The 55,922-nt window shown below is 63.9% G+C and carries 56 protein-coding genes and 2 pseudogenes (1 of these 58 only partly in view); 38 read left to right on the top strand and 20 right to left on the bottom strand.

What is annotated here, in order from left to right; translation table 11 throughout:
• Positions 1-72 precede the first annotated feature (72 nt).
• Positions 73-1,485 carry an aminotransferase-like domain-containing protein gene (locus AC6CH3_RS02425; RefSeq protein WP_498130942.1) on the bottom strand — a complete coding sequence of 471 codons (1,413 nt, stop codon included), beginning with the start codon at positions 1,483-1,485 and terminating at the stop codon, positions 73-75.
• Between AC6CH3_RS02425 and AC6CH3_RS02420 the strand changes: the two genes are divergently transcribed.
• The 4 genes from AC6CH3_RS02420 to AC6CH3_RS02405 all read left to right on the top strand — a co-directional run bounded on the left by AC6CH3_RS02420 (position 1,484) and on the right by AC6CH3_RS02405 (position 4,293).
• Positions 1,484-2,461, top strand: a complete 978-nt coding sequence (locus tag AC6CH3_RS02420) for a DMT family transporter (protein WP_498130941.1) — start codon at positions 1,484-1,486, stop codon at positions 2,459-2,461. The genes AC6CH3_RS02425 and AC6CH3_RS02420 overlap by 2 nt on opposite strands.
• 19 nt (positions 2,462-2,480) lie before the next feature.
• Positions 2,481-3,110: an FMN-binding negative transcriptional regulator gene (locus AC6CH3_RS02415; RefSeq protein WP_498130940.1), complete on the top strand. Its 630-nt coding sequence runs from the start codon at positions 2,481-2,483 to the stop codon at positions 3,108-3,110.
• A 79-nt stretch (positions 3,111-3,189) separates the two neighbouring features.
• On the top strand, positions 3,190-3,804 hold the full coding sequence (locus AC6CH3_RS02410; protein ID WP_498130939.1) for a GNAT family N-acetyltransferase: 615 nt from the start codon (positions 3,190-3,192) through the stop codon (positions 3,802-3,804).
• Positions 3,805-3,975: 171 nt separating this feature from the next.
• The gene (locus tag AC6CH3_RS02405; protein WP_498130938.1) at positions 3,976-4,293 is read left to right on the top strand and encodes a hypothetical protein; all 318 of its coding nucleotides are present in this window, start codon (positions 3,976-3,978) and stop codon (positions 4,291-4,293) included.
• A gap of 76 nt (positions 4,294-4,369) precedes the next feature.
• Here AC6CH3_RS02405 and AC6CH3_RS02400 read toward each other — a convergent pair whose 3' ends face one another.
• From AC6CH3_RS02400 to AC6CH3_RS02380, 5 genes are all read right to left on the bottom strand, one after another.
• Positions 4,370-4,870: a flavin reductase family protein gene (locus AC6CH3_RS02400; protein WP_498130937.1), complete on the bottom strand. Its 501-nt coding sequence runs from the start codon at positions 4,868-4,870 to the stop codon at positions 4,370-4,372.
• Positions 4,854-6,269 (bottom strand): LLM class flavin-dependent oxidoreductase, encoded by a 1,416-nt coding sequence (locus AC6CH3_RS02395; protein WP_498130936.1) that lies wholly within the window; start codon positions 6,267-6,269, stop codon positions 4,854-4,856. The genes AC6CH3_RS02400 and AC6CH3_RS02395 overlap by 17 nt, the downstream gene beginning before the upstream one ends.
• A 33-nt stretch (positions 6,270-6,302) precedes the next feature.
• Entirely contained in the window at positions 6,303-7,223 is a 921-nt protein-coding gene (locus AC6CH3_RS02390; RefSeq protein ID WP_498130935.1) for an ABC transporter permease, read from the bottom strand.
• A complete protein-coding gene (locus AC6CH3_RS02385; protein ID WP_498130934.1) occupies positions 7,223-8,131 on the bottom strand; it encodes an ABC transporter ATP-binding protein in 909 nt (302 codons plus the stop codon). Before AC6CH3_RS02385 ends, AC6CH3_RS02390 begins: the two co-directional genes overlap by 1 nt.
• Positions 8,132-8,526: 395 nt before the next feature.
• The gene (locus AC6CH3_RS02380) at positions 8,527-9,132 is read right to left on the bottom strand and encodes an NAD(P)-dependent oxidoreductase (protein WP_498130933.1); all 606 of its coding nucleotides are present in this window, start codon (positions 9,130-9,132) and stop codon (positions 8,527-8,529) included.
• A gap of 86 nt (positions 9,133-9,218) precedes the next feature.
• On the opposite strand from AC6CH3_RS02380, the gene AC6CH3_RS02375 reads away from it, so the two are divergent.
• Together AC6CH3_RS02375 and AC6CH3_RS02370 are read left to right on the top strand one after the other, a co-directional pair.
• A complete protein-coding gene (locus AC6CH3_RS02375) occupies positions 9,219-9,614 on the top strand; it encodes a winged helix-turn-helix transcriptional regulator (protein ID WP_498130932.1) in 396 nt (131 codons plus the stop codon).
• A gap of 486 nt (positions 9,615-10,100) precedes the next feature.
• Positions 10,101-10,370: pseudogene (locus AC6CH3_RS02370) on the top strand (IS256 family transposase); the annotation flags it as partial.
• A 203-nt stretch (positions 10,371-10,573) separates the two neighbouring features.
• Here the strand turns inward: AC6CH3_RS02370 and AC6CH3_RS02365 are convergent.
• From AC6CH3_RS02365 to AC6CH3_RS02350, 4 genes are read right to left on the bottom strand one after another with little or no spacing between them, the layout of a single operon-like run.
• Complete coding sequence (locus AC6CH3_RS02365; protein ID WP_498130931.1) at positions 10,574-10,969, bottom strand: universal stress protein; 396 nt, start codon at positions 10,967-10,969, stop codon at positions 10,574-10,576.
• Positions 10,966-12,621, bottom strand: coding sequence for a tripartite tricarboxylate transporter permease (locus AC6CH3_RS02360; RefSeq protein ID WP_498130930.1), 1,656 nt, complete (start codon positions 12,619-12,621; stop codon positions 10,966-10,968). Before AC6CH3_RS02360 ends, AC6CH3_RS02365 begins: the two co-directional genes overlap by 4 nt.
• The gene (locus AC6CH3_RS02355) at positions 12,614-13,156 is read right to left on the bottom strand and encodes a tripartite tricarboxylate transporter TctB family protein (RefSeq protein WP_498130929.1); all 543 of its coding nucleotides are present in this window, start codon (positions 13,154-13,156) and stop codon (positions 12,614-12,616) included. The genes AC6CH3_RS02360 and AC6CH3_RS02355 overlap by 8 nt, the downstream gene beginning before the upstream one ends.
• A gap of 5 nt (positions 13,157-13,161) precedes the next feature.
• Positions 13,162-14,163 (bottom strand): Bug family tripartite tricarboxylate transporter substrate binding protein, encoded by a 1,002-nt coding sequence (locus AC6CH3_RS02350; protein WP_498130928.1) that lies wholly within the window; start codon positions 14,161-14,163, stop codon positions 13,162-13,164.
• 202 nt (positions 14,164-14,365) lie between these two features.
• On the opposite strand from AC6CH3_RS02350, the gene AC6CH3_RS02345 reads away from it, so the two are divergent.
• The 4 genes from AC6CH3_RS02345 to AC6CH3_RS02330 all read left to right on the top strand — a co-directional run bounded on the left by AC6CH3_RS02345 (position 14,366) and on the right by AC6CH3_RS02330 (position 19,237).
• Positions 14,366-15,958, top strand: coding sequence for an ATP-binding protein (locus AC6CH3_RS02345; RefSeq protein ID WP_498130927.1), 1,593 nt, complete (start codon positions 14,366-14,368; stop codon positions 15,956-15,958).
• Entirely contained in the window at positions 15,955-16,686 is a 732-nt protein-coding gene (locus AC6CH3_RS02340) for a response regulator (protein WP_498130926.1), read from the top strand. The genes AC6CH3_RS02345 and AC6CH3_RS02340 overlap by 4 nt, the downstream gene beginning before the upstream one ends.
• Positions 16,687-16,842: 156 nt before the next feature.
• Positions 16,843-18,204 carry a hemolysin family protein gene (locus AC6CH3_RS02335; RefSeq protein ID WP_498130925.1) on the top strand — a complete coding sequence of 454 codons (1,362 nt, stop codon included), beginning with the start codon at positions 16,843-16,845 and terminating at the stop codon, positions 18,202-18,204.
• Positions 18,197-19,237, top strand: a complete 1,041-nt coding sequence (locus AC6CH3_RS02330; protein WP_498130924.1) for a hemolysin family protein — start codon at positions 18,197-18,199, stop codon at positions 19,235-19,237. Before AC6CH3_RS02335 ends, AC6CH3_RS02330 begins: the two co-directional genes overlap by 8 nt.
• Before the next feature lie 347 nt (positions 19,238-19,584).
• Here the strand turns inward: AC6CH3_RS02330 and AC6CH3_RS02325 are convergent, their stop codons facing one another.
• The 3 genes from AC6CH3_RS02325 to AC6CH3_RS02315 all read right to left on the bottom strand — a co-directional run bounded on the left by AC6CH3_RS02325 (position 19,585) and on the right by AC6CH3_RS02315 (position 22,023).
• Positions 19,585-20,451, bottom strand: coding sequence for a universal stress protein (locus AC6CH3_RS02325; protein ID WP_498130923.1), 867 nt, complete (start codon positions 20,449-20,451; stop codon positions 19,585-19,587).
• A gap of 89 nt (positions 20,452-20,540) precedes the next feature.
• On the bottom strand, positions 20,541-20,915 hold the full coding sequence (locus AC6CH3_RS02320) for a DoxX family protein (RefSeq protein ID WP_498130922.1): 375 nt from the start codon (positions 20,913-20,915) through the stop codon (positions 20,541-20,543).
• 58 nt (positions 20,916-20,973) lie between these two features.
• Positions 20,974-22,023 carry an LLM class flavin-dependent oxidoreductase gene (locus tag AC6CH3_RS02315; RefSeq protein ID WP_498130921.1) on the bottom strand — a complete coding sequence of 350 codons (1,050 nt, stop codon included), beginning with the start codon at positions 22,021-22,023 and terminating at the stop codon, positions 20,974-20,976.
• A gap of 94 nt (positions 22,024-22,117) precedes the next feature.
• Between AC6CH3_RS02315 and AC6CH3_RS02310 the strand changes: the two genes are divergently transcribed.
• The 3 genes from AC6CH3_RS02310 to AC6CH3_RS02300 all read left to right on the top strand — a co-directional run bounded on the left by AC6CH3_RS02310 (position 22,118) and on the right by AC6CH3_RS02300 (position 24,289).
• Positions 22,118-22,624, top strand: a complete 507-nt coding sequence (locus AC6CH3_RS02310; RefSeq protein ID WP_498130920.1) for a MarR family winged helix-turn-helix transcriptional regulator — start codon at positions 22,118-22,120, stop codon at positions 22,622-22,624.
• Positions 22,625-22,787: 163 nt separating this feature from the next.
• Complete coding sequence (gene cuyB, locus AC6CH3_RS02305) at positions 22,788-23,636, top strand: cysteate racemase (protein ID WP_498130919.1); 849 nt, start codon at positions 22,788-22,790, stop codon at positions 23,634-23,636.
• A gap of 11 nt (positions 23,637-23,647) precedes the next feature.
• Positions 23,648-24,289, top strand: a complete 642-nt coding sequence (locus AC6CH3_RS02300) for a GntR family transcriptional regulator (protein ID WP_498130918.1) — start codon at positions 23,648-23,650, stop codon at positions 24,287-24,289.
• A gap of 46 nt (positions 24,290-24,335) precedes the next feature.
• Here the strand turns inward: AC6CH3_RS02300 and AC6CH3_RS02295 are convergent, their stop codons facing one another.
• Positions 24,336-25,067: a LacI family DNA-binding transcriptional regulator gene (locus tag AC6CH3_RS02295; RefSeq protein ID WP_498130917.1), complete on the bottom strand. Its 732-nt coding sequence runs from the start codon at positions 25,065-25,067 to the stop codon at positions 24,336-24,338.
• A gap of 448 nt (positions 25,068-25,515) precedes the next feature.
• Positions 25,516-26,571 carry a hypothetical protein gene (locus tag AC6CH3_RS02290; protein WP_498130916.1) on the bottom strand — a complete coding sequence of 352 codons (1,056 nt, stop codon included), beginning with the start codon at positions 26,569-26,571 and terminating at the stop codon, positions 25,516-25,518.
• Between the two features lie 674 nt (positions 26,572-27,245).
• On the opposite strand from AC6CH3_RS02290, the gene AC6CH3_RS02285 reads away from it, so the two are divergent.
• The 10 genes from AC6CH3_RS02285 to AC6CH3_RS02240 all read left to right on the top strand — a co-directional run bounded on the left by AC6CH3_RS02285 (position 27,246) and on the right by AC6CH3_RS02240 (position 37,458).
• The gene (locus AC6CH3_RS02285) at positions 27,246-27,770 is read left to right on the top strand and encodes a GtrA family protein (RefSeq protein ID WP_498130915.1); all 525 of its coding nucleotides are present in this window, start codon (positions 27,246-27,248) and stop codon (positions 27,768-27,770) included.
• A 2-nt stretch (positions 27,771-27,772) separates the two neighbouring features.
• Positions 27,773-29,065 (top strand): glycosyltransferase, encoded by a 1,293-nt coding sequence (locus AC6CH3_RS02280; protein ID WP_498130914.1) that lies wholly within the window; start codon positions 27,773-27,775, stop codon positions 29,063-29,065.
• Entirely contained in the window at positions 29,062-30,744 is a 1,683-nt protein-coding gene (locus AC6CH3_RS02275; RefSeq protein ID WP_498130913.1) for an ArnT family glycosyltransferase, read from the top strand. Before AC6CH3_RS02280 ends, AC6CH3_RS02275 begins: the two co-directional genes overlap by 4 nt.
• A gap of 213 nt (positions 30,745-30,957) precedes the next feature.
• Positions 30,958-31,572, top strand: coding sequence for a hypothetical protein (locus AC6CH3_RS02270; RefSeq protein ID WP_498130912.1), 615 nt, complete (start codon positions 30,958-30,960; stop codon positions 31,570-31,572).
• 155 nt (positions 31,573-31,727) lie between these two features.
• Entirely contained in the window at positions 31,728-32,750 is a 1,023-nt protein-coding gene (gene bioB, locus AC6CH3_RS02265) for a biotin synthase BioB (RefSeq protein WP_498130911.1), read from the top strand.
• A gap of 2 nt (positions 32,751-32,752) precedes the next feature.
• A complete protein-coding gene (bsaP, locus tag AC6CH3_RS02260; protein ID WP_498130910.1) occupies positions 32,753-32,980 on the top strand; it encodes a biotin synthase auxiliary protein BsaP in 228 nt (75 codons plus the stop codon).
• A complete protein-coding gene (locus tag AC6CH3_RS02255) occupies positions 32,977-34,386 on the top strand; it encodes an adenosylmethionine--8-amino-7-oxononanoate transaminase (protein ID WP_498130909.1) in 1,410 nt (469 codons plus the stop codon). Before bsaP ends, AC6CH3_RS02255 begins: the two co-directional genes overlap by 4 nt.
• An 8-nt stretch (positions 34,387-34,394) precedes the next feature.
• On the top strand, positions 34,395-35,552 hold the full coding sequence (locus tag AC6CH3_RS02250) for an 8-amino-7-oxononanoate synthase (protein ID WP_498131135.1): 1,158 nt from the start codon (positions 34,395-34,397) through the stop codon (positions 35,550-35,552).
• On the top strand, positions 35,549-36,226 hold the full coding sequence (gene bioD, locus AC6CH3_RS02245) for a dethiobiotin synthase (RefSeq protein ID WP_498130908.1): 678 nt from the start codon (positions 35,549-35,551) through the stop codon (positions 36,224-36,226). The genes AC6CH3_RS02250 and bioD overlap by 4 nt, the downstream gene beginning before the upstream one ends.
• Positions 36,202-37,458 carry a cytochrome P450 gene (locus AC6CH3_RS02240; RefSeq protein WP_498130907.1) on the top strand — a complete coding sequence of 419 codons (1,257 nt, stop codon included), beginning with the start codon at positions 36,202-36,204 and terminating at the stop codon, positions 37,456-37,458. The genes bioD and AC6CH3_RS02240 overlap by 25 nt, the downstream gene beginning before the upstream one ends.
• Before the next feature lie 12 nt (positions 37,459-37,470).
• Here AC6CH3_RS02240 and AC6CH3_RS02235 read toward each other — a convergent pair whose 3' ends face one another.
• Positions 37,471-37,896 (bottom strand): ChaB family protein, encoded by a 426-nt coding sequence (locus AC6CH3_RS02235; RefSeq protein ID WP_498130906.1) that lies wholly within the window; start codon positions 37,894-37,896, stop codon positions 37,471-37,473.
• A 715-nt stretch (positions 37,897-38,611) separates the two neighbouring features.
• Here AC6CH3_RS02235 and AC6CH3_RS02230 point away from each other — a divergent pair.
• The 5 genes from AC6CH3_RS02230 (at position 38,612) to surE (ending at position 42,792) form a co-directional block, all read left to right on the top strand.
• The gene (locus tag AC6CH3_RS02230; protein WP_498130905.1) at positions 38,612-39,397 is read left to right on the top strand and encodes a 5'-nucleotidase, lipoprotein e(P4) family; all 786 of its coding nucleotides are present in this window, start codon (positions 38,612-38,614) and stop codon (positions 39,395-39,397) included.
• Positions 39,398-39,579: 182 nt separating this feature from the next.
• Positions 39,580-40,179: a TetR/AcrR family transcriptional regulator gene (locus AC6CH3_RS02225; protein ID WP_498130904.1), complete on the top strand. Its 600-nt coding sequence runs from the start codon at positions 39,580-39,582 to the stop codon at positions 40,177-40,179.
• Between the two features lie 200 nt (positions 40,180-40,379).
• On the top strand, positions 40,380-40,907 hold the full coding sequence (locus AC6CH3_RS02220) for a hypothetical protein (protein ID WP_498130903.1): 528 nt from the start codon (positions 40,380-40,382) through the stop codon (positions 40,905-40,907).
• A gap of 119 nt (positions 40,908-41,026) precedes the next feature.
• Positions 41,027-42,010: a PfkB family carbohydrate kinase gene (locus AC6CH3_RS02215; protein ID WP_498130902.1), complete on the top strand. Its 984-nt coding sequence runs from the start codon at positions 41,027-41,029 to the stop codon at positions 42,008-42,010.
• Complete coding sequence (surE, locus tag AC6CH3_RS02210) at positions 42,007-42,792, top strand: 5'/3'-nucleotidase SurE (protein ID WP_498130901.1); 786 nt, start codon at positions 42,007-42,009, stop codon at positions 42,790-42,792. The genes AC6CH3_RS02215 and surE overlap by 4 nt, the downstream gene beginning before the upstream one ends.
• A gap of 120 nt (positions 42,793-42,912) precedes the next feature.
• On the opposite strand, the pseudogene AC6CH3_RS02205 reads toward surE, so the two are convergent.
• Positions 42,913-43,076: pseudogene (locus AC6CH3_RS02205) on the bottom strand (IS982 family transposase); the annotation flags it as partial.
• A gap of 182 nt (positions 43,077-43,258) precedes the next feature.
• The gene (locus tag AC6CH3_RS02200; RefSeq protein ID WP_498130900.1) at positions 43,259-44,779 is read right to left on the bottom strand and encodes an IclR family transcriptional regulator; all 1,521 of its coding nucleotides are present in this window, start codon (positions 44,777-44,779) and stop codon (positions 43,259-43,261) included.
• Positions 44,780-44,971: 192 nt separating this feature from the next.
• On the opposite strand from AC6CH3_RS02200, the gene AC6CH3_RS02195 reads away from it, so the two are divergent.
• From AC6CH3_RS02195 to AC6CH3_RS02150, 10 genes are all read left to right on the top strand, one after another.
• Complete coding sequence (locus AC6CH3_RS02195) at positions 44,972-46,297, top strand: MFS transporter (protein ID WP_498130899.1); 1,326 nt, start codon at positions 44,972-44,974, stop codon at positions 46,295-46,297.
• A gap of 7 nt (positions 46,298-46,304) precedes the next feature.
• Positions 46,305-47,291: a hydroxyacid dehydrogenase gene (locus AC6CH3_RS02190; RefSeq protein WP_498130898.1), complete on the top strand. Its 987-nt coding sequence runs from the start codon at positions 46,305-46,307 to the stop codon at positions 47,289-47,291.
• A 121-nt stretch (positions 47,292-47,412) separates the two neighbouring features.
• Positions 47,413-48,093 (top strand): RraA family protein, encoded by a 681-nt coding sequence (locus tag AC6CH3_RS02185; protein ID WP_498130897.1) that lies wholly within the window; start codon positions 47,413-47,415, stop codon positions 48,091-48,093.
• A gap of 236 nt (positions 48,094-48,329) precedes the next feature.
• Positions 48,330-48,620: a hypothetical protein gene (locus tag AC6CH3_RS02180; protein ID WP_498130896.1), complete on the top strand. Its 291-nt coding sequence runs from the start codon at positions 48,330-48,332 to the stop codon at positions 48,618-48,620.
• Between the two features lie 25 nt (positions 48,621-48,645).
• Positions 48,646-49,182, top strand: coding sequence for a universal stress protein (locus tag AC6CH3_RS02175; protein WP_498130895.1), 537 nt, complete (start codon positions 48,646-48,648; stop codon positions 49,180-49,182).
• A 196-nt stretch (positions 49,183-49,378) separates the two neighbouring features.
• Entirely contained in the window at positions 49,379-49,945 is a 567-nt protein-coding gene (locus AC6CH3_RS02170; RefSeq protein WP_498130894.1) for a recombinase family protein, read from the top strand.
• 1,067 nt (positions 49,946-51,012) lie between these two features.
• Positions 51,013-51,213: a hypothetical protein gene (locus tag AC6CH3_RS02165; protein WP_498130893.1), complete on the top strand. Its 201-nt coding sequence runs from the start codon at positions 51,013-51,015 to the stop codon at positions 51,211-51,213.
• A gap of 14 nt (positions 51,214-51,227) precedes the next feature.
• Complete coding sequence (locus tag AC6CH3_RS02160; protein ID WP_498130892.1) at positions 51,228-51,812, top strand: hypothetical protein; 585 nt, start codon at positions 51,228-51,230, stop codon at positions 51,810-51,812.
• A gap of 33 nt (positions 51,813-51,845) precedes the next feature.
• Positions 51,846-53,468, top strand: coding sequence for a hypothetical protein (locus tag AC6CH3_RS02155; RefSeq protein ID WP_498130891.1), 1,623 nt, complete (start codon positions 51,846-51,848; stop codon positions 53,466-53,468).
• Positions 53,469-53,497: 29 nt separating this feature from the next.
• Positions 53,498-54,529, top strand: a complete 1,032-nt coding sequence (locus AC6CH3_RS02150; protein ID WP_498130890.1) for a CHAT domain-containing protein — start codon at positions 53,498-53,500, stop codon at positions 54,527-54,529.
• 268 nt (positions 54,530-54,797) lie between these two features.
• On the opposite strand, the gene AC6CH3_RS02145 is transcribed toward AC6CH3_RS02150, so the two are convergent.
• Positions 54,798-55,547: an SDR family NAD(P)-dependent oxidoreductase gene (locus tag AC6CH3_RS02145; protein WP_498130889.1), complete on the bottom strand. Its 750-nt coding sequence runs from the start codon at positions 55,545-55,547 to the stop codon at positions 54,798-54,800.
• 221 nt (positions 55,548-55,768) lie between these two features.
• Positions 55,769-55,922, bottom strand: partial view of a Gfo/Idh/MocA family protein gene (locus AC6CH3_RS02140; protein ID WP_498130888.1) — the 3' end only. Its footprint extends 842 nt past the window's final position; only the last 154 of its 996 coding nucleotides appear in the window; the start codon falls outside the window, past its right edge; it ends in the stop codon at positions 55,769-55,771.

The raw sequence follows: 55,922 nt of genomic DNA, 5'->3' as shown, positions 1-55,922 counted from the left end.
CCATTGAGCTCATCGAGGCGGACCTTGCCTCGCCTTGCCCGGAAGCCGCTGAGCGGCTCCTAAAGTCGGCTCCTAGAGACCGTTGCGTTCGATGCACTGGCCGATGATGCGCACGCCTTCCGGGAAGGCACCCGGGTTCGGTCCCGAATAGTTGAGCCGGATGAACGGGCCCGCCGGCTCGGCCGGGAACCATTCCCGCCCGGCGGCGATGATGACCCCGGCGCTCTCGCAGTCGCGGGTCAGCCGTTCCAGGTCCGTGCCGTCGGGAAGCCGCGCCCAGAGGTTCAGGCCGCCTTTGGGTACCTGCTCGATATGCGCCTGCGGGGCATGCTCGCGCATGCTGGTGACCAGGAGGTCGCGGCGCGACTGGAGCTGGTGGCGGAGGCTGCGCAGGTGCGTCTGCCAGCCGGGCTGCGTTACGACGTCGAGCGCCGCGGCCTGGAGCAGGCCACTGACATACATCGACTCGGCCGCCCGGTCCGCGAGGATGCGCTCACGTGCCGGGCCGCGCGCGATGACGGCGGCGATGCGGATGGCCGGGGACACGCTCTTGGTCAGGGAGCGAAGATACACAACGTGGCCGGAGTCGTCGCGGGAGGCAACGGGCACGGGATTGGTGGTGATGCCGAAGTCGTGCGCCCAGTCGTCCTCCACGAGGAATGCGCCCTTCGCGCGCACGACCTCCAGGATCTCTTCGCCCCGCCCCGCGGCCCACTGCGCTCCTGTGGGGTTCGCGTAGTTCGGCTGGGCGTAGAACAGCCGCGCGCCGGTTTCGTCAAAGGCCCGGGCCAGTTCTGCCTGGTCCGGGCCTTCGGGTCCGCTGGGCACCGGGACAACGCGGACCCCGGCCTGCGCCGCCGCCAGGATGGCGCCCCAGTACGTCGGCGATTCCATGAGCAGGGGCTGACCGCGGCCCGCCAGGGCACTGAAGATGGAACTGAGCCCGCTCTGGCTTCCCGGCAGTACGACGACGTCGCTCGGGTTCGGCGGCGTGGTTCCGGCCGGCGTCGAGGCACCGAGTTCATGGGCGAACCACGATTGCAGTTCCGGCAGGCCGGCGGCGGGCGGGCGGGACACCGCGGCGTCGCCGCGTGCTGCGCGGGTAAGGGCGGCACGCACCAGGCGCTCGGGCAGGAGTTCCCGGTCCGGGTAGCCGGCATGGAAGGCGATGGCGTCATTCGCCACATCGCGCATGGTGGTGGAGGCCGACGGAAGCGGCGTCAGCGGTGAGCGCAGGGCCGCCGTCTGCCAGCCGTAGTCCGACGGCCGGGCAATGCGGACTGCCCGCACGAACGTCCCCACGCCGGGCCGGCTCTCGATCAGGCCCTGCGCGGTGAGGGTCTGCAGGGCCTTCTGCACCGTGACCGGGCTCGCCTGGTACTCAGCAACCAAGGACCGCGTGGACGGCAACTTCGCTCCGGGCGCGGCCTTGGAAATCCATTCCCGCAGTCGCGTTGCAATCCGGGAACTGCTATCGTTATTCATGAGACACAATAGTAGCGCTACTACACTGATTCGCCCAGTGGTATCGTCAACTGCGCGCAGTGGACTATGGTGGGGCCTCCTCGGAGTAGCGGCATTCTCGTTCACTGTCCCGTTCACGCGCGTGGCCGTGGCGGGGCTTTCCCCGCTGTTCATCGGCTCCGGCCGTGCGGTGGTGGCGGCGGTCCTCGCCGTCTTCGCCCTCTCCCTCACCCGGCAGCGCCTTCCTCGCAGGGCACAGTGGCCACGGCTGGCCGTGGTCGCCGCCGGAGTCGTCGTCGGCTTTCCGCTGCTCACGTCATTCGCCCTCACCACCGCGCCGGCCAGTCACGGCGCCGTCGTCATCGCCCTGCTGCCGGCCGCGACGGCAACGGCGGCCGTCCTTCGGGGACACGAACGGCCGCCTGCAGTCTTCTGGGCCGTGACGGCCGTGGGCGCACTGGCGGCCATCGTCTTCGCCTTCGCCCAATCCGGCGGCTTCGGGCAGCTGCACTGGGCGGACCTCCTGTTCCTCGGCGCCGTCGCGGCCGCTGCCATCGGATACGCCGAAGGCGGCCTGCTCGCCCGCGAACTCGGCGCCTGGCAGACCGTCTCCTGGGCCCTCGTGCTCGCATCACCGCTCATGGTGATTCTGACGGCGCTCTCCATGGCCCAGCAGCCCCCATCCGCGACCCCGGCCCAGTGGACGGCCTTTGCCTACCTTGGCGTCGTGAGCATGTTTTTGGGATTCTTCGCGTGGTACCGCGGCCTTGCCATCGGCCCCCTGGCCCAAGTCAGCCAGGTTCAGCTCATCCAGCCCGTGCTGACCATCTGCTGGGCCGGATTCCTGCTCGGCGAGACTCTGACCTGGGCCACCATCACCGGAGGTGCCGCCGTCATTCTGTGCGCAGGCGCCGCAGTCCGCGTCCGGCTCCACCCGCGGCCGGCACCACCCCGCCCCGATGACCTGCACCACGATGACCTGCAGCCCGCCCCCTAACCAACCACAGGAAGAGACCATGTACATCCCAGCCCACTTCACCGCCGGCCCCGACGCAATCCGCGACCTCCTCACCCGGCCGGGCGCGGCCAATCTGGTCACCATGACCCCACGGGGCCTGCTCGCCACCATGGTGCCCTTCGTCTACGATCCCTCGATCGGTGAACACGGCGCCCTGCAGGGACACCTCGCCCGCAACAACCCTCAGGGCTACGAACTGGCAACCAGGGAATCACTCGTCATCCTCCAGGGCGCGGACGCCTATATCTCGCCGTCCTGGTACGCATCGAAGGCCGAACACGGACGGGTTGTGCCGACGTGGAACTACTCCACGGCGCATGTGTACGGCAGGCTAGCCATCCATGACGACCCTGCCTGGCTGGGCAACCATGTCAGGCAGTTGACCGATCTCCATGAAGCGGGAACAGAGCGGCCGTGGAGCGTGGACGATGCACCTGAGCGCTACGTTTCAGGACAGCTGCGCGCCATCGTCGGCATCGAGCTGCTCATCACCAGGATCGAGGCGAAGACCAAACTCAGCCAGAACCGGCCCGACGCCGACATTGACGGCGTTGTGGCGGGGCTCCGCGCCCTTGGGCAGGCGGAGGCCGCCGCCGACGTTGAACGGGCACGCCGAAACCGCCCTTGACGTCCACGGAGCGCACTGGCAACCTCGTGTCCACCGGCCGCGAAGCGGCGGCCGGAATCCGGAGAGGCGGTGCCGAGAAATGGGGCAGAAACCGGCGAATGACATCCGCATTGTGCCCGCAAATGAAGCGTCCTGGGATGACCTGAAGGCCGTCATGGGCACGCGCGGCGAGGCTTCCCGGTGCATGTGCCAGTGGTTTAAGATCCGGGACAAGGACTGGAGATCCGTTCCGGTTGAGGAGCTCGCCGCGCGCCTGCACGCACAGGCAGGGTGCGGGAATCCCGACGCCCGGACGACGAGCGGTCTCGTCGCCTACCTCGGAGGCGAGCCCGCCGGCTGGTGCGCCGTGGAGCCCCGTACTGCCTACATCCGCATGCTGCGCATGCGCGTCCCGTGGGCCGACCGGAACGAAGACAGAACCGACGACGCCGTCTGGGCCGTGACCTGCTTCGTCACCCGCACGGGCTTCCGGCGCCGCGGCGTCAGCCGCGCGCTGGCGGGCGCCGCCGTCGAGTTCGCCCGCGAGCGCGGCGCCCGGGCCATCGAGGGCTACCCGATCGTCACGAGGCCAGGGCAGGAGTACTCCTGGGGCGAGCTCTACGTCGGCAGCAGCGGAGTCTTCACCGATGCCGGCTTCTCGGAAGTCAGCCGGCCCACGTCCCGGCGCGCCGTGATGCGGATCGACTTCCCCTAGCCGGCTATTCGCGGCACGCCGCGCCTGTTCGCCGGCCCGCCGAGCGGTGCTGCGTTTTGCGCCAAGAATAGTAAGCATGCTTTGCTTACCGGGTAAGCATTACTCCCGCAAGCAGTTCGCGGCGGGGCCCGCCCAAGCCGGCAGCCCCGTGAAAAGCCCAAAGGAATGAACATGATTACCCTGAACGAACGCCCGGACGCCACAAAGAAGACAGCGCGGGCGGGATGGGCCGGCGCAGCCGCCGGCCTCGGCGATGAAACGCTGTCAGCCCTGGACACCGGGCTGATGACCACCTTCAGCTCCCGCGTGCACTGCCGCAGGCCCATGGAGCTGGTCGATCCGAATGAGGTTTCCCCGCGCCAGCCGCTGCACGTGGACGGGCTTTCCTTGGCCCAGCCGGCCCCGACCGAGCAGCCGGTCACCTACCGCTGCCAGTGCGGCTTCACGATGGACGAAGCCGCCGCCCGCGACTACGCCGCCGCCAGCTGACACCTGCGCAGGTGGCCGCGGCGGCTTCGAAACCCAGCAGCGCTCAAACGTAGCTCGGAACCTCCAGGCTCCGGAACTACGAACCCTGGAAGATGAGCGGGTCGCGGCTGTTGTCCCGGACGGCGGTCCCGTGGACACGGAGCAGGACAACCGTGTGGTCCCCGGCCGGGACTTCGCTCTCCACCGAGCAGTCCAGCCAGAGGCCTGCGTCGTCCAGGAAAACGGCTCCCGGCTGCGTGGCGGTGAGCCCCACACCGGCAAAACGGTCCGCGGACTTCGACGCAATCTGCCGGCACACGGCGCTTTGCGAAGCGGCGAGGACCGAGACGCCGATCCGCCCGCCGGCCCGCACCAGCGGCCAGGTCCTCGAGATGTTCTGCACGGCAAACATCGCCAGCGGCGGATCCAGCGAGACGCCCACGGTGAAGGTGGATGCCACAATCCCCTGCGGCACCCCGTTCACGAGAGTGCACAGCGCTGCCACCCCGGACGGGACGTGCCCGAAGGCTTCCCGCAGGGAGGCCTGGTCCAGGTCACGGTTCAGGACGCTATTCGACGGCTCACGGTTCGGATACAAGGAGCTCTCTTTTCGTCAAGTCTGATGGGGCGGCGTTCTCCGCGTACGCGTTCTCTACGTACGCGTTCTCCGGCCGGGCCAGACCGTAGTGGTCGCGGAGCGTCGTGCCGGAGTAGCGGCGGCGGAAGAGGCCCCGGGTGCGCAGGATCGGGACGACGTGGTCCACGAACGCGTCCAGTCCGGACGGAAGCACGGGCGGCATGATGTTGAAGCCGTCCGCCGCCCCCTTTTCGAACCAGCCCTGGATGGCGTCGGCAACCTGTTCGGGCGTGCCGGAGAAGGTCCGGTGGCCGCGGCCACCGCCGAGCCGCCCGATGAGCTGCCGGACGGTAAGGCGCTCCCGCCGGGCGAGGTCCACGATCAGGGTGTACCTGCTCTTGGCCCCCTCGATGGCATCCTCGGAGGGGAGGTCCTCCGGCAGCTGCGCGTCCAGCGGAAGGGATTCGGGGGAAACCCTCAGGACACCGGCCAACTGCTTCCGCGCGTGCTCGGGGTGGATGAGGTCGTCGAGCTGCCGTTCCAGACGGCGCGCTTCGTGCTCGGTGGATCCGATGATGGGAACAATGCCCGGCAGGACCTTGATGCTTTCAGGATCCCTGCCGACGGCGGCGGCCTTCTTTTTCAAGTCAGCGTAGAACCGCTGGGCTTCCGGCAGGGTCTGCTGCGCGGTGAACACCGCTTCGGCGTACCGGGCCGCGAAGTCCTTGCCATCCTCTGAAGAGCCGGCCTGAACGATGAGCGGATGGCCCTGCGGCGGACGCGGCACGTCCAGCGGCCCCTGGATCCGGAAGTACCGCCCGGCGTGGTTCACCGCGCGGACACGGGAGCTGTCCGCCCAGAGCCCGGCGGCCTTGTCCCCGATGGTGGCGCCGTCCTCCCAGCTGTCCCAGAGCTTCCGCGCCACGTCCAGGAATTCGGCGGCCCGCTCGTAGCGCCGCCAGTGTGCCGGCTGGTCCTCCAGTGAGAAGTTCCGCGCCGCCGCTTCGCCGGCGGTGGTCACCACGTTCCAGCCGGCGCGCCCGCCGCTGATGTGGTCCAGCGAGGCGAAGCGCCGGGCAAGGTTGTAGGGATCGTTGTACGTGGTGGAGGCCGTCGCGATCAGCCCGATCCGTTCCGTGGCGGCCGCGATGGCGCTCAGCAGCAGCGTAGGCTCGAGCGTGCCGTACGGGCGCTGGCGGACGTCGCCGTGCAGCACCGGCGAATCGGCGAAGAAGATCGAATCAAAGGTCCCCCGTTCCGCCGTCAGTGCCAGCCGCTGGAAGTGTGCCAGCTGCGTGCCCGCAAAGCTGTCGGTTTCAGGCAGCCGCCAGGACGCCTCATGGTGTCCGGTGCTCATGAGGAAGGCGTTCAGATGCAGCTGGCGCCCGCCGTCGGCCGCTTCACGTTTGGATGCAGTCATGGTTGGTTCCTTACGGTGTGCGGGTGGGCGCCGCTAGGCGGCTTGCGATCCGACGGCGGTGCGCCAGCGGGAGAAGTGGCGTTCGACGGCGACGAGCAGGTAGTTGACCAGCAGGCCGAGCAGCGAAACAGTCAGGATCCCCGCATACATCTCCGGAATGAGGAAACTCATCTGTGAGTTCACGATCAGGTATCCCAGGCCCGCCTTGGCTCCGACCATCTCGGCCGCGATGAGTACGAGGATGGAGGACGTTCCGGCCATCCGGATTCCGGTGAAGACGGTGGGTACCGCTGAGGGCAGGATGACTTTCTGGAAGAGCCGGAAGCTGGACAGTCCGAGCGAGCGGGCCGCCCGGATGAGCAGCGGATCCACCGTGCGGACGCCGGCGATGGTGTTCAGCAGCACCGGGAAGAACGCCGCGTAGGCCACGATGCTGATCTTGGAGGTTTCCCCGATGCCCAGGAGCAGCGTGAAGACCGGAAGCAGCGCCAGCGCGGCCGTGTTCCGGAAGACCTCCAGGAGCGGATTCAGGAACCTGTCCAGGGAGCGGTACCAGGCAGCCAGCAGTCCCAGGGCCACGGCGGCCACCACGGCGATGCCGAAGCCGCTGGCCGAGCGGCTCAGGCTTGCCGCCAGGTGGTTCTGCAGCTGGCCCTTCTCGACGAGGGATGCCAGGGCTTCGAGCACCACATGCAGCGGCGGGAGGAACACCCGCGTGGAGGCGGGTGCCAGATACGTGGGGCCGAGCTCCCACAGCAGCAGGAACAGGAGGATGGCACCCGAGGCCCAGAGGATGCGCCCCGCGTACCGGGCGCCGGAGCGGAACCTGGCGGCGGCCGCCCCGGGTATCCCGGCAACCGGCCGGTTCCCTTGTGTGGCGTCCGCTGTGGCGGCTGCCGGGCCCGTGATATCGGCCGGGGTTTGCTGGTTTTTGGTCAGGGTGGAAGTGCTCATCATGCTGCCTTTCCGGTGGAAGGGACCGGTGCCTCATCAGGGGCTGAACCGTCAGGCTGGATCTTTGCGTGGCCGGCCTGCTGGGCCCGCCGGACCTCGTCGTGCAGGAGCGACCAGACCTGGTGCCGGTGCTCGACGAAGGCCGCGTTGGAGCGGACGTCCTCGTCCCCGGAGCGGTCACCCAGATCGATGTCAACAATCTGTTTGAGCCGGCCCGGACGGGAACTGAGGACCGCGACGCGCTGGCCCAGGTAGACGGCCTCGTCAATGCCGTGGGTGATGAAGATGACGGTCTTGCCCGTGGTGGCCCAGATGCGCAGCAGTTCGTCCTGAAGCTGCTCGCGTGTTTGGGCGTCGAGCGCCGCGAAGGGCTCATCCATGAGAAGGACGTCCGGCTCATAGGCCAGGCTCCGGGCGATCGCCACGCGCTGCTTCATTCCGCCGGACAGCTCGTGCGGGTACCGGTCCTCAAAGCCGCCCAGGCCCACGAGTTCCAGGTATTCGCTGGCCTTGCGGGCGCGGTCCCTCCGGCTGAGGCGATTCCCGTCGCTGCCCGGTCCTTCGAGGCCGAAGGAGACATTCGCGGCGGCGGTCCGCCAGGGGAAGAGCGCGTACTGCTGGAAAACGACGGCGCGGTCCCGGCCAGGTCCCGTGACTTCCCGGCCGTCCACGAGTACCCTGCCGGTGTCCGGCTTACTCAGGCCGGCAAGCAGGTCAAGAAGCGTGGTTTTGCCTGAGCCGCTCGGACCAACGAGGGTAATGAATTCCCCCGCCGAAACGTCGAGGGAAATTCCGTCGAGGGCCGTCAGGACAGAGCCTTCCGGATTCTCTTTCGTTGGCCGGACGGTGAATTTTTTGGTGATGTTCTGCAGGCTTATTTTCGGTATGGGGCCGGTACCGGGGGTCATGGATGGGTTCCCTTCAGCAGGTCGTCTGGAGTCGTCGTAGCGGCGGTGGTTGGCTCGTGTCCACCATCAGAGCAGAGATGAATCCAGGGGCTGAAGAGCCTGGTCATGAGGGGAAACCGGACGTAATGCGCCGCGTCAGGAAGCCGTTCCCGGCCTACGGGCGCCCGTCGGTCACACCGCGCAACAGACCGTAAGAAGGGGTACATATGGCGACCTGTTCGGTTCCGCAGAGGGGATGTATGCCCGCCTGCCGGCCAATGTGTCGCGGACGTTAAGGAGGGCTACGGGGCGTGACTGGAGACGTCACAAGGCATCCCGCGGGAGCGCCGGGCAGAAAATCTGCCCGGCGCTCCCGATTGTTACATCAAGGGCAGCAGCGCGTGCCGCCGCAGGGCTTAGTTGGCGGCCGTGAAGCGGGTCCGCCGATGAGCAGGGTTTTCGATCTCATCGAGCATGGCGACGGCGTAGTCCTGCGTGGAGATACTGGCACCGGCCGGGGAGTCCTTCGCGATGGAGTACTTGCCGGTTCGTTCACCGGGCTGGATCAGCGGAGCCGGCGCCAGCATGGTCCACTCCAGGTTCGAGGGGGAAACATTGACTGCCTCATAGGCGGCTGCCAGTGTAAGGGCCTCAGCCTTGTAGGCTTCCGGAAAACCAGGGGTGTCAACGAGCCGGACGCCGTCGACTTCCAGGGCACCCGCACCTCCCACGATCAGCAGCCGGGTGTCTCCGGCACTGGCGTAGGCAGCCTTCATGGCCGAAAGCCACTCGTTATGGTCGCCGCCGGTTCGGCTTGGGCCGGTCGCCAGCACGACGGCGTCATGGGTTCCGGAAATCTCTACGAACGTCCGGGCATCGGCGAGGTCAGCTGACCTCGCCTGCGTCCCGGCAACATCTGCACCCTTGCGGGAGATGGCTGTCACATGATGCCCACGCGTGAGGGATTCGTTGACGATCTGGCTGCCGACCATGCCGGTGGCTCCGTAGACTGCGATTTTCACTTGATCTCCTAGGGGTTGGTATCCTTGCGGTACAGCCCCACGGTATCTATTCGATACTGATAGCTTCAAAGGAACATAGTTACCATATGGATACCAGCAGCGCCCCTGCCAGCATTTTCGATCCGAACTGCCCCTCACGCGTGATTTTCCAGCGCATCGGCGATAAATGGGCGTCGCTGGTCATCCAATTGCTCGCCGACGGGCCCGTGCGCTTCACCGAGCTGAGGAAGATGGTCAGCACCGTAACGCCAAAGGTCCTCACGCAGACGCTTCGTTCCCTGGAACGCGACGGCCTTGTCAGCCGTACAGTCCATGCGCGGGTCCCTCCCCGCGTGGACTACGAACTGACGGAGATGGGCCGTTCTCTGCTTGGTCCGCTGATCCAACTGCGGGACTGGGCAGAGAACCACGTCCCCAATATCCTCCAAGCCCGCGACATGTACGACGACGCCCGGGACGAAGAACTCCTGGCAGGAAGCTGACGGAACCCAAGCTGACCTTGCTGCGCATAAACGGCAACGGTTTTAGCCGCCGTCCGTTTTAACCCCGGCTGAGGCGAAAACACCGGACTGTGCGTGCACGAGGAACACCGCCCCGAGCATGTCCACGGCAAGGAGGGCTGCAATCACCCGGGTGAGCACGCCCCAGGATCAGTTAATTGCACCGCATTGGCCGAATTCAAACGCGAACCGATCTCCGAACTACAAAATGACTCCAGCGAAACTTCGGCTCGCCATGGCATCAATGGGCTAACCCAACACGAAAGTCAGCGATCTCTGAACTGGGCATCACCCGGCAGACCCTGTACCGGCATGTATCGCCTGCCGGGGAACTCCGCCCAGACGGTGAAAGGCTCGTTGGTCGATAGACAGTCGGTGAAGGGACTGTCTGAATAACGGTGTGTGGGGTCCGTCCTGATCCGAGAGGAGACGGCCGTGTCAGAGTCCACGACCGCAATAGCAGGGGTGATGATCGATCCTGTAACGGGAGAGACCATCGATCAGAAGGAGCTGCGGAGCAGTTGCTCGCGCAGGCCAAGGAACATGGCGTGAGCCTGGTAGGCCTGGGCGGGCTACTCAACCAGCTCACGAGGAATGTGCTGGAGACCGCGCTGGAAACCGAGCTGACCGAGATCGGCCCTTCGAGATTGAGGTGCCCGGGATCGGGAGGCGCGTTCGAGCCGGTAAATCGTGCCCACGCGAAAACGGCGTCTGGACGGGATCGATCAAATCGTGGTCCTTTACTGTATGGGCGGCTCGGACCGGACGGGCCGGCGCAGATCAGCTCCTGACCTCGGCAGCCCGTCCGGCGATTCCCGCACATCCTGCACACAGACATCGTCACCCCTAGCGGACAGGGCTTCACGGAATGAAATCCGGTCAGGACGCCGACCCTTCCTTCAGGGAAAACCCCGGCGCCGTCACCTGATGTCCTAACGCACTTATGCCAGCTTCACCGCGAGTACGTTGCAGCGGGCACCGAGCAGGATACTCTGGGCCGTGGAGCCCATGATCAGCTTCCCCACAGGCGTGCGATGGCGCAGACCAATGACAATCAGATCCGCCTTGCTCTTTGCCGCCATGTCCAGGACCTCCTCGGCAGCAGTTTCATTCGAGCTGCCGTGATGCACCATGTACTCCACACCTGAGGACTTCAGAGTTTCCTCCAACCCGGCAATATCAGCATCGTCCGCGTAACCGGGGTCCACCAACCTGTCGGAGCGGGTGGTGTTGACCACCAGCAGCGAGGCGCCGCGCCGCTGCGCCTCGTCCACGGCCGCAGCCACTGCAGCATCGCCAAGGGAGTTGGGAACATAGCCCACTACGATGGTGCTCATTGTCTGGTTTCCTTTGCTTTGCTGGATTCCGGCCGCTCGCCTGAGTCCTTCTCCGACGCATTGTTGTCAGCCTGCGCCTCCGGCTGCGGTTGACCTGCCTCCCCGGAGGTCCCGGCAGCGGGGACCTCAACGGCAGGGCCGACAACCTCAGACTCTAGTACCTGTTGCCGACGCCTCAACCAGAAGGACAGGACAAAGATGACGATGAGTACCACATAGATGCTGGCTGCGATCGGGGTGCTCACCAGCGCCACCGGATTGCCCTGCGAAATCGCCAGCGACCGACGCAACTGGTCCTCGAAGATGGGTCCGAGGATGATGCCCACCACCATGGGTGCAACGGGATAGCCGTACCGCCGCATGAAGAAACCGAGTATACCCAGGACCAGCAGGATGAACACATCCACGGGAGTGAAGTTCACCGAGAAGGCGCCCATCGCGGCGAAAACCAGGATCCCGGCATACAAGTACGGCCTCGGGATCTGCAGGATCTTCACCCAGATGCCCACGAGCGGCAGGTTCAGCACCAGCAACATCAGGTTGCCCACGTAGAGGCTGGCAATCAGTGCCCAAACCAGTGCACCCTCAACCTCGAACAGCAGCGGACCCGGCTGAATGTTGTAGCGCTGGAAAGCCACCAGCATCATGGCAGCCGTCGCGGTGGTGGGGATACCCAGAGTCAGGAGAGGAACCAGTACACCGGCGGCGGCCGCATTGTTCGCCGATTCCGGCCCTGCAACCCCTTCGATTGCGCCCTTACCAAACTGCTTTTTGTGCTCCCCTCTGGCAAGCTTCCGCTCGGAAGAGTAGGAGAGGAACGTGGCAACGTCGGCACCGCCCGCCGGAATAGTGCCGACCGGGAAACCGATGAACGTTCCACGCAGCCAAGGCTTCCAGGACCGCTTCCAATCTTCACGGTTCATCCATGTGGTCCACCGGCCGGCTACCGGGATGACCTTGATGGGACCATGGCGCAGACGGGAAGCCACATAGAGTGCCTCACCCACCGCAAACAACGCAACGGCCACCAGCACCACGTCAACCCCGTCCGCCAGGAACGGGCTGCCGAAAGTGTAACGTTGCTGGGCGGTGATGGCGTCAACACCCATGAGGGCGATGAAGAGCCCCAGTGCCAGGGATGCCAGGCCCCGCAGCACTGATGGGCCCAGCAGTGCACCAACGGTCAGGAAGGCAACGATCATCAGTGCCACGTACTCCGTAGGACCAATCTGCACGGCAAACGCGGCAACGTACGGTGCCAGGAAACTCAGCAGAACGGTGGCAATGGTGCCGGCTATGAAGGAGCCGATGGCCGCCGTGGCCAGTGCAGCCGCTCCCCTGCCTGCCTTCGCCATCCTGTTGCCTTCGAGGGCCGTCACAATGGACGCTGACTCGCCGGGCGTGTTCAACAGGATGGATGTGGTCGATCCGCCGTACATGCCCCCGTAGTAGATGCCCGCGAATACGATAATCGCCGCTGTGGGATCGAGGCTGTAAGTGATGGGCATCAGCAGTGCCACCGTCATGGCCGGGCCAATGCCTGGAAGCACGCCCACCGCTGTGCCGACGAGCACGCCGCCCAAGGCATACAGCAGGTATATCGGCTGCATCGCAACGCTGAAGCCCTCCAGCAGGGAGATGAAGTTATCCATTGAAGATCGCAATCCTTTCGAGCAGGAACCCCGCCGGAAGTGAGACCCCCAGCAGTCCAGCGAAGACAAACTGCAGGACCAGGGCCAGCAATACGGCGATGATGGCATTTCGCCACCAAGGCTTCGCTCCGAGGGACCATGCCGAGCCGAAGAAAAGCAGGGCAGCCGCAACAGGCCAGCCAAGAGGCTCGATCAGCAACAAGTGCAGGGCAAGGAAACCCGCCAGCTTGGCCACTGTCAGCCAGTCGGTTTTGACGTTGGGGTCGATGTCCTCCCCCTCCTCGGCCGCGCCGGTGTGGCCGCGGAGCAGCTGGAAGATCAATCCTGCGCCGAGCAGTACCAGGCCTCCAGACACGATGAAGGGGAATACCTGGGGGCCCACCACCCCTGCGGAGGGAGGGGTGCGTATGGCCGCACCCGCCACGAATCCGACAATGCCGATGCAGATGAAAAGGGCCGCGAAGATCAGCTCTCCAAGCGGCCTGGCCGGAGCGGCAACGCCGCCCTCGGCCGGCCGGTTTGTTTGAGTGCTCATGATGGCTAGAGCAGACCGATGTCGGTGAGTGTGGTCTTCACTGTGGTGATGTCTTCCTTCAGGAAGACGTCGAATTCCTGGCCGGCAATGAAGGCGTCCGCCCAGTTATTGGTTTTCAAGGCTTCCTTCCATCCCTCGGTCCCGGCCATGTCGGTCACGAGCTTGGTCAGTGCCTCTGCCTGGGCCTCATCGATGCTTCCCGGCGCGACAACTCCGCGCCAGTTGGTCAGGACGACATCAATGCCCTGATCCTTGAGGGTCTTGACTTCGGGCAGCTGCGCCGCTGGTTCTTCGCCGGAGACAGCCAGCGCGCGCACAGTGCCGGCCTTGACCTGCTCGGCGTACTCGCCAACACCTGAGATGCCGGCCGAAACCTTGTTGCCCAGGAGCGCCGCGAGTGATTCACCACCACCGGAGTACGGAATGTAGTTGAGGTTCTCGGGAGCTACACCGGCCTCTTTCAGGATCATTCCAGCCAGAATGTGGTCCGCACCACCGGCTGAGCCGCCGGTGATGGACACACGCTGGCCCTTCGCCTTGATGTCCGCCACCAGATCATCGATGGTTGTGTACGGTGAGTTCGCTGGAACGACCACGATGAGTGGTTCTTCCGTCAGCCTTGCGATCGGGGTGGTGTCTTCAATGCGGTTCTCGGCTGCGTTCGTCTCCACGGCGCCAACCATGACATAGCCCATCACCATCAGGGTGTCGGGATCCCTTTCGGTGGCCAGCTTCGCCAGGCCGTTGGTGCCGCCGGCACCGCCGACATTCTCCACCGAGGCGTTGCCCACCAGATCGTTGTCCTGCAGAACCTTCTGCATGGCCCGGCCGGTCTGGTCCCACCCCCCGCCAGGATCGGCCGGAACAATGATGTTGAGCCTGTCGATCCCGGTATCAGTACCTGCGCCGGCACCACCGCCGTCGGTGCAGGCTGTCAGAGCAAGCGCCGACGCCAGGGCAGCCGCACCCAGAGCCGAAAAGCGCGTCATCGAGCTGTTAAGCTTCATAGTTCCTACTCCTCCTGGAGATGTGATGCACCTCACCACAACTTCATTGTCAGTGTAGAGGCGATCAACAGGCTGGAAACAATACGGACACAACGTATTTATTGGTCATTGTGGTCATGCTTCCGAACGCCTGGCTGCCAGGCCTTTCTGCGGCGCTTCTGCACGCCCCGTCGACCGCGAGTGAACGTGTCACAATTACAAGATGATCCGGTCAATGTCGCTTCGATCGCAGCTGTTCCTGCTTCAGCTGCTGATTGTGCTGATCATTGTCCTGGTGACAGGCTCCGTGGCCGTGCGGATGCAGGAGCAGCAGATCCGCGACGAGTACCAGTCCCGCATGGTTGGGGTGGCTCTTTCCGTCGCGCGCCTGCCGTCAATCGTTGATGCCTTTGAGGATGCGAATCCCAGTGAGACCATCCAACCGATTGCTGAGCTGATAGCCCAGTCCACTCAGGTGACGTATGTGGTAGTTACTGACGACACCGGTATCCGCTACTCGCATCCCAACCCCGAACTGATTGGGCACGTAGTGTCCACCGACCCCTCCATACCCCTGTCCGGTGAGGTTTTTGTGGGCACCCAGACCGGAACCCTGGGTGAATCGTGGCGTGTCAAGGTGCCCATCCGGGACGCCGAGGGCGACATAATTGGAGCCGTCTCGGTAGGCACCCTCGAGTCGGCGTTGGCCGCGGATTTGCAAGAGGACCTGCCGCAGTTGCTGATATGGCTCATCGCCGCCGCCCTTGCCGGAACGGCCGGGGCCATATGGATCTCGCGCCTGATCTGGCGACGCATCTATCGGCTGGAGCCGGAGGAGATCGCTGCGCTTTTGGAAACCCGTGACGCCATGATCCATGGCATCAGCGAGGGCGTCGTGGCGGCGGATGAGCGGGGTAATATCGCGGTTCTCAACGATGAGGCGAAGAGGCTGCTGGAGCTTGATGACGAGGCAGTCGGCCGTCCGGTTGGAGAAGTGCTGGAACCTGCACTGGCCCAAAAGTTCGACAGCACCGACGACAGCGATGGGGTGGTGCTGGTTGGCGAACGTATTCTCCTGGCCCGCGCCAGCGGCGCCAGCGTGGACGGCAGGAAAGTAGGCAGCGTCCTGATTCTGCGTGACCGCACCGAGCTGCACCAACTGCTGACGGATCTTGACGGTGCACGCGACGTCACCCAAGCGCTTCGGGCGCAAGCACATGAGTTCTCCAACAAAATGCACGTTATCTCCGGGCTTCTGGAACTTGGACGGACCAGCCAGGCAGTGGACTTTATCTCCCGGTCCGGGCACGGCGGCTCTGTCATCTCCGGCGAGATGTCTCCGGGCATCACCGATCCGGACACAGCCAGTCTCCTGATGGCCAAGAGCACCATCTGCGAGGAAAAGGGAATTACCCTGGCTATTGATCCGGCATCGACGTTCACACCTGACGGCACCACCGATCCTGTGACGGTGCTGGGAAACCTGATCGACAACTCCTTGGAAGCCATCGGATCAAACGGGACCATCCATGTCAGGCTCACTTCCGATGATGATGGCTCCTCCATAGTGGTTTCCGATGACGGACCGGGCATCCCCGATGAAATCCGCGACCTCATCTTCTCCTCAGGGTTCTCCACCAAGGACGCAGCGAATGCTGGGTCCCGAGGAATTGGGCTGGCCTTGGTTCAGCGAGTGGCATTGCGCCGCGGCGGGGCGGTCTCGGTTGAGCGGTCCATGTTCGGCGGCGCTCAGATCAGCGTGACACTGAGCCGGGTCGAACGTCACGCCGCCCTCAAGGGGATGCCCGCATCGTGACACTCATACGCACGCTGGTTGTCGATGACGATCAGGAAGTTGCCGGTGTGCACACCGGCTTTCTGCTGGCGCACGGCGGATTCGACGTTGTCGGTGTTGCCTACTCGGGCGACCAGGCCCTGAAGATGATCAGGGAACTGAAGCCGGAACTGGTGCTGCTGGACGTCCACCTGCCGGACATGTCAGGCATAGAAGTCCTGCAGACGTTGCGGACCTTTCCCGGCGATCCTGTGGACATCATCGCGATCACTGCGGCGCGCGAGCTCGAAACCGTGCGCGCCGCCATGGCTGGCGGTGTGCTGCACTATCTGATCAAACCGTTCAACTCCAAGGTCTTGCTCCAGCGGTTGGACGACTACGTGGAGCATCGTGCAAGCATCCTGGCGCATACGTCCGGTGAATCGGCACCCCTGGATCAGGACCGGATTGACCGGCTGCTGGCCTCGACTCCATCCAAGGCGGCTTTCCCTGCCCCGACCCACATGCTGACGGCCCAGGAACCCCTCCCCAAGGGGTTGTCGGGACCAACGTTGCAGGCAGTGGAGGCGGACCTTCGCGCCGCCTCCGTAGGTGCTTCGGCGTCCGAGGTTGCCGGGCGGCTGGGCCTTGCACGCGTGAGCGCGCGAAGGTACCTTGAATTCCTGGTGGAGCGGGGCAACGTGCGGGTAACCCACAGGTACGGTGCTGCTGGACGCCCTGAGAAGTTCTACCTGTGGACGGGAAACTAACCGCTCGGGGGTCATCCGCCCAGACACTGACCGGCCGCCGGTCGCTCTGCGGGTGTCACGTAGAATGGAACATTATGGATGACCCTCCTTCACATATGCCCAAGCCCCTCCACCTTCTGACCGGTTCACCGGCCACCGCAGGAGAGGGGCGCCCGAATGTATGAATGGATCATGCTCGGCATCGGCCTTGTTCTCACGGTCGGTACCGGTTTCTTTGTTGCTTCCGAGTTCGCGCTGGTCAATCTTGACCGTAACGACCTTGAAGCCCGCCAGTCGCGCGGCGAAAAGCGCCTTGGGCCCACCATCAAGGCCCTCAAGATCACCTCGACGCATCTTTCCGGTGCGCAGCTCGGCATCACCATCACAACCCTGCTGACCGGCTACACGTTCGAGCCGGCCATCAGCCGGATGCTCAGCGGCCCCTTGCTGGCTGCCGGACTCCCTGAAGGCGCCGTGCCGGCGGTGGGCTCCGTCGTCGGTATTTTCCTTGCCACCATCTTCTCGATGGTGATCGGCGAGCTGGTGCCCAAGAACTTCGCCCTGGCCCTGCCGCTCGCTACGGCGAAGGTGGTGGTACCGTTCCAGGCCCTTTTCACCGCCGTGTTCAAGCCTGTGATCCTGCTGTTCAATAACACCGCAAACGCGATCATTCGCTCTTTCGGCATTGAGCCGAAGGAAGAACTCTCGGGCGCCCGCAGCGCGGAGGAACTCAGCTCGCTGGTGCGGCGCTCCGCGCTCGAAGGCCTCCTGGATGCGGATCATGCAGTGCTGCTGCACCGCACCCTGCGCTTCTCCGAACACTCCGCCGCCGATGTCCTCACACCGCGCGTGCGGATGACCGCGGTCAACGTCGATGACACGGCCGAAGAAATCGTCGCCCTTGCCCAAACCACCGGCTACTCCCGGTTCCCCGTCATCGGGGAGGACCGCGACGACGTGCTGGGCGTGCTGCACGTCAAGCAAGCCTTCGCCGTGGCCCTGGAAGACCGGGCCCGCGTCACCGCGTCAGAGCTGATGATCGACCCGCTTCGCGTGCCCGAATCCATGGGCGTCGACACGCTCCTGGTCCTGCTGCGCAAGCAGGGCCTGCAGGTAGCTATCGTCTCGGACGAGCACGGCGGCACCGCCGGCATCGTCACCCTCGAGGACCTGGTGGAAGAGATCGTGGGCGAACTCGAGGATGAACACGACCGGGCGCGTGTCGGCGTGGTCCGGGTAGGCCGGTCCATCACGTTCGACGCGTCCCTGCGCCCGGACGAACTGCTTGACCGGGCCGGCATCACTGTCCCGGATGACGAGGACTACGACACCATCGCAGGCTTCGTCACGGACCAGCTGGACCGCATCCCCGAACTCGGCGATGAAGTGCAGATCGCCGGCGGGACGCTCCGGGTCGAGCGCGTCCTGGGCACGCATGTGGAGCGGATCCGCTTCACCCCGGACGGTTCACAGGAAGCGTCCAAGAGCCCCCATGACCGCATCATCGATAGCCTCACCTCGGAGCTGACCCATGAGTGAATATCTTCCCGGCATTATCTGGCTGTTGGTGCTCCTGGTGGTCAACGCCTTCTTCGTGGGTGCCGAGTTCGCCGTCATTTCGGCCCGTCGGTCCCAGATCGAGCCGAAGGCCGAGGCCGGCAGCAAAGCTGCGAAGACCACGCTGTGGGCCATGGAACATGCCACGCTGATGCTGGCCACCAGCCAGCTGGGCATCACGGTCTGTTCGCTGGTGATCCTGAACGTCTCCGAACCGGCCATCCACCACCTGCTGGAGATCCCGCTGGGCCTGACGTCCCTTTCCTACGAGGCCATCAGCATCATCGCCTTCGTTGTTGCACTGCTGCTGGTGACCTTCCTTCATGTGGTCCTGGGCGAGATGGTTCCCAAGAACATCTCGTTCTCCGTCCCCACCCGCGCGGCGCTGATCCTGGCCCCGCCCCTGGTGATGGTGGCGCGGATCTTCAAACCGGTGATCTGGACGTTGAACGGCATCGCGAACTCCATCCTTCGCCTGTTCAAGGTGGAACCGAAAGACGAGGCCACCAGCGCCTACACGCTGGACGAGGTGGCGAACATCGTGGAGCAGTCCACCCGCGATGGCATGCTCACCGACACCACGGGCACCCTGAGCGCGGCATTCGAGTTCACCGCCAAAACCGTGGCGGATGTGGAGGTGCCCATCAGTGAGATGGTGCTCCTGCCCGCGTCCGCGACGCCGGCGGATATCCAGCGCGCGGTGGCCGAGCATGGCTACTCCCGGTACATCCTCACCGATGACGACGGCGTCCCCTCCGGATACCTGCACCTCAAGGACGTGATGGACCTGGTCACAGCGGAGAGCTTCACCCGGCCCGTTCCGGCCAAGCGGATCCGCCGCCTCGCCTCCGCATTCAGCGGAGGTGAACTCGAGGACGCGCTGGCCACGATGCGGCGCACCGGAGCCCACGTGGCCCGGGTGTTTGACGCCCACGGCAACACGACCGGTGTCCTGTTCCTGGAGGACATCATCGAAGAGCTCGTGGGCGAAGTGCAGGACGCCACCAGCGCTTGAGAATCAACATCGTTTTGGTGCCCGGCAGCGGTAACAGCACCGTTGCCGGGCACCGCTCGCCAGGAGCACCATGTCACCTTCCGCTGACTTCATGGGTCCCATCCTGGAACTCATGACCTGGGTCGGTTTCGTCCCCGACATCCCCTGATCATCACAGGCTGGGTCATCACCAAATACCGCTGTCCGTGGACCAGCACCACAGAGCAACTGCCGTCGGCATCCTGTGCACCCTGGCCCGCTTTGTTCTGATGATGTCCTGACACCACGACCAGACGGACACGGCACTTAGCCCACCGGCTGCTGGCCTCCCACGGCTCATCAGCGACCCCCGGGGAGCGGTCATCGGCTCAACTGTGTTTACGTGAGGGCGGCCGGGAAGGTACCACCAAGACCGGCGAGGACGTACTTTCCAGAATGGCCTGGCTGACAGACCCGCGAACGATTCCAGGAATGCCACTGAGACCGCGCGATCCAATAACCAACAGCCGGGCGCCGCGTGCGGCCTCGGTGATTTGATCGGACGCAGTGCCCGTCAGGGTGAAGCTGGCGCACTGTAGCTTGGGGTGCTTCTCCCTGACCTGAAGGAGGAGATCCTGGAGCCAGGGAGCGCTGCCCCGCGCTGCGCCGTCCGGGGCGACGGTGACAGCGCTCAATGGCAGCCCGTGCCGATGCGCCATCTCCGCTGCCACGGCAAGCAGACCTGGCGCCTCCGGGCCTTCATCTACGCCCACGATGACATGACCGAAAAAATTTCCCCTGCCGGAAGCCGGAATACTGGCTGAGGCCGATCGGTCCTGACCCCAGGTTTCCGGGACCACAGCTGTCCAACACGAAGAATGTGCCGTCAAAGCCGCGGAGACACTGCCGAAGCGCGACGTGTAACCGGTGCGATGACGGCGTCCGACCACCACGAGCCCTGCCCGGGATGACAGACGGATCAGTACGTCCTTAGCACGGCCTGCCAGGACCTGGCCTTCTGCGGGAATGCCTCTTGCCTCAGCGTCCGCCAGGAACGGCCTGAAGGTCCGTTCCGCTTCACCTACAGCTCCCCGGAAGTATCCCGCCTCAACATGCGGGTCTGCAACATCGACCGGAGGCACAGCATGAGCGAACACGATGTTCCATTTAAGGACTTCCGCTTCCGCCAACGCCCAGGCCGCCGCCACGGCGCTTTCACGGGAACCATCAATTCCGACGAGAATCGTATTCGCCATACCTTACGATAGCGGAGCAGATGGCCTATGCCAGCACCGCCTCTTCTCTTGGGTGGCGCCGGGGACAAGTACCTGCTGGACTTCCGATTTCAGAGGCTGTAGGGGCCGAAGCGCGCAATGGCGACAACGGCAGCCAGGATGCCCAGGACGCTGTTGACGATGACGTTTGGTACTTCTCCCCGCCGGGCGTGGGTGATGGCCGCGCCAGTCATCAGCAGGAAGAGGCCGGCCGCGGCCGTTGGCACCAGGACGGTGGCTATGTTCAGCACAGCCGGCAGGATCAGGCCCAGGGCGCCCAGGAGCTCAACTGCGCCGATGCGCTTGACGGCACCCTCGGAGAAGTGTTCAACCCACCCCTGCCCGGAGGCGGCGAGCTTCGCTTTGGGTTGTGCGATTTTCATCGCTCCAGCGGCGAGGAAGAGAAGTGTGAGCAGGGAGGTGATGCCCCAAAGGATGATGTTCATGATGATCTTCTTTCGTTCGAGATGATGTTGCTTGCGCTCAGGGTGCCGGCGCAGCCCGTTATGCGGCTGCTGTCCCCGGCCGTTCGTGGAGCATTTCGCGGACCATGGGCACGACCTTGCTGCCGTACAGTTCGACGGCTTTGAGGCGTGCGCTGATTGGCTGTGCTCCGGACGTGTAGATGAGGTCGAAGCGGCCGACGCCGAGGGAGGAGACAGCGCGTGCGATTCTTTTCGCTACCGTCTCCGGGGACCCGACGTACATCGAGCCGTGCCGCGTCTCGGCCTCGAATTCGTCGCGGCTGACGGGTGGCCATCCGCGGAGGGCGCCGATGCGGTCCCTCACCACTTTGTAGTGTGGCCAGAAAATCTCCTTGGCCTCATCGTCTGTGTCGGCAATGAACCCCGGAGAGTGCATCCCCACGGGCCACGCCGTCGTGTCGAATTGCGCGGCTGCCCGCTTGTAGAGATCGATGAAGGGGGCGAACCGCTCCGGCTGGCCCCCGATGATGGCAAGCATGAGGGGGAACCCGTATTTCGCGGTGCGGACCACGGATTGGGGCGATCCGCCCACACCCACCCAGGTCTTCAAGCCGGCTTCGGTCTTGGGGTACACATCGGCCTCGGTCAGGGATGCCCGGACGGTGCCGCTCCACGTCACGGGCTTCTCTTCGAGGAGTTGCGCGAAGAGTTCGATCTTCTCCTCAAAGAGCACGTCATAGTCGCTGAGGTCGTAGCCGAAGAGGGGGAATGACTCGGTGAACGATCCCCTGCCGAGAATGACTTCGGCGCGGCCGTTGGAGAGCGCATCCACTGTGGCGAACCGCTGGAACACCCGCACGGGGTCGTCTGAGCTGAGCACCGTCACCCCGGATGCGAGACGGATGCGGGAAGTGCGGGTTGCCATTCCTGCCAGCACCGTCTCCGGGCTGGATACGGAGTACTCCGGACGGTGGTGCTCACCGACAGTGAAGACGTTCACGCCCAGCTGGTCCGCTATCACGGCTTCATCCACCAACTGCCTGATGGCGCGGGCATGCGTGACCGGTACCCCTGCATCGTCGAGGGGGACATCACCGAATGTGTCCAGGCCGAAGATCACTTCGCTCATGGGGTTTCTCCTCTACTTGACATGTCAATCAGATAATTGACGTGTCAATCATGAACCCGGTATTGTTGCCACGTCAAGCGAAAGGCCGTGTGCGATGAATCAAACCAAAAAGAGTGACAGGCAAAGTCCCGATCCGATTGAGCTGGCCGTGTGGCGTGACTACGTGGAGACCGCTGAGGCGCTGCGGCAAGCATTGGCGGCCGGACTGCAGGCCACGTCGCAGGTTTCACCCGGCGATTACGCGGTGCTCCTGGCTTTGCATGAGGCCGACGGGCACCGGATGCGATCGTCGGCGCTTGCTGAGACGGTCGGCTGGGAACGAAGCCGCTTGTCCCACCACCTTGGGCGCATGGAGAACCGGGGGCTCCTGCGGCGGCACCGATCGGGCAAAGACAGCCGCGGTTCAGAGATCGAGCTCACGGACGACGGCGCCCGGACGTTCCGCAGCTCATCAGCACCCCACCTGCGCCTGGTCCGAAGACTCTTCGTCGATGCCCTCTCCCCCGAGGACCTGCAAGCTGCCCACAGAGTTGCATTGAGCCTGCGGCGCCACCTGAAAGAGATCCTGTCGGACCAGGAAGACAAAGCATCCTCGCGTTAAGTTCTCCACACCGCCGCTACGGGCCTCCGGACAGTCACTGTCCGGAGGCTTTTTTGCCTGCATTGGCCGGCCTCGGTCGAGCAGGGGCTCCAAGGCCCCTTCCCTCGAGATGCAACATGCAATATATTGGATTCAATACTTCCACTTCGGCGAAAAGATCATCATGGGCATCCAGATCAAAGGGCCGGCGCAGGCAACTTCCAGCGACCGTATCCGCCCGGCACCCCTTTTTGGGCGGGTTGCGTCAGCGGATTCTCACCGACGACGGCACGTCGTCGGCATCCTGGGGGGAATGGGCCCGGTGGCCACCGCGGACTTCTATCTGAAACTGGTCCAGGCAACTCCGGCGAGCACTGACCAGGAGCATCTCCGGGTCCTTATCTGGGCTGATCCAACGATTCCGGACAGGACCGAAGCCCTGCTCCTGCAGGGGGCAGATCCGACGCCGGCCCTCATCGCAGGTGCCAGGCTGCTCGAGGCATCAGGTGCGGGCATGCTCGCGGTGCCCTGCAACACAGCCCATGCGTTCCTTGGGGCAGTCCAGGCCAAGGTGAGCATTCCGATCATTCACATGATCGAGGAGACGGCGAACCATATTCAAGCACTCGTCCCTGCGGTGCGGCAGGTAGGCCTGCTGTCTACTACAGGAACTCAGAAGGCGGGGCTGTATCAGGCATGGCTGGAAAGTAAGGGCATCAGCGTGTTGTCACCCGAGGACGATGTCCAAGAGCAACAGGTCATGGCATCCATTCGCGGAATCAAAGCAGGGTGGAGCGCGCAGTCAGTGAGGCTGCCATTGATCGCCGCCGCCGAGTCCCTGATCAGTGCCGGCGCCCAAGTCATTATCGGAGGATGTACCGAGATTCCGCTGGGACTTGCCCCTGACGACATAGGGCTCCCCTTGGTAGACCCGGCACAGATCCTGGCCGATGCGGTTGTGCGCCGGGTGCTGGCCTGCGCGGGAGGCGGAGTACAGTATCCAATATGCCGCTCGTCCGACAAAGCGCAGTAGACCGCCCAAAAATGAGTGATGCCGCGTACGAGCGTCTGCGCGAGGCCATTGTGCGCGGCGATCTTGTTCCCGGCGAAAAGATCAAGGATGCCGACCTGGCGGAAATGCTCGGCCTCAGCAGGACGCCGGTCCGGGAGGCACTTACCCGTCTGGCCGAAACAGGGCTCGTCGAATCCAAGCCCGGGGTATATACCAGAGTCTCTACCCTGAACCAGGCCGACGTGGCGGCCAACCTCGCCGTTCTCAAAGCCCTTGATTCGCTCGCCGTTGAAGCTGCGGTTCCAAAGCTGACCGCGACAGACTTCGATTCCATGCGTCGGGCGAACAAGAATTTTGCGGCAGCGGTTCAAAGACAGAATGTCCCAAAAGCGCTTGCCGCTGACGATGCGTTCCACCAGGTCATCATCGAAGCGGCGGGCAACCCCGTCGTTGCACGCATCATCGAACAGCTGCATCCGCAACTGCACCGCATTCTCTACCGAAAATTCTCAGGGCTCCTTGGCGGCGAGGAAACCATCAACCATCACGAAGAGTTGCTCAGAGCATGCGAACGGGGCGACGCCCGCGCGGCTGCCGCCATGTCCGGCGAACACTGGTCGCATTTGGGCGATCTCATCAGCGGCCTGTTCGACACCAACGAACTCTCCAGCTGAGCTTCGTGCACGTCCCGGCGCGCGCCAGGCATGCCTCCTTACTGCATTAGAGAGACACGCCCTGGGTGCGGGCAGGGCTCACGTGCGGGCAATCCGTGAGAAGGCACCCGCACCGGAAGGAGCCTCGCGGTAAGCGTCGAGGGAGGCACCTCGCATCGTCAGCCGCCTCGGCGCGGCCACGCACACCGTGGGCGGGTGCATTTCCGACCAGCCGGTCCGCGAGCATGTCCACGGCCAGCTCAGAAATCGACTCTGCCCCCGCGCCGGCCGCTGCAGGATCAGCGACGCCGGGGACCAGTACGTCAAAGCCGGCGGGCTGCATGACCGCTGAAATGATCACCTGTGCGACTCCGCGCCTGGCGAGTTCGCTGACAGTTTTGTCGTCCGCCTCGTGGGGCGGCAGGGCACCCACAATGATTCCGTCTGCACCGCCGGACAGCATGAACTGCCGCCATGCGCTGCCCAGAATGATGACTGCCTGGTAGCCGTGCTTCGGAAGGATGGCCGCGGCCGCCGCGGCCAGGGCGCGGTCCGGCGGCCACTCCAGGTCGCCGATGGCAATGGCGACGCGGTCTGTCCGGCCCAAGCGCATGCCCCGGGCCGCCTGGTTCGGCACGTACCCGAGCTCGGCGTCGGCAGCGATCACCCGGTCCTGGGTGGCCTGGCTAATCCTGGTAGTACCGCCGTGCCGTCCGGACAGCACGTAGGACACCGTGGTCAGCGAGACCCTGGCCTGGACGGCAACATCACGAATAGTCGGGTTTGATCCATTTTTCATAGTTCAGCCGTCATTGTGTGGATAGTCGGTGATGGTTCGAGCAGTGTCCCAGCCGTACCGTCGGCGTCGTCAGGCAAATCCATCGTCACATCCCCGCCGGACGGCCGGCTGTATACGCTGGGATGTAGAGCGCCCCGGCCCCTGAATCCCAAGCCGGCATGGGCACACACATGGCGGACGTGCCGGGAAATACGCCCTCCGCGGCAAGTATGTGGCTGTGGGATCAAGGTGTCCGGGCGGCCATGACTTCCTCCAAGCCTGCACGACTATCTGTGCGTCGAACAGAGTCCATAATGCGCCGCCGGGGTTCTGAAAACCTTGGAGGAGAGCTCCGGAGCGCCGACCTGCCCACCCGAGTTGGTGGTGTGCCATCACCACTCGTCGAAGGCCCATGCCCGGCACTCCCTAAGTTAATGCCCGTTTCATTGCCGCTGTAGGGCGGCTCCGTTCAGGAGCTGTACGGCACACGCTCCCAGCTGAGCGCCTCTCCGTTTGACGCGTTGGGAGCAACGGTGACCCGCAGCCATTCGTTGGACGTGGCCGCGCCTTCCACCGTCACGCGGCGCAGGTTGCCTACGGTTTCCTGGCCGTAGACCTCAAGCCATGGCGATCCCGCAGCCAGGGGCGAGTCGTCGTTGTAGATGTGGGAGTCACCGTTGAAGAGGTACACCTGCCCGCCGAACTGCCGGGAACCTTGCGCGATGGCTTCGACGATCGGCCGGAAGCCGCTGACCAGCTCGGGGTTTTCCATTACTCCCTGGGAGAGCATGTAGGGATCGAACATGTCGGCCTGGGTCATCACGACGACGGCACGGGCGTTGGTCCGCCGGGCGTCGGCAAACGTCTGCTTCAGCTGCGCGACGTCCGCCGCCGTCCGGGACCGGACTTCCGCCAGCTGCTCGGTAGTGGGTTCGTCAAGTCCAAGCCCGGTCCACGGCAGCTGCGAATTGTTCGACCCCTGGACATTGACGACGGAGAAGGCCACACGCTGCTCTGCGAAGGTGACGTTCTCAGGCAGCCCCGCCTGATCAGCCGACTTCACGGGCATGTTTCCGCCGAGTGTTTTGCCAGGCTCGGCAAAGAACAGCTCGCGCAGTTCATCCAGGCGCTCCAAGGGGTTGTAGGAACCGTTGTTGACGCGGTGGCAGTCAACCCATTCGTTGTCGCCCGGGGTGTAAACCAGCGGCGCCTCGAAGCGGTCAAACTGGGCCTTGATGGCGGCGAAGTATTCGTTGCTGCACTCGGCCGATCCTGCCTTGATGTCGCCCAGGTGTGCCACGAAGCGCAGCTCGTCCTGGGTGTTCAGTTCCGTGACCATCTGCGGAAAGCGCTCAACCTGCTCGGAACCGTACGGTACATCGCCGATCACGCCGAAGGAGAAAGAGTCCGGATGAGGCTGGCGGCCCTGATCGTCGGCAACGGCACCGCCGGCGAAAGTGAAGGAGGGCAGGAGAGAAAGTGCAGCAGCGGCACCCAGGATTCGGGCAGGTGTAGGAATTGGCATGGCATGCTCCGTCACATCTTGTTGGGTTGGTGATAGGGCCGAAGCTAGCCGCCGCAGGCCACACGCACGGGAAGGCAATGCGTCGCCGAAGTGAACACGCGCCCCTGTCAGGCTCACCCAGCGAGGTCGGCTGCACTCTGGGTGGCGGTGACGATACCCAGCCAACAGTCGTGTACAGCCCCGGAAACCGGGCCCTAGGAAACCGAAGCGCGCGAACAACCGTCGCGCGAAGCGAGTGATCCAAGTAGCCCCCTGCCTAAAACAGGTACTCACTACTGTGTCCGGTCGGCTAATGCCAACCTAGGCTGGCTCCACCGTCGGCAACCGGCGCTGAAACACGAAGTCCTGAAGCGGCAGCGGTCACCACCGCTAGCTCGGGCAGATGACCTCTTCACACCAAGAGTCAGGGGCTGATGGCCATGAACCGTGTCCCCAAAGGGCAGACGGTACTCCGAGCTGACACCTCTGAGAGTGCCGGCGTCGAAGCACACGATTATGACCTCAGCGCCATCGCAGCACGCCTGCCTGGAGACATGACTGCGAATACTCACCGGGAGCTACCATGACGGATGTCAAGGCGGGCAGCGATGCTCCCAAGAGAACGTTGTGTCATCCCTGCGGCCCGTCTGGACCGACACCATGACCAGATTCTTCCGCTTCGTACGGTCCGCGACATGAAGCGGCAGCGTCCCCGCGGCTTCAAGATCCAGCTTGACCGCAACGGAGTTCAGCTTGTCTACCAGACGCCGCTCCTCCGGATGGGCCGAATGACCCGGTTCGCCGCGGTGGGAGCGCTCGGGACCGTGCTCAACCTGCTCGTCACGGCACTGCTCGTCCACGGCCTATTCGACATCAACTACGTGGTCGCCGCGGTCATCGCCGCCGAGATCTCGATCGTGCACAACTTCGTGCTTCAGGAGCGGTTCGTATTCCGCGACATGCGGGACGGGGTCAACTCCTGGTGGGACCGCCTGACTCAGCACCTGCTGTTCAACAACGCCGAGGTGCTGGTCCGGATGCCGTTCCTGATCCTCCTGGTCGAGACGATGCACGTCTGGGCACTGCTTGCCCACGCGGTCACGCTGGCCAGCGCATTCGTCGCCCGGTTCCTCTTCGTGAGCAGGGTGGTCTACAGTCCCAAGCTGGTCGAGCGGGTCGCCCGCCACCGCGCACCCGACAACCGTATGAAGGAGGTCTAGGCATGAGCGTGCTGATCTTCTTTCTGCTGCTCGGCACTGTCCTGCTGTTCGCAGTCTGCGTAGGAACACTGTGGTGGATGCTCCACGCATGGCGGACTCCCGAGAACTACGAGTCAACCAACTTCCCAACCGACGGCGTACTCAGTCGGCATTCCTTCTCGGTCATCGTTCCCTGCCGAGACGAACCGTATGAGGTCATGGTTGCTACTATTCAGCGGCTGCTGGACCAGACTCACTGTCGAGTCGAGATCGTGATCTCCGTGGGCGACGACGACGTGGACACGGTCGATCGCGCCCGGATGCTCGCTGCTCTATACCCGCAACGCATCAAGGTGTCGGTCAATGCCGACCCAGTCAAAAACAAGCCCCGTCAGCTAAACTCGGCGCTCCGGCTCTGCACCGGGGACATCGTCGGGATCATCGATGCTGAGTCCCTGACCGCTCCCGGACTGCTCACTCACATCGATGCCACTTTCCATCTCACTGGCGCAGACGTCGTTCAGGGCGCGGTGCACCTGGTCAACTACCGGAGTCGCTGGTTCACGCTGCGCAACTGTCTGGAGTACCGCATCTGGTTCCGGTCGCGCCTGCACGGGCACGCTAACTCCGGGTTCATCCCGCTGGGTGGGAACACAGTCTTTGTGTGGCGTCACCTCCTTGAGCAGGTGGGCGGCTGGGACGGCGACTGTCTCGCTGAAGACTGCGAGATCGGCGTGCGGCTCTCGGCCATGGGTAAGCACATCGTTTGCGTCTACCACCCGGAGCTCACAACGCTCGAAGAGGCGCCGACGACCGTCAAGGCGTTCGTCAAACAGCGGACCCGATGGAGTCTCGGCTTCATGCAGGTACTGGCCAAGGGCGAGTGGAAGAAGCTCCCCACCTGGCAGCGTCGCCTGGGCGGCTGGTGGACACTGGTCCAGCAGCACGCCATGGCGCTCGCCGGAGTGCTCCTGCCCATCGCGTTCGTGACGGCGGTCGCGCTCTCGCTCCCTGCGGGCATCGTAATGATCACCTACGTGCCGCTCATCCCCCTGCTGCTGACTGTGGTCTTCGAGATCCTGGTGTTGCGCGAGTTCGGGCGTGACATGAACTTCAAGATCGGACTACGCGACTACGTGCTCCTGGTGGTCTCGACTCCGTTCTACCAGGCCATGCTCCTTTACTCCGCCGTAGCCGCCGCGGTCAAATTCCGGCGTCGGAACTTCAGCTGGGACAAGACTCCCCACACCGGGACACACCTGGCCGTCTCCGCCACCAGCACCATCAACGCTCTGACGCAGGAGGTTAAGGCGTGACCGCGACCCAGGACACCACTCCCACCATCCCCGTGGTGGTGGCGCGTCCTTCGGGTAGGCCGCACGCTGCTCTGCAGGGCTTCGGCTTCCTGCTGCTGAGCATGATCCCGCTGACCCTGGTCCTCACGCTCGTGGCGATCCTCTACGGCGTCAATCTCAAGGGATACCCGGAGTTCGGCAACGACGACGAGGGGACGTACTTCGCGCAGGCATGGTCAGTCGCCAACCACGGAGACGTGGCGCACTACACGTACTGGTACGACCACCCGCCAGTCGGCTGGATCCAGATGGCCGTGCTGCTCCAGCCCCTCCAGTGGGTCTGGGGTGGCGGCGATCACGTCCCCGTCCAGACGGCAGGACGCGGCATGATGACCCTGATCGCGGTCGTCTCAGCTGCGCTGATCTACAAGATCTCGCGCAACCTCGGTCTGCCCAAGCCCGTTGCCCTCCTGGCTCCGCTGGTTTGGGCACTTTCTCCCATAACAATCCACTACGGTCGACAGATATTTCTGGACAACATCTCCATGGTGTGGCTGCTGGCCTGCTTCATGCTGGTCACGGGTAAGCCCAAGCTCCACCACCATGTCGCGGCGGGAGCTGCGTTCGGGATGGCGGTCCTGAGTAAGGAGACTGCGGCCGTGGCTTTGCCAGCGATCCTGGTAGCACTGTGGGTCTTCTCGTGGGCTCGGACCCGTACTTTCTCCTTCGTTGGGTTCCTGGGAACCGGGGCGTTCCTGGTAAGCGGATGGGTGCTGTTCGCGATTATCAAGAACGAACTGCTCCCTGGAGCCGGCCACGTCTCGCTCTGGGAGGCCATAGTGTGGCAGCTTCACGGGCGCGGCGGTGCAGGCTTTATGTTCGCGGATGGCTCGGGTGCGAACGAAACCCTCAAGGATTGGCTGGGGCACGACCCGTACTTGGTCATCGCGGGGATGTTGCTGAGTTTAGTAGGGCTGTTCTTCCGACAGGCGCGTGGCATCGCGCTCGTTCCGGTGGTGTACCTGATCGTGGCGCTGCGCGGCGGCTATATCCCCGCGATGTACATCATCACGCCACTGCCGTTCTTCGCGTTGATCGTCGTCTACCTCGCCTGGAAGCTCTGGCACGCCGCAGGCTTTCGATTTCAGGGAGCGATCAAGTGGCCCGGCCGTGCGGCCGTCGCAGCCTTGGTCGCTGCGTCCGCCTTCGTCATCGCTCCCTCATGGGCAGCTGCGTCTACCCGTGCTGTTACCGAGAACCAGAACATTCCGTACCAGGAGGCGCTCGCCTACGTCGACGCAAACCTCCCTCGGAACACGACGGTCCTCACTGACGGTAACGTATGGAACGACATGGTGAGGATGGGGTGGAGCCCGGACGGCTGGTCCGGTCCGCTGTGGCACTTCAAGCTCGATAGGGACCCTGTGGCCCGGGGAGAGAACCTGCCCGGCGATTGGGAGGACATCGACTACATTTTCCTGGGCCGCGCCATGGAGGTGTTCGTCGGAGGCGAGATCCTCAGCAAGGAGAAAGCTCCTCTCGCGTATGCCGCTCTCTCGCACAGCGAGCTCGTCAAGGCCTGGGGCCCTGTTGGCCATCAGGTTCGTCTGCTGAAGGTGAATCCGGACATGGACCCGGTCGACCCGGAGTGGATGCGTGGGCATCCGGACCAGGCCCCGACCGCGACCATCACTCCATGATCACGAGCCGTCACAACAGGCTCGCCGGCTGGATCCACTTGGGAGCGAAGGACTTCGCCAACCGGCGGAAAGACTGCCCGACCACACCACACCTGCCGACACCCTCAACGAGTATCGGTTCCACAAGTGCCAGCCGTACTCACACTTTGCCCCTACTGAACTGTTCACCATAGTTTCACCAGAGGTCTCGGTACGGGTGGCATGCTTCAAACCATGGATAAGCAGGACGAAACACCCCGCGCTATGCCCGACTCGCAGGTCTGGGAAACGCTGCGCGCAGCCCACACCGCCTATATGGCGGCAACCTCGCCGGCATACGACGAGGTGCTCACCGAAGTCGCTGATCGAATTCAGGCGACCGCCAGCATCGGCAAGGCCGATATGGGGGCCCTGCTTTTCTGGAAACGGCTCCGTGCGGATACGCCATGGGTCCGGGACTTGATGAAAATGCAGGATCTGGAAGTGCGGGCGGTGACGGAGCGGGCTGTGTCTGCCGTGAACGACCTCTCGCTCTCCGTACCTAAAGCGGCTTCTGCCGGCCGGAGTGCCCTGTCGCCCTTGCCCGGCTTCGAAAAGGGAGACGCCTACGCCTCCGCTCTTCTGCTGGCCGCAGCTCCTTTGCGGATGGCCGTGTATGACCGGCGCGCCAACGCCGGGCTGGAGTCTTTGGGCCGTACGCTCACCGCGGCGCCCGGCAGGTACAAGCGCTACATGGAGTTCGTGGAAGATCTGCGGTCGATCGCGAAGCGGCACGGTCACATCTGGACTGCCAGAGATGTCGACGTCGCCCTCTACTGGCTCGGCGGCCCGAACCGGCTGGCAGCATAAGGCGTGCCCGGCGGCGCACGTTTGGTGACTGGCTGAGGGCCGTCACCAAAGCCCGGGCCGCTCCCTTGTAGACACCCAACAAAATCCCGTCGTCATGGAAAAACTAGCGTCGGCTGTGAGGCAAATCCGCAGCTAGTCAGCGCAAAGGACCATCAATGACGATCCAGGCAGCACTCCCCGCACGATACGAAATTCTCGACACCGCCCGCCAACAGGTCCTCGAGGAGGGCCGGGGCCTGACGCAGGACCAGCTGGTGGACGTCCTGCGCCTGCCCGACGAAGCCATCCCCGCTGCGCTGCAGCTGGCCCACGAGGTCCGGCTCCGCCACTGCGGCGAGGACGTCGAGGTGGAGGGCATCATCTCCATCAAGACGGGCGGCTGTCCCGAGGACTGCCACTTCTGCAGCCAGTCCGGGCTCTTCGACTCCCCCGTGCGCGGAGTCTGGCTGGACATCCCCGAGCTGGTCAAGGCGGCGAAGGAAACGGCGGCCACCGGCGCCACGGAGTTCTGCATTGTCGCCGCGGTCCGCGGCCCGGACATCAAGCTCATGAACCAGATCAAGTTCGCGATCGACCGGATCAACGAGGCAGTGGACATCAACATCGCCTGCTCGCTGGGGATGCTCACCCAGCGCCAGGTGGACCAGCTGGCAGAGTGGGGCGTCCACCGCTACAACCACAACCTGGAAACGGCGCGCAGCTACTTCCCGGAGGTGGTGACCACCCACACCTACGAGGAGCGTCTCGAGACCTGCAACATGGTCAAGGCCGCGGGCATGGAACTGTGCTGCGGCGCCCTGATCGGCATGGGCGAGTCCCTGGAACAGCGGGCCGAACTCGCGGCCCAGCTCGCCGCCCTCGAGCCGCACGAGGTTCCGCTGAACTTCCTGAACCCGCGGCCCGGAACCCCCCTCGAAAACCAGGGCATCATGGACGGCAAGGACGCCCTCCGCGCCATCGCCGCGTTCCGGCTCGCCATGCCGTACACAGTCCTGCGTTATGCAGGCGGGCGGGAACTGACACTCGGCGATCTCGGCACCCGCGAAGGCCTCCTCGGCGGCATCAACGCGGTCATCGTGGGCAACTACCTCACCACCCTGGGACGCCCTGCCACCGCCGACCTGAACCTGCTGGTCGAGCTGAACATGCCCATCAAGGAACTCCAGAAGTCTCTGTAAGCATGGACTCGCTAAGCTCAACCACCGGTCCGGCACAGTTCTGCGGGCTCTGCGGCGAGCCGGCCGACGGCGGCGACGGCCCGGCGTCGAACGTTCACCACCGCTGCGCCGAGCGCCTGGCGATGGAACCGCCGCGCTACTGCGCGGCCTGCCGGCGCCGCATGAAAGTCCAGGTGACGCCGCTGGGCTGGACGGCGGAGTGCTCCCGCCACGGGGTGGTTGCCAGATGACCCGGGTTTCTGCGCCTGCGGGCCTGATCCAGCGGGACCGCGCACGGTTGTGGCATCCCTACGCGCCGGCTTCCCCGGACCTTCCGCTGTGGGAGGTGGAGGGGGCCGACGGCGTGCGGCTGCGGCTCCGCGGGGACGACGGCGGGCAGCATGAGGTGGTGGATGCCATGTCCTCGTGGTGGTCGGTGATCCACGGCTACCGCCACCCCGTACTGGACGCCGCCGCGAAGCGGCAGCTGGACAGCTTCAGCCACGTGATGTTCGGCGGTCTCACCCATGCCCCGGCCGTGGAACTCGCCGAGCGCCTGGTGGACATGGCCCCGTCGGCGCCGGGCCGGTCCCGCCTGGAGCGCGTGTTCCTGGCCGACTCGGGTTCGGTTTCGGTGGAAGTTGCCCTGAAGCTTGCGGTGCAGTACCAGACCGCATCGGGCAGGCCATCGCGGCAGCGGTTCCTGAGCCTTCGCGGCGGGTACCACGGCGACACCTTTGCGGCGATGGGCGTCTGCGATCCGGTGGACGGCATGCACTCCGCCTTTCCGGGACTGCTGGCCGGCAACGTGTTTGCGCCCCGTCCCCCTGCCGCTGCTTCCGCCACACCCGAGGCGGTGCAGGCATGGGCATCGGAGCTGCAGGACCTCGCGGGCGCGCATTCCGGGGAGTTGGCCGCGATCATCGTCGAACCGCTCCTCCAGGGAGCCGGCGGCATGCACGCCTACCCGGCCGAATGCCTGACAGCACTGCGCCGCGTGGCGGACCGGCACGAGCTGCTGCTCATCTTCGACGAGATCGCCACCGGATTTGGCCGCACAGGGGAGCTGTTTGCGGCCGGCCATGCCGGCGTCGTCCCGGACATCATGTGCGTGGGCAAGGCATTGACCGGCGGGTACCTGACGCTCGCCGCGATGCTCTGCACCGCGGACATAGCGGCCGCCGTGTCCGGCGGTCCGTCGGGGGCGCTCCTCCACGGCCCCACCTTCATGGGAAACCCGTTGGCCTGTGCGGTGGCCAACGCCAGCCTCGGCATCATCGACGACGGCGGCTGGCGTACCGACGTCGCCCGGATCGGCGCCGGCCTGGAGGCCGGGCTGGCCCCCGCTCTGGAACTCGAGGCCGTCCGCGCTGTCCGCACCCTCGGCGCAGTCGGAGTCATTGAACTGCACGACGCCGTCGACGTCACCGCGGTCACTGCCGCGGCCATCCGGCACGGCGTCTGGGTCCGCCCCTTCCGGAATCTCGTCTACACCATGCCCCCGTACATCAGCACGGCGGCTGACATCGAACAGATCACCGCAGGCATGACGGCGGCCGTCGCCGAAGTACATGGGCACGAAGTCCATGAGCGCGAAGTCCATGAGCGCGTCCCGGCGCGGAAGTGCATCCTTACAGGGTTGGGCGGTGCGGCATGAGCGCCTCGATGACGCAGTGGCTCCATCGGCAGGCTTCAGTCCGGGACCGCCGGGGCCTGGTCCGCCGCCCGCTCCCCCGCGTTGCCGGCGAACACTTCATCGACCTGGCCAGCAACGACTACCTTGGCCTGTCCGCGGACCCGCGGCTCGCGGACGCTGCCGCGGCGGCCGCGTCGCGGTGGGGCGCGGGCGCCACATCCTCGCGCCTGGTGGCCGGGACCACGCAGCTGCACCTGGATCTCGAGCACGAGCTCGCCCGCCTGGCCGGCATAGAGACGGCGCTGGTGTTCTCCTCCGGCTACCTGGCTAATGTCGGCGTGATTACCGCATTGGGCGGACCGGGGACGCTGATCGTCGCGGATGAACAGTGCCACGCCTCGATGATCGACGGGTTCCGGCTCAGCCGCTCACACACGGAATCGTTCACGCACAACGACCTCGGGGCGGCCGGCCGCCTGCTGGCTGACCGGACGGAGCCCCGGGCGCTCATCGCCGTCGAATCCCTGTACAGCGTGCTGGGCGACGCAGCCCCGCTGCCGGACCTGCTGGGCCTGGCCGAGCAGCATGACGCGGTGCTGCTGGTTGACGAGGCGCACAGCATCGGCGTCACGGGCAGCGGCAGCTTTCAGGGCCGCGGCTCGGTGGCAGGGACCGCCCTTGCCGGGCATCCGAACGTGATCGTCACCGCGACGCTGTCCAAGGCCCTGGGCAGCCAGGGCGGAGCCGTCCTGGGATCCGCCCTGCTGCGCGAACACCTCATCAACCGCGCCCGGAGCTTCATTTTCGATACCGGCCTCGCGCCCGCCTCCGCAGCGGCAGCCCTCGCCGCGGTACGGATCATCCGGAACGAACCCTGGCGGGCGGAGGCCGTCCGCAGCAACGCGGCCGCACTTGCCGCCGGGCTCGCCCCTGCCCTTGCAGCGCGCGGCGCCGCAGTTTTCCCGACGTCGGGCGCCGTCCAGTCCATCGCCATGCCGTCCGCCGAATCTGCCCTGGCAGCGGCCGACGCCGCCCGCACGGCCGGCGTCCGGATCGGCTGCTTCCGCCCACCGTCCGTCCCGGACGGGGTCTCGCGTTTGCGGCTGACCGCACGCGCCACCCTGACACCCCAGGAAATCGAAGACAGCTGCGCGGTGCTGCGCAGCATTTTGGAGGAACTGCCATGAACCTGCCGGACATCATCCTGGTCACAGGAACAGACACGGGAGTCGGCAAGACAATAACGACGGCGGCCCTCGCCGCTGCCCTCACCAGGCAGGGCCGGAGCGTCGCGGTCTACAAGCCCTGCCAGTCAGGAGCAGCCGTGGGTGATTCCGATGCCGCCGAAATTGTCCGGCTCGCCGGCGCCGTGTCTGCACAAACCGGCGTCGTGCTGCGGGAGCCCCTGGCCCCGGTGGCGGCTGCCGCCGTCGACGGGACGCAGCTCCCCCGGGTGGCTGCGCACGCAGAGAAGATCCGCGACCTTGCCGCATGCCACGACCATGTCCTGGTTGAGGGCGCGGGCGGCCTGCTGGTGAAGCTGGACACCGACGGCGGCAGCCTGGCGGACCTCGGGGCGCTCCTGGCAGCGGCATTCGTGCTCGTCGCCCGGCCGGGCCTGGGAACGCTGAACCACACGGATTTGACCCTTGAGGCGCTGGAAGCCCGGGGCCTTCGGACCCTGGGGATCGTGCTCGGCAGCTGGCCCGCCGATCCGGACTTTGTCCACATCGGCAACCGGCAGGTGCTCGGATCGCTGGGCGTGCCGTTGCTCGGCGTCATTCCCGAGCACGCCGCGGCACTCTCCCCGGCCACCTTCCGTGCCGAAGCGGGCACGTGGCTGAATGGCCTGTCCGCATGAGCCCGGCGTTGTCCCCTGCAGGATCCGCGGAGCCGCTCACTGAAGGCCCGGAGACGGCGGAGCGCTCCGAGCCGGCGGCGCGCCCGGAGCCAGCGGAGCGCTCCGGCCAGGCCCGGTGCCCGTATCTGGTGGTCCGCGACCCGGACGTAGTTCGGGAAGCCCTGCACCGGCCCTCCGACTTCAGTCCCGCGAATGCCCTGATCGCTGTGACGCCGCTTGCGGGTCCCGCCCTGCGGGTGCTGCAGCGCGTGGGCTTCGCGTTGCCTCCGGTCCTGGCCAGCAACGACACCGACACGCATGCGGGGATCCGGAAGGTCGTGGCGGGCTATTTCACGCCGGCGAAGGTCGCGGCTATGGAGCCGCGTATCCGGGAACTGGTGCGGGAAGCGGCGGGGAACTCTGCCGGGCAGCTGGAGCGGTCCGGCCAGGTGGACCTGGTGCAGGCGGTGGCGGCGTTTCCGCCCGCCGTCGTCATGCTCGAACTCCTCGGGCTGCCCGTACGGGACCTCGCACCCCTCAAAAAGTGGGGTCTGGAGTCCATGGAACTGTTCTGGGGATGGCCCGGCGAGGACCGGCAGCTCGAGCTCGCCCGCAGCGCCGCCGATTTCTACGTCTGGCTGCGCCGGCTCGTCGCCGAGTCCGTGGCCGCTCCCGGACGCAACCTGTTCAAGTCGCTGTCCGAACACGGCCTGTCCAGGCCTGAAATGTGTTCGCTCGGCTACTTCCTGCTGATCGCCGGCCAGGAAACAACCACCCAGCTGATCAGCACCACCCTGTTCCGGCTCCTGGAGGGATCCGCGCCCCTGGGGTGGAAGGACGCGGCCTCCGAGGAGGGCTCCAGGTCCGTTGTCAGGCATGTGCTTACCACCGAATCGTCGGTCCCGACGTGGCGCCGCGTGGCCACGCAGGACACCCTGCTTGGCGAGGACCTGGTTCCCGCCGGCACCGAGATCCTCCTCGAACTGACCGCGAACCAGATCACGGCACCGGCCGAGCCCTCCCTGCCCGGCACACCGGTCCGGGACGCGCCGTCCCCCTTCGGCCTGGTTTTCGGGTCCGGCATCCACCGGTGCCTCGGCGCCAAGCTGGCAGAACTCGAGGCGTCCGTCACCGTCCAGGAAACTGCCGCCGCGCTGCCGGGAATCCGGCTGCTGGACCATGAACCCGAATGGATCCGGCTCCTGTCCTTCCAGGCGCCCCGGACTGTGAGGGTAACGAACAGGGTGGGGTGACAGCTTCCCTGGCTAGTCTCCTCGAGCCTTCCGGGTTGCGGCGTCATTGGCCTTCTGCAGGGCTGTGACGAGCTCGTCCTTGTTCATTTTCGAACGGCCGTCGATGTTCAGTTCCTGCGCACGCTTGTAGAGATGCTCCTTCGACGCGTTGGCATCCACGCCACCGGCCGTGGGTTGAGACGAATCGAGTCCCTCCTCCGCGCGTTTGTCTGAGGGTCCGCGCTCCTCCTTCGGCTCCCAGTGGTCGCCCACCTTCTCGTAACTGTGCTTCAGCGAGGCGTAGGCTGCACGGGCAGCCCGGCTCTCGTCGTTGTCGTAGGACTCGAGGGCGGAATCATAGGTTTTGGCGAAAGTGTCCTGGGCTTTCTGCTCTGAACGCTGCAGGGTCGAGGGAAGCTCATCCTTGCGGGCGTGATCGTTCTTGCCGGTCTTAGGCATGTCAGTCACTCCTTTATCCGCACGTTGATCGTTCAGATAGCACCAGCTTAATTGCCATGTTGCTTCCGGTCCCCGGGTCACGCTCGATGAGCATCGGGGCGATCTGGACGCCCATCTGCCTTCGTTATGACGCGGGCGGATCCTGTTTAGCGGCAAGAACCGCAAGGTCGTAGATGAGCTGCTGCACCTCACGTTCATGGCCGTGAGGAGGCAATGTCCGCGGCTTTGAGTCGGCGGGGTCTGCAGGCGCAGGCCGAGGAAGGGGAGCTGGAGACGAGCCCTCGGACGGCTCGATGGAAATAGGCTCCTTGTCCACAAACGGATCATGGAAAATTACTCGTGCCATTCGTTGCCCCCATTGCTGTACCTGCAGCTATCCAACAGCGAATTTGAATATCTTTCCAGTCCCCGCCTCATGCAGCGTCACAGGAAATACAGGCAGCCTCGTGGAGGGATCGGAACAGCCGGGCGTGCCGCGGGAGCCAACGCAGGGTCTTGAACGCTTGTTCAACCTTAGCTACTGTCCTCCATATGACGTTGATCACAATGCACGAGAAGCCGGCGCACCAGAACCGGCCCGTCGCCACCCGAGTTTTTCGGGCACGGCGGACCACGCCTAACCATGCTCAATTGTGAAGGGCCAGAAAACGTCAATACAGGCTTTAGCCGACCAAGTCCATCTTGCTGAACGAGGAGATTCACCTTGAAGAGACCCATGAGCATTGCCTCCGCGAGTATCGCCGTCGTGTCCCTGCTGGCTGCCGCCGGCTGCGCCGCCATCGACCAGGGCGCTGTGCGTGCGGAGAAGAGCCCCAACTCCGGGAATTGTGCGGTACAGGAACACGCGATGGGTCTGCGCTGGCAGCAGCAAAGCGCCGAGGCACAGGCGCTGCAGTCCCAGACTTACCGGATCGCTGGCGAGCGCCTCGGGGAGAGAGTCAGGCAGGCCAAGTCCAAGGACCTCGCGATTATCACCGATCTGGACGAGACCGCGATCGACAACACCGAGCTGTTGGCCCGCGACATGACCGCCTGCCACGACTACAGCGTCTGGGATACTTGGGGCCAGTGGGAGCTCGAGGGCTCGCCGTCCGCGATCCCGGGCGCCGCCGAGTTCTTCAAGATTGCCGATGAGATGGGCGTCTCGATCTACTACCTCTCCGACCGGACCGAGGAGAACCTCGACGCCACCATCGCCTCACTCAAGGAGCTGGACTTCCCCCAAGTATCAAAGGACCACGTGAGGTTGCTGGGCCCGTCGAAGGAGGAGCGGCGCACCAAGATCCAGGAGAAGCACGAGGTCATCATGCAACTGGGCGATACCCTACATGACTTCGCTGGCGACTATGCGGATGCGGATCTGGACCAGCAGCGGCAGCTCGTCGAAGAAGACGCCAAGCACTTCGGCGACGACTGGTTCATCCTGCCGAATCCTACCTACGGCTCGTGGGAGGATGCCGATCTCGACAAGTGGAACGCCGAGCTGGAAGTCACTAAGTGATCTTCCTGCAGGCATTCCCCGGAGCCTTCGCACTGCCAGCGAAGAGGACGCCCTGATCGGCGTAAGCACTAACGCCGAGACGGGCATTGTCGGCGTCCCCAAAGGGAGCAGAATGGTACAGCCCGGCAGCCTTGGGACAGAACGGTCTGTCTCGGTCCAGCCGTATTGTGTATTATCCGTGTGTGCAGACACCAGAGATCAGGGCCGAACAGCCAGGGCGCCCTGCAACGGACAAGCCCCGGGAGAAGATCGTTGCCGTCGCCTACGAACTGTTCGCCCGGCGCGGGATTCGCGACGTCGGAGTGGACGAACTGATCCGTGCTTCGGGTGTGGCCAAGGCAACCTTCTACAGGCACTTCCGCTCCAAGGACGACGTCGTCCTTGCCTTCCTCGAGCAGTGGTACCTGGAACGCACTGCCGCGATCCAGAACGCAATTGCCCGGCGCGGGACCAGCGACGAGGCTGCCATGCTGACCATCTTTGACGTCTTCGACGACTGGTTCCGCCAGGGCGCTGTCCAGGTAAGTTCTTTCCTACACGTGATGATGGAGATGGGCCCCGACCACCCCCTCGGGAAAGCGAGCATCCAGTACCTGGATAGGACGCGGCAGCAGATCGCGGAACTCGCAGAATCTGCTGGCCTGAACGACCCGCACGATTTCGCCTGGTCCATTCACATCCTGATCAAGGGAGCCATCGTCGCCGCGGCCGAGGGCGACTCCCGCGCTGCTGTCCGCGCCCGGGTCATGGCCGAACTGCTCATGGCCTACCACCGGCCCTGAACCCTTCCGGAAATTGCTCAAAAAGTCCCCTAAAACCCATCCTGACACCACTGATACACTCCTCAGAATCCTCATCTACTTGCAGGTCTGTGCGTTCAAGCAGCCAGGCCACTCTGCAGGTGGATGCCGGTGGGCCCGGGTGGATCTGGCTGATCCAAGCTTCACTTGACCTGCGGGAGTCGTCAAGCTAGCTTGACTTCATGGATGGAGATGCAGGGTCGGTCGAGCAAGCGCTCAGCAGCGGTGATGTCCACGAGTTGCTCAAAGTGTGGGAAGACTTCAACAGCGGCGAGACCTGGCGCGAAGTGTCTGCCACCGGCAGCGACCAGGCGCGGGAGGCCGCAGCACAGTTCCTTACGGGGGTAAGGGAAGTCGCAGCGCTCGAGGCGCTGCGCGCGAACGCGAAGGCCGTCGAGCTGCTCACGGCCAGGCGCTGGCACGTCATCAAATCGGCACGTGAGGCAGGCGCAACGTGGGCCCAGATCGGCGAAGCGCTGGCGATCACGAAACAAGCCGCCCATGACTTCTACCGCCGCAGGATCGAGGAGCAGGAGAAGTACCTGCTGGACCTCCACGACGCGGCAGCCGCGCGCGCGGTCCTGGAAGAAGTCAAGGAAGAAGCCTCCATTGTCGACGGAGGCGCATTACCAGAATCAACCGGTGGGCGGCGGCATCCAGGCGGCGCTGGACGCGGTAGGGCCGCCGTCGAGCATTCCGCTTCACCTTGATGCTAAGTGCGCTTAGTATATTGGGGTGATCTGTCCGAAATGACGGTCGGAGGATTCCGACGGGAAGAGGAAACCGTGGTCACGATTCGAGTTGTCAGGCCGAAAGGGGCGGAGGAAGCATGGGTTCCGTAGTGATTTTTGCCCCGTCACCCGTCCTAACCGTCACAGTTGAGGACGTGGAAGGCAGCGCAGACATCCACCTCCACGCCGGGGGTCAGGGCGTCTGGCAGGCCCGCATGTTGAAGGTGCTCGGAGCCGACGTGACGATGTGCGCCGTGTTTTCCGGTGAAACCGGAGGCGTCCTGCAGCACCTGATTGATGACGAAGGTGTAAAGCTGTTGCCGGTGTCCGGCGAAGGCAGCAGCGGCGCCTATGTGCACGACCGCCGTGGCGGCGAACGCGAGGTGGTGGCGGAGTCGCCCGGCCACCGGCTCACACGCCATGAACTGGACGAACTGTACGGACTGACGCTGCAGGCGGGGATGAAGGCCGGGACGGTGATCCTCAGCGGCACCGGGCGGGAGGATTCGGTGCCACCGGACATGTACCGGAGGCTGACTGCCGACCTGCGCACCGCCGGATGCATTGTCGTCGCGGACTTGGCCGGCGAGCGGCTGAACGGCATCCTGGAGGGCAAACCCTCGGTGGTCAAGATGTCCGACGAGGAAGTGGTGAGCAGCGGCCGGGCCGATGCGTCCGAGACAAACCTCCTTGTTGAGGCCATGCACACTCTCAATAAGGAGGGTGCGCAGGCTGTCATCATTACCCGGGCGCATGATCCATCCCTGTTCCTCAGTGACGGGCAAATCAGCGAAATCCACGTCCCGCGGTTCGAAACGGTGGAAACCAGTGGCGCCGGTGATTCCCTAACCGCCGGGGTGGCCGCGGTTCTCGCCGACGGCGGCACGCTCCACGATGCCGTTGTCCTGGGCACGGCAGCCGGCGCCCACAACGTCACACGCCATGGGCTGGGCTCGGGTGAGGCGTCGGTCATCCACGAAGTCGCCAGGCTCGTCAAGATTGTTCCGCTGGACACCGGCGCAGCGGAACCGGCGAAGCAGGTGAGTCCGGACGAGCTGGCGCGAAAGGTCAGAACATCATGAACCAGCCCATACGCGTCCTCATTACCAACGATGACGGTATCGCCTCCCCCGGCCTGCATGCATTGGCCGCCGCGGCTGTCCGGGCGGGGCTGGATGTTGTGGTGGCGGCCCCCGCATCGGAAGCCAGCGGCAGCAGCGCGTCGATCACCGCCATGGAAGAGGACGGCAAGATTTCTTTTGAAGAGCGCGAGTTGGAGGAGTTGGACGGGGTGAAGGCCTTCGCCGTCCATGGCGCCCCGGCGTTCATCACGATGATCGCCACCCACGGCGCCTTTGGCGCCCCGCCGGACGTGGTCCTGTCCGGGGTGAACCGCGGGGCGAACGTGGGCCGGGCGATCCTGCATTCCGGCACGGTAGGCGCGGCCTTGACAGCGGGCGTCAACGACCGCCGCGGGATGGCGGTCTCCCTGGACACCGGCCTGAACCCGGACACGATCCACTGGGACACCGCCGCGCAGCTGGCCACCGGGCTACTGCCGTTCCTTCTGGAGCAGGAGCCTGGATCCGTGCTGAACCTGAATGTCCCGAACAATGCCGGGCCTGACTTGCCCGAGTACCGGACGGCGACGTTGACCCGGTTCGGCATCGTGCAGACCACCCTGGCCGAACGGGGGCAGCAGCACGTGCGGCTTGCCATCGCCGACACGGCCGAGAAGCCTGATCCGGACAGCGACGCTGCCTTGTTGGCGGCAGGCTACGCCACGGTGACCGCCCTGCAGCCAGTCACAGGAACGGCGCACCCGTCCCTGCAGAGCCTACCGCGCGCCGCTGCAAAGGCTTAGGGCGGAAGGCTTCAAACCCGAAGCGCACGACGGCTAGAACCCAAGGACCTCCCGCCGTCGTGCGCTTTCCTGCCGTCGCGTTCCCGCATTGCACCGCTCACGGGGCAGTGCCCACACAAGGCGGGGCGCATTGATGCGCCTGTAATGCCAGATGCCGGCTGCGAGACCAAGAGTCTGACGGAGACTCTGGTGTAGACCCCGGCGATGGTCCGTCCTACGTTTTGTTCCAGGGTGAGTTGGCCTATGAGGGTGTCGAGGAAAAATTCAATCCATTGGCGGATGCCGCAGGCCGAGAAGCCTCCCTTACCTTGACCGAATCACGGTTATCGGCCTTTGAAAAAAATTCGGAGGGACTCGGCCATTGTGAGGAACTGGGCCCAGGTCATTGCGAGCTGTTGGACGGTCAGGCCGGCGGGCAGTGCGTAAGTCGCGGCAGTAATGACCTCTTGGGGCCATAGGGCATGGATTAAGGTACGGAGAGAAGCAGCGTGAGCCGCTGGGCAGCCCGCTGGACCATGTGTGCGAGAGCTTCGACGTCCAGATCGGGCAGTCGTAGCCTTGACACTGTCGCTGTGATGGAGCCAGCAATAGCGCCGTTGATGAAGTAGGGGGCACTGACGCCGAAGGCGTCCGGGATGCGCTCACCGTTGCCGGTCGCCCACCCGCGCTCTCGGATGGACTGGAGGTCGTTCGAAAGGGCGTCACGGTTTGTTTGGGTGCGTTCTGTGAGGGGTTCCAGCGCGAGTTTGTCCAGTTCGCCCGGCGGGCAGTGGGCGAGGATGGCTTTGCCGCCGGCGCCGGCGTAGAGGGGAATGGCAACGCCTGATGCAAGCCCGTAGTGCAGCGGCCGGACACCGTCTATCACCGTCGTCATCACAGCGTGTTTGGTGTCGGTGTGAAATTGGATCAGCCCGATGGTCTCACCGGATTCTTGGGCAAGGTCACGGAGGATCGGTTGTGCCGCAGAGGGGATATCGGCTGTGGGACCTAGACGGGCGGCCCAGTGGAACAGGCGCGGACCAGGATGCAGGGTGTCCGCTTGGGCCAAAGCCAAGCCAGTGACGACCGCGGTGGAGACCAGGCGGTTAGTGGTGGCTATGTTGGCCCCGATACGGCGCGCCAGTGCGGCTCCCATGGTGATCCCGGACGGTTCGGCGACCAGTGCCGTCACGAGCTTGATGATGCGCACCAAGGCGGTGGAGCCGGCAGGGTTCCCGATGGGGTCCGGATCCTCCGGCGACGGGGGTAATGCGCATTTGGCTTCTATTGCATGCGCCGCGTCCTGGACCATCGGTCCGAAGCGGACCAGGTCTTCATCGCTGGTGAGGAAGCGCGGACGCGTGATCGAAACAGACCCGGTCAGTCCCCCGCAGTAAAAGGATGCGGCGACGCCGGCAGCCAGTGGGAACTGCTGTCCCACGCTGATCGTATATCCGGCCTTTCTATCCTCTTGGAGCAGCTTCTCCAGCTCCGCGCGATCAATGACGGTGTCGGGGGTCGCGGCCTCGAGTGGGCGGTCGCCCAGGGCATCGATTCCAAGCCGGCCCAAGATTGCACGGCCTGTCGCTCCAGCGTGCAGGGGCAAAACCGTCCCGGGTTCGAGGAGATACTTGATGGGCCCAGGCCGGCGCCGGCAGGCGACGACGACGACACCGGGTCGGGGTGCGTCGTGAACTGCGATGAGGACCGTGGCATCCGATTGTTCGCCCAGGTGTTCGATGATGGCCTCAGCGTCGCGCAGCAGCGGGTGGCGTGCGTGAAGCGCAGCACCCAGAACACGTAGCCGCGGTCCGACCTGATAGTTCCCGTTGCCGGTGACGGCGGCCAGCCCGTGTTCTTCCAGACCCAGCAGGATGCGGTTTACCGTGCTGCGGCTGGCGCCCAGGGCATGAGCGAGTTCCCGTACGCCGGTCGCCTCTGCGCGGGTCACCAGGGCGTGCAGGACATCAACAATGCGCTCGTTCCCTGCTACTGCGCTCTCGCTCACTACTGTTCCACCACTCTCTTGATATTCCGGTTAAAGGCCCGGACTGCTTTCACCACGCTACCGTCCGCACACCACAAGCCATGAGGACCAGGACATACCTTTACCGCAACGCCCCACTTGACAGAGACCATGGTGCACATCACACTTAACTTATATTCTAGGACACTGTCCCACTTTTTATTAGGAGCAAGGATGCCCCAAGTTAGTCAGACCGTTCCCCCGTTGGCGGATGCCGTCCATCTGAAAAAGGCGAAGAAGGCTACCGGTGTTGCCGCGTTCGGTACTTTTATCGAGTACTACGACTTCAGTGTTTTCGGCTATGTCGCCGCGACGATAGCTGTGGTGTTTTTCCCCGCCGGTGATCCGGTGGCGGGGCTGCTGAACACTTTCCTGGTTTTCGGTACGGCGTTCCTGGTCCGTCCTCTGGGGGCGATTTTCTTCGGGCGCATCGGTGACCGCTACGGCCGGCGCGCCAGCCTCATCGGCTCGGTCATCCTGATGAGCGGCGCTGCGGGCCTTACCTCGCTGCTGCCCACATATGCGCAGATCGGCATCTGGGCGCCCATCCTGCTGGGCTTGCTGCGGATGCTGCAGGGCCTCTCCGCCGGTGGTGAAATCGGCGGTGCCGCGACCTACATCCGCGAATGGTCCCCTGTGGAGCGCCGGAACCTCTACATCTCCTTCATTCCCAGCGTCGGCGTGCTGGGCAAGGCCGGCGCGGCAGGAATTGCTGCACTGGCTGCGACCCTGGTGCCCGCAGCGGAAATGGAATCCTGGGGCTGGCGGATCCCGTTCCTCCTCGCGATCCCGCTGGGCATCCTCTGCCTGGTCATGCGCCTGAAAATTGAGGACAGCCCGGAGTTCACCCAGAGCGCGAACAAAGGACAGACGACCCGCGCCCCGATCGTTGAACTGTTCCGCAACCACCGCTCACGCCTGACCAAGGTCTTCTTCATCGCCCTCGTGCAGAACATCGGCACCTACATCGGCACCGTCTACGTCGCCGTCTACTTCAGCACGGTCCTGGACTTCACCAAGGCCGAGGCTGCAACCATCGTCCTTATCGCCGTCACCGCCGCCGCGCTGCTGATCCCCCTGGCCGGTCAACTGGGTAGCCGCATCGGCAGCAAGCGACTGCTGACCGCCTCCTACATCGCCTACATCGCGCTCACGTTCCCCTCGTTCATGCTCATGAACGCCGGCTCCTTGGCACTGGCGATCTTCGGCCTGCTCCTTGGCATGGTGCCCTACGCCCTCTGCCAGGCAGGCACTTACGCAGCCATGCCCGAGTTCTTCCCCGTGGAAGTCCGCCACAGCGGGGTCGCGTTCGGCCACAGCGTCGGGGCCGTGCTCGGCGGAGCCGGCGCCCCCTACGTCGCTACCTGGCTCATCGGCAACACCGGCAACACCATGATCCCCGCCTACATGCTGATGATCTTCGGCGCCCTGGGCCTGGCCGTGCTGCTGGGCACGGTACGCAACAACACCCTCACCGCCGCTTCCCATCTCTACCGCTAGGAACACCATGCCGACCTTCTACGTCTCCGACGAGATCCACACCGACGTACTGGCAGAACTGCACACCCTGGGCCAGGTGCATCTGGGCTACGGCCCGGACGCCGTCCGCTACGAAGACGTCAGCACCGGTATCGACGCCGTCCTGCTCCGGGCCGAACGTTTCGACCGGGAAAAAATCGACGCCTCCCCACGGCTGCGCATCATCGCCCGCCACGGAGTAGGAACCGACAACGTCGACATCGGCGCGGCCACCGACACCGGTGTCTGGGTGACCACCACCCCGGGCAGCAACAGCCGCGCCGTCGCCGAGCACGTCTTCGCCCTCCTGCTCTCACTGGCAAGGAAAGTGCCCTACGGGACTGCCCAGACCACCGCCGGGCACTGGGCCGCGGCCAAACCCCACATGAACGGCTTTGAACTGCACGGCCGCACCCTGGGACTGCTCGGCTTCGGCAACATCTCCCGCATGGTCGCCACGATCGCCCAGGGCTTCGGCATGCACGTCCTGGTTCATGATCCCTTCGTGCAGGATTCCGCCATCCAGGCTGCCGGTGCTGCCCCGGCTACACTCAATGAGGTTATTGCCGGCTCGGACGTCCTCAGCCTGCACATGCCGCTGACCGAGCAGACGGCCGGAATCATCAACGCTGACGCCCTGGCCAGGATGAAGCCCGGGTCGGTGCTGATCAACACCTCCCGCGGCGGCCTCATCGACGAACCTGCCCTGGCCCAGGCGCTGCAGAACGGGCACCTGGGCGGGGCAGGACTCGATGTCCTTGAAGGAGAGTCCGTGGATATGAAAGACCCCGTAGCGCACTCCAAGATCCAGATCGCAGACGTGCCGAACCTGATCGTGACACCGCACGTCGCCGGGCAAAGCGAAGAGGCCTTCCTGGCTGCCGGAACCGGCGCCCTGCAGGCCATCCAGCAGGCCCTTGCCGGCCAGCGGCCGGACCACGCAGTAAACAGCATCACCGCTCCCGCCCCCGCATAGCCAGCGGAACAAACCCCGTAACGGCTACCGGACCGCCGCCCCTGCCGGCAGCAACACAAGCCGCCACCTGCAGGTGTGATGAAGCGGCACAAATACACCCTACGAGCCTCTGAAAGACACCATGTTTATCGATGCAGCAACTACTTCACTCACCGTCGGCCACCGTCCCACCAACTCCGTCAGGGAGTTCGTTGAGGGCCTGAAGCAGTACCCCACAGCCAATGTCGGTGACGCCATGGACCGGCTTAGCCTCATGGACACAGGCATCGCATCACAATGGGCCACCGGCCGGTGCGTCGGCCCGGCACTGACAGTACTGACCCGTGAAGGCGACAACCTCGCCATCCACCGCGCCCTTGATGACGCCGAGCCCGGCGACATCCTGGTCATCAACGCGCTCGGAGGAACAACCCGGGCCGTATTCGGTGACCTGCTGGCTGAAATCTGTCTCGCCGCCGGCATCGCCGGCGTCGTCATCGACGGACTAACCCGGGACCGTGCAGCCATCAAGGAACTCGGCCTGCCCGTCTGGGCCCGCGGCGTCTCGCCCGCCGGTCCCGCGAAATATGGGCCGGGAGCCGTCTCAGTACCCGTGGCCTGCGGCGGCACCGTCATCAACCCCGGCGACCTCATCACCGCCGACGACGACGGCGTCGCCGTCATACCCGCTCAGCGCGCCGAAAGCGTGCTTCGCAGACTCGCGGACATCGACAAATACGAAGAAGACCTCCGCACAAGGATCAGAAACTCCACCACGGCAACTGCCGCTGGAGCCGTCAAGCACCTGGCAAGCAGCAGCTAAGACCAGGCACAGGACGCCTGCGGCAAGTCACCATCAATGCCACGCCGGACGGGCAAACGGTGACTACGCACGCCCGCAGCTGTCAGCTACTGATTCACGCAGCCCTCGTGTCCCAGGGGACATGAAACGCCGCCGGCCCCTGCCGGCGCCACCCGTCCGCCGTTGCCAACCTCGAGCCCTGATGGCGTCCCAATGTCCTCCGGCGCCACTTCCGCGACTACCCGAGAGAACGAGAGATGATCAAGTACCGCCATGACGAATGGAACCGGCTCGTCGGTGCCCCGGTTGAGATCCGAAAAGACGGCAACGTCATCAGATCCGGCAGAGTCGACGCGGCGATGCCCGACTCTTCCGTGATCTGGCTGGCGCCTGACGAGTGGGCACCCAGGGCTCTCTTTGAGGCCGCGCTAGGCTTCGAAGTGTGGGTCGAACCCCGGCGACTTGAAGGAAAGCTTTCCTACCGCATGGCCGCCGCCGCCCTTCATCACGTGGATAAACCGCCCGGTCCGGTATCCTCAACCAACTAAAGATCCGCATTCAAGGAGAAGAATGATGGACACGAAAGGAAAAGTGGTCGTCGGCATCGATGGTTCGGAATCTTCGATACAGGCCCTGCGGCTTGCTGCCAGGTTAGCGCCCGCACTTGAAGCCGGAATCCATGCCGTAGCCGTCTGGGAACTCCCGCCCGTGTACGCCGATGAAACTGGTTACGTACCACCGGACTACGACGCGAACGAAGCGATCGAAGCGGCTGAAGCGGCTGAAGCCAAAATCCTGGCCGAGACCGTCACCAAGGCCTTGGGGCCGGACGTACCCAGGAATCTCAGCCAGGAACTGATCCGTGGCCCGGCACGGGACAAACTGGTGGAAGCCGGCGCCGGCGCCGCGATGCTGGTGGTTGGGCGGCGCGGTCACGGAGGCTTCCTGGGCATGCATCTCGGATCCGTAAGCTCAGCCTGCGTTTCCCACGCTGACTGCCCCGTGCTCGTGGTGCGATCGGACAGGGAGGTGCACGCCGAGGGCAGCCCCCGTACGCATCATCTCTGGAAGGGCTCCAAGACAAAGGGCCAGGACCCGTCCAAGGCATAACTCCCACGCCTTGTGCCTCCAACGGAACCGCCACCCCCAATTCCTGTGGATGGCGGTTACTAATACACATGATCAACCAACCGCTGATCTCAGGCTGAAGCCCACCCACTCTGACATCGACCAATCCAAGTATCTTGACCTGCTCCAATAAAGGCCATAGAACTCAATCTGACAGGTTGAGGGTTTGGAGGCTCTGGTGGCTGGACAGCGGATCGGGTACGTACGCGTAAGCACCCTGGACCAGAATGAGAACCGTCAGCTCGAGGGCCGGGTTCTGGACCGGGTCTTCACCGACAAAGCCTCGGGCAGGGACACCTCCAGACCGCAACTGACGGAGCTGCTGCGGTTCGCCCACGACGGGGACACCGTCGTAGTGCACAGCATGGACCGACTCGCCCGCAACCTCGATGACCTGAGAGCCCTGGTCCAGGGCCTCACGCGCAAAGGCGTGCGCGTGGAGTTCGTCAAGGAACAGCTGGTCTTCACTGGCGAGGACTCCCCCATGGCCAACCTCATGCTCTCCGTCATGGGGGCATTCGCCGAATTCGAACGCTCCCTCATCCGGGAACGGCAGCGCGAAGGCATCGCCCTGGCCCAGCAGCGCGGCGCCTACAAAGGTCGGAAAAAGACTCTCACACCGCAACGGGCGGCCGAGCTGGTACAGCGGGCGGCCAGTGGAACTCCGAAGTCCGTCCTCGCCAGCGACTACGGCATCAGCCGGGAAACGGTCTACCAGTACCTTCGCCAAGGCAAACTTTCCTAGATCCTTCCCCCCTGCCGACCCGGCCGGCTAGCCATAGTTGCAAAAGGCGCAGGTTGACGGAATCACCATTATCGGCGTTCACGCGGGGGAGTACCTGCAAAAAGGGGCTTTTTCCTGCCATCATTTGTGGTTTTCTCCCCCAAGCTCAGGTCTGGCGTTCATTGCGAAGCGCAGTTAGTTACAGCCAGAAGAGTTTCCCGTATCCGGTTACCGCTCGCGCCGGTGCAAGAGCCAGGACCCGTCCATATCCGGCTCCGGCCGTGACCATCTCACCCTTGGCGGACGATGTCTATCAAATTGTTGGCTGCCCGGCGTTCGCAGGTTTTTCACTGAACACTTCGGTGGCTGAGTCTTCAGCCGTGGACCTTCTTGACGTGCAATCTGCGTCGCCGAGCTGGGGATTGGCCCGTTACCAAGCGGACACGGCGCCAGGGTCTATGGGGACGGTTGCTGGTGGGGTCGGGAGGAGTCGGAGCCGAGGCCACCACGGAGGATCCCTTCCTGCGGCGCCGCAGCTTCAGAAGTATGAATGCCGTTAAACCTATCCAAGCCAATGCCGCACCGAATACCAAGATCAACGCTGGGATCGTGTCCATGACTGAGTGTAGGCCTCGGAACAACTGCGCGCCTTACCTTTTTTGGGACGGGACTGTTTCCTTTTCCATGACGGGGCGTTCCTGGTGGACACCCTCGTCATGCAACGCTGGACAGCTCGGACAAGTGCGTGGCCCTGGCTCATGGACGTTCGTCCAGTTAGGGGACACCCCCAACTTGACGTACATCTAAAAGCTGCCGCGCTGTTCTTCGAGCCTGTTTGTATGTGTGCGGCAAGGCTAGTCCAGCACGCCGACAACGGCGCTCCGAAACGTCGTCCTTGCCGGCGGTTACGGAAGTAGCCAGCAAACGGTCTACCAGTACCTACGTCCAGGCCAAGCTGGAGTACGCGGGCGTGAACGCGCGTGCCAGATTCATCGTCGTTGCTTCCTTTTAGTGCCGCGTGATTAGTGCGAAAATGGGGAACAAAATGTCTGAGCACATGCTGGGCGGAACACTCCATAGGAGGGCTAATGGATGAAAAGAATGGACCCCAGCCGTCCCACATAGGGTCAATGAATGAAAAGAAAAGACCTGATCCGTCCAAGATAGAGATGGAACAGGTGCGCGGAGGCGGTTCGGTCCAGAGCGGGGAGTCCGACGCCGTGCCGCATGGGCTCCGTCCTGAGCCCACTTGGCTGGACGAGGACTTCGGCGAAGATGCCAGAAGCTAGTCTCTCGCCCAACCATGTTCGACCAGGTACGAAGGCTCAAGGCGGCGCGTTTCCTGTCGCGTCGTGGCAGTGCCAGCGTGCCTAACGACGATGCTGAAACGGCAGTGGGCGGCCGTCTTTTCTATGAGTTTGTATCGCAGGAACTCAAGAATGAGCGGGAGCGCCGCGCAGCCTTGGACAGCCGGTCGGTCACTGTCATTACAAGTTCAGGCTCCTTCGTAACGCTTAGCTTTGCCCTGATAGCGGTTGTCACCAAGATGACTGATTATCGGCCCTCGCAGCTCACCATCATTTTGCTTGGGTTGGCTACCCTCGCCCTGTGCTCGGCCGCGCTTTTCGCGCTACTGGCTAACCGATTGGTTTTTTACGTCGTAGTCACCCCGGAACAGCTCATTTCGTGGACTCGCGACGAATTCTGGCTAGATGAAGAGGACAATGCCAGGTGGCAATTAACTCATGCCAATAGCCGCACGATCAAAAGTCTGCGCCAAGGAAACGCAGTGAAGGCAAATAGACTCTTGTACGCTCTATGGGCCCAACTTCTAGCTTTCGGCCTACTGTCGGCGTCGATCGTCGTCGTACTCGTGGAGCAGTTGTAAGTTTCTTCACCGTTACTAAAGACGGAGGGAACAATGCATCAGAATCCGGAGAAGGATGTTTCGGTAGGAGAAGTTACGCGCCTAGCCATTCCAGTCTTTGTTGGTTTACGACGCAAAATGACAGAAGCAGAGACGCTTCAGCGCACGGGGCAGGCGCAACGCGCCTTCAGTCTAGTGAACGAGGTCATAGACGATGTTGGGCGTCTCTTCGACCGTGCGGCAGAAAGGCGCAACCGAGCCGGAGATCAAGAACTCGAGGCCGCAAAGGACATGGTGGCCACCATGATCGGGCCGACCCTGTTGGCTTTGGGGCGATATGCGGAGGCGCTGCCCTTGCTGGATCGGGCCGGGCGCACTGCACGTGCGACATCCGCAGCGTCCGGGGATGCGAAGGCAGTGCTCAAACTGGCTCTAATGAGCAGCCTTGCGCATGAAGCGCTGGGTGACTTCTCAGCAGGTGCTAGTTCCTTAAATGCGGCCCTTAGCTACTTCTGCGATGCGCGGGACGACGCACAGAAAAAGGTCGGACGGCTTATCTGGAAACGAATGGCGGGCCGGCTCTTTGCAGGTGACTCCGAGCTCGCTGGAGCGGTACTTCAACTTGCACGTCTGCAACAGCAAGGCGGTGACAATGAGGGGGCGCGAAACTCAATTGACTGGCTATATTCGATGCTCCCTGCTTTGCGGCCCGCCCAACGACAATATTTTTCGGCGATAGGCGCCGGCGTCCAGGCCGCAATACTGTTATCCGGTGGCGCGGCGACGCAGGCGGAGCCCCTTTACAGGACGGCCATGAGCTACTGGTCCTCCGTCGTCGGCACTGGTCCCTCCAAGGACTTGGCTGAGGCGACCCTCGCTACAGCGAATTGCTTGGCTGATCTTCACCGCTGGAATGAGGCGGAAGAGCTCGCAATGCTTGGGTTGACTCAATTGCGGGCCGCGCTTGGGTCACAGCATCCTAAAGTTGCGGATGCTGCTTTCCTGGCAGCACGGTGCGTTGCAGCTCAAGGTCGAGAGGAGCTCGCTTTGGAAACCCTCCTGACAGCAACTGAGGACGTCAACCTAGCACTCATCGACATCCTGCCGGTTCTGTCCGAACGTCAGAGGCTTATCTACTTGGCGCAGGCGAGGATTCACCTTGAGGCTCTGGTCTCTCTGCAGTCGCTGTTAGGTTGGAGCAGCGAGTCGTCCAGACGCATATATGAGCTTGTCCTTCGGCGAAAGGGCATAGCTTTAGACATTGCGATGCGTGAGCATCATTTCCTGCTTACACGGAAACATCCCGATATGCATGATCGCCTTGAAAAGCTGGGGCAACTCCGGCTTTGGACGGCCCAGCTCTTGTTGTCAGGAGCCCATTCAGAGCAGTCAGAGCAGTCAGAGCAGCACTTGCTTTTGGCGTCCTGGGAGCGTGAGATCGGCGAGCTTGAAGCGGACTTGGGTCGATATGTTTCGCAAGCAGTCGGACACAGATCTCCTGACCTGCCGGACCTAATCTCCGCTATTCCCAGCAACGCTGCGCTGATTGAATTTATAGGATTTGGTGTGAGCGAGCTGCAAGGGAATCCCGCGGACGGCCGCCGTTACATTGGGTTTGTCTTGCGGCCGAGCGCAGAGGAAGTGGCAGTAGTAGAGCTGGGCTCCGCAGCCCCCTGAACAAGGCGGTGCAAAGTCTCCGCGCAGCAATGAACCACACGTCCGGGACAACTGATCAGTCACTGACATCGGCGCTAACGGTCTTATCCGAGCAATTGCTGCAGCCGCTCCTGGATGCTGTTGGTAAGGCGAGTCACTTGCTTCTGGCACCTGATGGCCACTTACACAACCTGTCTTTTGAAATTGTCCCGGACGTAAACGGTGTCCAGCTGGTGTCTTCCCATGACGTGTCTTACCTTTCAACGGCTCGAGATCTGATCGACGTCTCGCGCGATACGTCGGTCCAGGCAGCACTACCCCTTGTGGTGGGTGCGCCAGCCTTTAACTTGGGGACCGAAAGTGGAGGCTCGCGGGATCGTAGAACAGACCAGGTCTTTCAGAATTTGCCAGGCACGGAAAGGGAAGTGACGGCCGTCGCGCAGCGCCTAGGCATTAACCCAATTACTGGTTCCGAAGCAGTGAAAGAGGTGGTTCTCAACGCCAAACATCCCAAAATACTTCACTTGGCGACGCACGGATGCTTCTTAAGCACTGCTGGTTGGAGGAGCAACGGAACGGAAGCACGCGTAGTGCAAGCGAGGTGGACCATGACGGATTGTGTTTTGGCGTTCGCGGGGGCGGAGACGTATGCAAGTGGCGGTAATCCTCCGACACGGGCAGGCAATGGCTTTCTCTCGGCTCAAGAGATGTTGGCCTTGGATCTCTCAGGAACAGAACTTGTAACCCTGTCAGCATGCGGCAGCGGACTGGGCGCGGTCGTATCAGGGGAAGGAGTATTTGGCTTGCGGCGGGCCTTGATGCTAGCTGGTGCACGTTCACTCGTTGTCAGTCTGTGGAACGTTCCGGACCAATTAACGGCATCTCTCATGGACGATTTCTACAATCAATTGCTGCTTGGACGCTCGCGGTTGGACGCGCTTCGCAGAGCCCAACAAGCGGCAAGACTTCGAAACCCCGACCCGAGTACGTGGGCAGGCTTCATTCTCCTCGGCAAGGTCGGACCGCTCGATAGGACTCGCTCGGGTAGCGATTCACCATCCCTAGGCTGGCCGCTTCAGTAGGCTCTTTCTATCCATAGAGGATCCCCTAGCGAGATCGGCACCTCGACCACTATCAAGTTGACGCACACCCCAGCCTGACAGAATTCATGTGTTGATGGTCGTTAGAGCCAGGCCCGAATTCGCCCGGACGCCCCTGGGAGTGGGGCACCGGTGGCCGGACAACGTCCTTGCGCCAGGCAAAGTCGGCCTAGAGTCCTGCCAAGTCCTCATATGGCCATAGCCGGTGTGAATTCAGGGCTGCCTGCATCATCCTTTGGTGGGTTCTGGATCAGGTTCCCATTCCCAGGTGTGCTCCGCCTGCAACATCGAGGGATACGCCAGTGATGTAGCGGTTGTCCGGGTCGGCAAGGAAAAGGATGGCGCGGGCGACTTCGTCTGGTTCGGCGAACCGGCGCATGGGAAGTTGCGCGGCGCGCTTGGCCCGGTTTGCCGCTGCATCGGGGCCCGAGTCCTTTGCGAATTGTGCCCACATGGGAGTGTTTACCGGGCCGGGTGCGATGGCGTTGACCGAGATGCCGTTGGGGCCGAGCAGCTCGGCGAAGGACCACATGATGTGAAGTACTGCGAGTTTGCTTGCGTTGTAGGGCAGGTAATTGAGGCGGGCTTCTTTGGCTGCAACGGAGGAGAGGATCACGATGGCACCTGGAGTTCCGGTGCCAATCATTGATTGCGCGGTTTCCCGGACCATAGAGAACGTGCCGGAGCCGTTGATCCGCATGATGGAGTCAAATTCTTCGGTCGTTGTTTTCATGATGTCCGGCGTGGGGCCAAGGACCCCAGCTGCGTGGACGAGGGCGTCGATTCGCCCGTACTTCGCTGTGGTGTCGCGGACGACTGTGGCGCACTGTTCTTCGGAGGTGATGTCGAGCGGGAAGAAGCCGGCCAATTCCTGGCCCTCCTTCGGGGCGCGGTCGGCACCTATGACGAGGGCCCCTTCGGCTGTGAGTGCGTCGACGACTGCATCGCCGATTCCACCGCTTGATCCGGTTACCAGAACGACCTGGTCTTTGAGGCTCATTTGGTGATGCCGTTCGCCGGCTGGCTGATGCACTGTTCGCTGGGGGTTGGGTTGTGGGTGGCTCGTTTCATCGTCAGAGGTCCTTACTTGGGGTGTTTGTTCTGAGGTGTGGCTGCTTGCCGTCTTGACTGCTGTCATGAGCCGCTCCCGGGGACCGGCGGGCTGTCAAAGCTCGGTTGGGTGCCCTCCGCGGCCAGGGGCAAACACGGCACCTTTTCTGTCTAGCTGTTGCCGCTCGTGGCGTGGCTTGCCCATTGCCGGCCGGCTTGTTCTTCTGTGGGCAGTCCGGAGGCGGCGAGGATCCGGTCGAGCAACCGCTGGGTATGGACGGCTTCGCGACCGGAGGTGAGCGGCTGTTCCCGGTCAGCGACCCTG

The organism is Arthrobacter sp. GQ119 (assembly GCF_059759125.1).
The sequence above is the reverse complement of the archived record's forward strand: the minus strand, read 5'-3'. Positions and strand labels throughout refer to the sequence as shown.

Coding starts and splice junctions, on each gene's coding strand:
- AC6CH3_RS02420 (WP_498130941.1), top strand. CDS start 1,484: ATGAGACACAATAGTAGCGCTACTACACTGATTCGCCCAGTGGTATCG.
- AC6CH3_RS02425 (WP_498130942.1), bottom strand. CDS start 1,485: ATGAATAACGATAGCAGTTCCCGGATTGCAACGCGACTGCGGGAATGG.
- AC6CH3_RS02415 (WP_498130940.1), top strand. CDS start 2,481: ATGTACATCCCAGCCCACTTCACCGCCGGCCCCGACGCAATCCGCGAC.
- AC6CH3_RS02410 (WP_498130939.1), top strand. CDS start 3,190: ATGGGGCAGAAACCGGCGAATGACATCCGCATTGTGCCCGCAAATGAA.
- AC6CH3_RS02405 (WP_498130938.1), top strand. CDS start 3,976: ATGATTACCCTGAACGAACGCCCGGACGCCACAAAGAAGACAGCGCGG.
- AC6CH3_RS02395 (WP_498130936.1), bottom strand. CDS start 6,269: ATGACTGCATCCAAACGTGAAGCGGCCGACGGCGGGCGCCAGCTGCAT.
- AC6CH3_RS02390 (WP_498130935.1), bottom strand. CDS start 7,223: ATGAGCACTTCCACCCTGACCAAAAACCAGCAAACCCCGGCCGATATC.
- AC6CH3_RS02385 (WP_498130934.1), bottom strand. CDS start 8,131: ATGACCCCCGGTACCGGCCCCATACCGAAAATAAGCCTGCAGAACATC.
- AC6CH3_RS02375 (WP_498130932.1), top strand. CDS start 9,219: ATGGATACCAGCAGCGCCCCTGCCAGCATTTTCGATCCGAACTGCCCC.
- AC6CH3_RS02365 (WP_498130931.1), bottom strand. CDS start 10,969: ATGAGCACCATCGTAGTGGGCTATGTTCCCAACTCCCTTGGCGATGCT.
- AC6CH3_RS02360 (WP_498130930.1), bottom strand. CDS start 12,621: ATGGATAACTTCATCTCCCTGCTGGAGGGCTTCAGCGTTGCGATGCAG.
- AC6CH3_RS02355 (WP_498130929.1), bottom strand. CDS start 13,156: ATGAGCACTCAAACAAACCGGCCGGCCGAGGGCGGCGTTGCCGCTCCG.
- AC6CH3_RS02350 (WP_498130928.1), bottom strand. CDS start 14,163: ATGAAGCTTAACAGCTCGATGACGCGCTTTTCGGCTCTGGGTGCGGCT.
- AC6CH3_RS02345 (WP_498130927.1), top strand. CDS start 14,366: ATGATCCGGTCAATGTCGCTTCGATCGCAGCTGTTCCTGCTTCAGCTG.
- AC6CH3_RS02335 (WP_498130925.1), top strand. CDS start 16,843: ATGTATGAATGGATCATGCTCGGCATCGGCCTTGTTCTCACGGTCGGT.
- AC6CH3_RS02330 (WP_498130924.1), top strand. CDS start 18,197: ATGAGTGAATATCTTCCCGGCATTATCTGGCTGTTGGTGCTCCTGGTG.
- AC6CH3_RS02325 (WP_498130923.1), bottom strand. CDS start 20,451: ATGGCGAATACGATTCTCGTCGGAATTGATGGTTCCCGTGAAAGCGCC.
- AC6CH3_RS02320 (WP_498130922.1), bottom strand. CDS start 20,915: ATGAACATCATCCTTTGGGGCATCACCTCCCTGCTCACACTTCTCTTC.
- AC6CH3_RS02315 (WP_498130921.1), bottom strand. CDS start 22,023: ATGAGCGAAGTGATCTTCGGCCTGGACACATTCGGTGATGTCCCCCTC.
- AC6CH3_RS02310 (WP_498130920.1), top strand. CDS start 22,118: ATGAATCAAACCAAAAAGAGTGACAGGCAAAGTCCCGATCCGATTGAG.
- cuyB (WP_498130919.1), top strand. CDS start 22,788: ATGGGCATCCAGATCAAAGGGCCGGCGCAGGCAACTTCCAGCGACCGT.
- AC6CH3_RS02300 (WP_498130918.1), top strand. CDS start 23,648: ATGAGTGATGCCGCGTACGAGCGTCTGCGCGAGGCCATTGTGCGCGGC.
- AC6CH3_RS02295 (WP_498130917.1), bottom strand. CDS start 25,067: ATGAAAAATGGATCAAACCCGACTATTCGTGATGTTGCCGTCCAGGCC.
- AC6CH3_RS02290 (WP_498130916.1), bottom strand. CDS start 26,571: ATGCCAATTCCTACACCTGCCCGAATCCTGGGTGCCGCTGCTGCACTT.
- AC6CH3_RS02285 (WP_498130915.1), top strand. CDS start 27,246: ATGAAGCGGCAGCGTCCCCGCGGCTTCAAGATCCAGCTTGACCGCAAC.
- AC6CH3_RS02280 (WP_498130914.1), top strand. CDS start 27,773: ATGAGCGTGCTGATCTTCTTTCTGCTGCTCGGCACTGTCCTGCTGTTC.
- AC6CH3_RS02270 (WP_498130912.1), top strand. CDS start 30,958: ATGGATAAGCAGGACGAAACACCCCGCGCTATGCCCGACTCGCAGGTC.
- bioB (WP_498130911.1), top strand. CDS start 31,728: ATGACGATCCAGGCAGCACTCCCCGCACGATACGAAATTCTCGACACC.
- bsaP (WP_498130910.1), top strand. CDS start 32,753: ATGGACTCGCTAAGCTCAACCACCGGTCCGGCACAGTTCTGCGGGCTC.
- AC6CH3_RS02255 (WP_498130909.1), top strand. CDS start 32,977: ATGACCCGGGTTTCTGCGCCTGCGGGCCTGATCCAGCGGGACCGCGCA.
- AC6CH3_RS02250 (WP_498131135.1), top strand. CDS start 34,395: ATGACGCAGTGGCTCCATCGGCAGGCTTCAGTCCGGGACCGCCGGGGC.
- bioD (WP_498130908.1), top strand. CDS start 35,549: ATGAACCTGCCGGACATCATCCTGGTCACAGGAACAGACACGGGAGTC.
- AC6CH3_RS02235 (WP_498130906.1), bottom strand. CDS start 37,896: ATGCCTAAGACCGGCAAGAACGATCACGCCCGCAAGGATGAGCTTCCC.
- AC6CH3_RS02230 (WP_498130905.1), top strand. CDS start 38,612: ATGAGCATTGCCTCCGCGAGTATCGCCGTCGTGTCCCTGCTGGCTGCC.
- AC6CH3_RS02220 (WP_498130903.1), top strand. CDS start 40,380: ATGGATGGAGATGCAGGGTCGGTCGAGCAAGCGCTCAGCAGCGGTGAT.
- AC6CH3_RS02215 (WP_498130902.1), top strand. CDS start 41,027: ATGGGTTCCGTAGTGATTTTTGCCCCGTCACCCGTCCTAACCGTCACA.
- surE (WP_498130901.1), top strand. CDS start 42,007: ATGAACCAGCCCATACGCGTCCTCATTACCAACGATGACGGTATCGCC.
- AC6CH3_RS02195 (WP_498130899.1), top strand. CDS start 44,972: ATGCCCCAAGTTAGTCAGACCGTTCCCCCGTTGGCGGATGCCGTCCAT.
- AC6CH3_RS02190 (WP_498130898.1), top strand. CDS start 46,305: ATGCCGACCTTCTACGTCTCCGACGAGATCCACACCGACGTACTGGCA.
- AC6CH3_RS02185 (WP_498130897.1), top strand. CDS start 47,413: ATGTTTATCGATGCAGCAACTACTTCACTCACCGTCGGCCACCGTCCC.
- AC6CH3_RS02180 (WP_498130896.1), top strand. CDS start 48,330: ATGATCAAGTACCGCCATGACGAATGGAACCGGCTCGTCGGTGCCCCG.
- AC6CH3_RS02175 (WP_498130895.1), top strand. CDS start 48,646: ATGGACACGAAAGGAAAAGTGGTCGTCGGCATCGATGGTTCGGAATCT.
- AC6CH3_RS02165 (WP_498130893.1), top strand. CDS start 51,013: ATGGATGAAAAGAATGGACCCCAGCCGTCCCACATAGGGTCAATGAAT.
- AC6CH3_RS02160 (WP_498130892.1), top strand. CDS start 51,228: ATGTTCGACCAGGTACGAAGGCTCAAGGCGGCGCGTTTCCTGTCGCGT.
- AC6CH3_RS02155 (WP_498130891.1), top strand. CDS start 51,846: ATGCATCAGAATCCGGAGAAGGATGTTTCGGTAGGAGAAGTTACGCGC.
- AC6CH3_RS02150 (WP_498130890.1), top strand. CDS start 53,498: ATGAACCACACGTCCGGGACAACTGATCAGTCACTGACATCGGCGCTA.
- AC6CH3_RS02145 (WP_498130889.1), bottom strand. CDS start 55,547: ATGAGCCTCAAAGACCAGGTCGTTCTGGTAACCGGATCAAGCGGTGGA.